The sequence below is a fragment of the Bacillus sp. JJ1562 genome (assembly GCF_036962705.1).
GTDB lineage: Bacteria > Bacillota > Bacilli > Bacillales > Bacillaceae_L > Ferdinandcohnia.
Window position 1 is genome coordinate 1 of sequence record NZ_JBALOQ010000044.1, and the last position, 57,671, is coordinate 57,671.

54 protein-coding genes, 1 tRNA gene and 1 riboswitch (1 of these 56 running past the window's edge) are annotated in these 57,671 nt (G+C 37.4%); of the genes, 16 read left to right on the forward strand and 39 right to left on the reverse strand.

Translation table 11 applies throughout. The annotated features are described in order from the left end of the window. Window positions 1-163 precede the first annotated feature (163 nt). The 8 genes from V7097_RS20950 to queG all read right to left on the reverse strand — a co-directional run bounded on the left by V7097_RS20950 (window position 164) and on the right by queG (window position 9,523). A complete protein-coding gene (locus V7097_RS20950; RefSeq protein ID WP_335705583.1) occupies window positions 164-871 on the reverse strand; it encodes a TerC family protein in 708 nt (235 codons plus the stop codon). 70 nt (window positions 872-941) lie between these two features. Beyond that, window positions 942-1,079, reverse strand: a complete 138-nt coding sequence (locus V7097_RS20955; RefSeq protein WP_335705584.1) for an FbpB family small basic protein — start codon at window positions 1,077-1,079, stop codon at window positions 942-944. A gap of 256 nt (window positions 1,080-1,335) precedes the next feature. Further along, entirely contained in the window at window positions 1,336-2,145 is an 810-nt protein-coding gene (speD, locus tag V7097_RS20960) for an adenosylmethionine decarboxylase (RefSeq protein WP_335705641.1), read from the reverse strand. 289 nt (window positions 2,146-2,434) lie between these two features. Beyond that, window positions 2,435-3,616: a sporulation protein YhbH gene (yhbH, locus tag V7097_RS20965; protein WP_335705585.1), complete on the reverse strand. Its 1,182-nt coding sequence runs from the start codon at window positions 3,614-3,616 to the stop codon at window positions 2,435-2,437. Window positions 3,617-4,000: 384 nt separating this feature from the next. After that, window positions 4,001-5,896: a PrkA family serine protein kinase gene (locus V7097_RS20970; protein ID WP_335705586.1), complete on the reverse strand. Its 1,896-nt coding sequence runs from the start codon at window positions 5,894-5,896 to the stop codon at window positions 4,001-4,003. A 514-nt stretch (window positions 5,897-6,410) separates the two neighbouring features. Next, the gene (gene trmL / locus V7097_RS20975; protein WP_335705587.1) at window positions 6,411-6,884 is read right to left on the reverse strand and encodes a tRNA (uridine(34)/cytosine(34)/5-carboxymethylaminomethyluridine(34)-2'-O)-methyltransferase TrmL; all 474 of its coding nucleotides are present in this window, start codon (window positions 6,882-6,884) and stop codon (window positions 6,411-6,413) included. 229 nt (window positions 6,885-7,113) lie between these two features. Then, window positions 7,114-7,998 (reverse strand): amidase domain-containing protein, encoded by an 885-nt coding sequence (locus tag V7097_RS20980; RefSeq protein WP_335705588.1) that lies wholly within the window; start codon window positions 7,996-7,998, stop codon window positions 7,114-7,116. Between the two features lie 391 nt (window positions 7,999-8,389). Next, on the reverse strand, window positions 8,390-9,523 hold the full coding sequence (queG, locus tag V7097_RS20985; RefSeq protein WP_335705589.1) for a tRNA epoxyqueuosine(34) reductase QueG: 1,134 nt from the start codon (window positions 9,521-9,523) through the stop codon (window positions 8,390-8,392). 100 nt (window positions 9,524-9,623) lie between these two features. On the opposite strand from queG, the gene V7097_RS20990 reads away from it, so the two are divergent. Further along, window positions 9,624-10,289, forward strand: coding sequence for a B3/B4 domain-containing protein (locus V7097_RS20990; RefSeq protein ID WP_335705590.1), 666 nt, complete (start codon window positions 9,624-9,626; stop codon window positions 10,287-10,289). Window positions 10,290-10,360: 71 nt separating this feature from the next. Here the strand turns inward: V7097_RS20990 and V7097_RS20995 are convergent. Then, window positions 10,361-10,434: transfer RNA gene (locus V7097_RS20995), tRNA-Gly, on the reverse strand. A gap of 530 nt (window positions 10,435-10,964) precedes the next feature. Between V7097_RS20995 and V7097_RS21000 the strand changes: the two genes are divergently transcribed. Continuing rightward, window positions 10,965-12,722, forward strand: a complete 1,758-nt coding sequence (locus tag V7097_RS21000) for a SulP family inorganic anion transporter (RefSeq protein ID WP_335705591.1) — start codon at window positions 10,965-10,967, stop codon at window positions 12,720-12,722. Between the two features lie 21 nt (window positions 12,723-12,743). Further along, entirely contained in the window at window positions 12,744-13,088 is a 345-nt protein-coding gene (locus V7097_RS21005; RefSeq protein WP_335705592.1) for an ArsR/SmtB family transcription factor, read from the forward strand. A gap of 11 nt (window positions 13,089-13,099) precedes the next feature. On the opposite strand, the gene V7097_RS21010 is transcribed toward V7097_RS21005, so the two are convergent. Continuing rightward, window positions 13,100-13,636 carry a PRK06770 family protein gene (locus tag V7097_RS21010; protein ID WP_335705593.1) on the reverse strand — a complete coding sequence of 179 codons (537 nt, stop codon included), beginning with the start codon at window positions 13,634-13,636 and terminating at the stop codon, window positions 13,100-13,102. A 166-nt stretch (window positions 13,637-13,802) separates the two neighbouring features. On the opposite strand from V7097_RS21010, the gene V7097_RS21015 reads away from it, so the two are divergent. Together V7097_RS21015 and V7097_RS21020 are read left to right on the forward strand one after the other, a co-directional pair. Further along, window positions 13,803-14,633 carry a hypothetical protein gene (locus tag V7097_RS21015; RefSeq protein ID WP_335705594.1) on the forward strand — a complete coding sequence of 277 codons (831 nt, stop codon included), beginning with the start codon at window positions 13,803-13,805 and terminating at the stop codon, window positions 14,631-14,633. Window positions 14,634-14,673: 40 nt separating this feature from the next. Further along, window positions 14,674-15,126, forward strand: a complete 453-nt coding sequence (locus V7097_RS21020) for a nucleoside deaminase (protein ID WP_335705595.1) — start codon at window positions 14,674-14,676, stop codon at window positions 15,124-15,126. Between the two features lie 38 nt (window positions 15,127-15,164). On the opposite strand, the gene V7097_RS21025 is transcribed toward V7097_RS21020, so the two are convergent. The 3 genes from V7097_RS21025 to V7097_RS21035 all read right to left on the reverse strand — a co-directional run bounded on the left by V7097_RS21025 (window position 15,165) and on the right by V7097_RS21035 (window position 17,933). Then, window positions 15,165-15,806 (reverse strand): vWA domain-containing protein, encoded by a 642-nt coding sequence (locus V7097_RS21025; RefSeq protein ID WP_335705596.1) that lies wholly within the window; start codon window positions 15,804-15,806, stop codon window positions 15,165-15,167. 84 nt (window positions 15,807-15,890) lie between these two features. Then, window positions 15,891-16,901: a macro domain-containing protein gene (locus tag V7097_RS21030; RefSeq protein ID WP_335705597.1), complete on the reverse strand. Its 1,011-nt coding sequence runs from the start codon at window positions 16,899-16,901 to the stop codon at window positions 15,891-15,893. A 201-nt stretch (window positions 16,902-17,102) separates the two neighbouring features. Next, entirely contained in the window at window positions 17,103-17,933 is an 831-nt protein-coding gene (locus V7097_RS21035; protein WP_335705598.1) for a hypothetical protein, read from the reverse strand. Between the two features lie 201 nt (window positions 17,934-18,134). Here V7097_RS21035 and uvsE (V7097_RS21040) point away from each other — a divergent pair, with 201 nt between their 5' ends. Next, the gene (uvsE, locus tag V7097_RS21040) at window positions 18,135-19,088 is read left to right on the forward strand and encodes a UV DNA damage repair endonuclease UvsE (protein WP_335705599.1); all 954 of its coding nucleotides are present in this window, start codon (window positions 18,135-18,137) and stop codon (window positions 19,086-19,088) included. A gap of 61 nt (window positions 19,089-19,149) precedes the next feature. After that, on the forward strand, window positions 19,150-20,115 hold the full coding sequence (gene uvsE, locus V7097_RS21045; RefSeq protein ID WP_335705600.1) for a UV DNA damage repair endonuclease UvsE: 966 nt from the start codon (window positions 19,150-19,152) through the stop codon (window positions 20,113-20,115). A gap of 50 nt (window positions 20,116-20,165) precedes the next feature. Here uvsE (V7097_RS21045) and V7097_RS21050 read toward each other — a convergent pair whose 3' ends face one another. Then, entirely contained in the window at window positions 20,166-20,591 is a 426-nt protein-coding gene (locus tag V7097_RS21050) for a YugN family protein (protein WP_335705601.1), read from the reverse strand. Window positions 20,592-20,747: 156 nt separating this feature from the next. Here V7097_RS21050 and V7097_RS21055 point away from each other — a divergent pair, with 156 nt between their 5' ends. The 4 genes from V7097_RS21055 (at window position 20,748) to V7097_RS21070 (ending at window position 22,597) form a co-directional block, all read left to right on the forward strand. Beyond that, window positions 20,748-20,996 carry a transcriptional regulator SplA domain-containing protein gene (locus V7097_RS21055; RefSeq protein WP_335705602.1) on the forward strand — a complete coding sequence of 83 codons (249 nt, stop codon included), beginning with the start codon at window positions 20,748-20,750 and terminating at the stop codon, window positions 20,994-20,996. After that, window positions 20,993-22,018 carry a spore photoproduct lyase gene (gene splB, locus V7097_RS21060; RefSeq protein WP_335705603.1) on the forward strand — a complete coding sequence of 342 codons (1,026 nt, stop codon included), beginning with the start codon at window positions 20,993-20,995 and terminating at the stop codon, window positions 22,016-22,018. Before V7097_RS21055 ends, splB begins: the two co-directional genes overlap by 4 nt. 64 nt (window positions 22,019-22,082) lie before the next feature. Then, window positions 22,083-22,217, forward strand: coding sequence for a hypothetical protein (locus tag V7097_RS21065; RefSeq protein WP_335705604.1), 135 nt, complete (start codon window positions 22,083-22,085; stop codon window positions 22,215-22,217). 20 nt (window positions 22,218-22,237) lie between these two features. Beyond that, window positions 22,238-22,597 (forward strand): carboxymuconolactone decarboxylase family protein, encoded by a 360-nt coding sequence (locus V7097_RS21070; protein ID WP_438824264.1) that lies wholly within the window; start codon window positions 22,238-22,240, stop codon window positions 22,595-22,597. An 84-nt stretch (window positions 22,598-22,681) separates the two neighbouring features. Here V7097_RS21070 and V7097_RS21075 read toward each other — a convergent pair whose 3' ends face one another. The 3 genes from V7097_RS21075 to V7097_RS21085 form a co-directional block, all read right to left on the reverse strand. Then, window positions 22,682-23,119: a ferritin-like domain-containing protein gene (locus V7097_RS21075; protein ID WP_335705605.1), complete on the reverse strand. Its 438-nt coding sequence runs from the start codon at window positions 23,117-23,119 to the stop codon at window positions 22,682-22,684. Window positions 23,120-23,320: 201 nt separating this feature from the next. Next, window positions 23,321-24,316, reverse strand: a complete 996-nt coding sequence (locus V7097_RS21080) for an MsnO8 family LLM class oxidoreductase (RefSeq protein ID WP_335705606.1) — start codon at window positions 24,314-24,316, stop codon at window positions 23,321-23,323. Window positions 24,317-24,515: 199 nt separating this feature from the next. Next, on the reverse strand, window positions 24,516-25,064 hold the full coding sequence (locus V7097_RS21085) for an NADPH-dependent FMN reductase (protein WP_335705607.1): 549 nt from the start codon (window positions 25,062-25,064) through the stop codon (window positions 24,516-24,518). A 193-nt stretch (window positions 25,065-25,257) separates the two neighbouring features. Between V7097_RS21085 and V7097_RS21090 the strand changes: the two genes are divergently transcribed. Next, the gene (locus V7097_RS21090; RefSeq protein WP_335705608.1) at window positions 25,258-25,611 is read left to right on the forward strand and encodes an acylphosphatase; all 354 of its coding nucleotides are present in this window, start codon (window positions 25,258-25,260) and stop codon (window positions 25,609-25,611) included. A gap of 150 nt (window positions 25,612-25,761) precedes the next feature. Here V7097_RS21090 and ade read toward each other — a convergent pair whose 3' ends face one another. From ade to V7097_RS21150, 12 genes are all read right to left on the reverse strand, one after another. Then, window positions 25,762-27,525 (reverse strand): adenine deaminase, encoded by a 1,764-nt coding sequence (ade, locus tag V7097_RS21095; protein WP_335705609.1) that lies wholly within the window; start codon window positions 27,523-27,525, stop codon window positions 25,762-25,764. A 318-nt stretch (window positions 27,526-27,843) separates the two neighbouring features. Further along, window positions 27,844-28,311 carry a nucleoside deaminase gene (locus V7097_RS21100; protein ID WP_335705610.1) on the reverse strand — a complete coding sequence of 156 codons (468 nt, stop codon included), beginning with the start codon at window positions 28,309-28,311 and terminating at the stop codon, window positions 27,844-27,846. A 276-nt stretch (window positions 28,312-28,587) separates the two neighbouring features. Then, entirely contained in the window at window positions 28,588-29,529 is a 942-nt protein-coding gene (locus V7097_RS21105; RefSeq protein ID WP_335705611.1) for a uroporphyrinogen decarboxylase family protein, read from the reverse strand. A 25-nt stretch (window positions 29,530-29,554) separates the two neighbouring features. Then, window positions 29,555-31,606 (reverse strand): hydantoinase B/oxoprolinase family protein, encoded by a 2,052-nt coding sequence (locus V7097_RS21110; protein WP_335705612.1) that lies wholly within the window; start codon window positions 31,604-31,606, stop codon window positions 29,555-29,557. Beyond that, window positions 31,603-33,768, reverse strand: coding sequence for a hydantoinase/oxoprolinase family protein (locus V7097_RS21115; RefSeq protein ID WP_335705613.1), 2,166 nt, complete (start codon window positions 33,766-33,768; stop codon window positions 31,603-31,605). The genes V7097_RS21110 and V7097_RS21115 overlap by 4 nt, the downstream gene beginning before the upstream one ends. Before the next feature lie 14 nt (window positions 33,769-33,782). Continuing rightward, window positions 33,783-34,145 (reverse strand): acetone carboxylase subunit gamma, encoded by a 363-nt coding sequence (locus tag V7097_RS21120; RefSeq protein WP_335705614.1) that lies wholly within the window; start codon window positions 34,143-34,145, stop codon window positions 33,783-33,785. 2 nt (window positions 34,146-34,147) lie between these two features. Then, window positions 34,148-36,181 carry a hydantoinase/oxoprolinase family protein gene (locus V7097_RS21125; protein ID WP_335705615.1) on the reverse strand — a complete coding sequence of 678 codons (2,034 nt, stop codon included), beginning with the start codon at window positions 36,179-36,181 and terminating at the stop codon, window positions 34,148-34,150. A gap of 27 nt (window positions 36,182-36,208) precedes the next feature. After that, window positions 36,209-37,528, reverse strand: a complete 1,320-nt coding sequence (locus tag V7097_RS21130) for a phenylacetate--CoA ligase family protein (protein ID WP_335705616.1) — start codon at window positions 37,526-37,528, stop codon at window positions 36,209-36,211. 174 nt (window positions 37,529-37,702) lie between these two features. Beyond that, the gene (locus V7097_RS21135) at window positions 37,703-39,499 is read right to left on the reverse strand and encodes a helix-turn-helix domain-containing protein (RefSeq protein ID WP_335705617.1); all 1,797 of its coding nucleotides are present in this window, start codon (window positions 39,497-39,499) and stop codon (window positions 37,703-37,705) included. A 146-nt stretch (window positions 39,500-39,645) separates the two neighbouring features. Further along, complete coding sequence (locus V7097_RS21140; protein ID WP_335705618.1) at window positions 39,646-40,707, reverse strand: C45 family peptidase; 1,062 nt, start codon at window positions 40,705-40,707, stop codon at window positions 39,646-39,648. 176 nt (window positions 40,708-40,883) lie between these two features. After that, entirely contained in the window at window positions 40,884-41,108 is a 225-nt protein-coding gene (locus V7097_RS21145) for a DUF378 domain-containing protein (protein WP_335705619.1), read from the reverse strand. Window positions 41,109-41,181: 73 nt separating this feature from the next. Further along, window positions 41,182-41,763, reverse strand: a complete 582-nt coding sequence (locus V7097_RS21150) for a TetR/AcrR family transcriptional regulator (RefSeq protein ID WP_335705620.1) — start codon at window positions 41,761-41,763, stop codon at window positions 41,182-41,184. A gap of 156 nt (window positions 41,764-41,919) precedes the next feature. Here V7097_RS21150 and V7097_RS21155 point away from each other — a divergent pair, with 156 nt between their 5' ends. Beyond that, complete coding sequence (locus V7097_RS21155) at window positions 41,920-42,837, forward strand: DsbA family protein (protein WP_335705621.1); 918 nt, start codon at window positions 41,920-41,922, stop codon at window positions 42,835-42,837. Between the two features lie 121 nt (window positions 42,838-42,958). Here V7097_RS21155 and V7097_RS21160 read toward each other — a convergent pair whose 3' ends face one another. Beyond that, window positions 42,959-44,137 carry an acetyl-CoA C-acetyltransferase gene (locus V7097_RS21160; RefSeq protein ID WP_335705622.1) on the reverse strand — a complete coding sequence of 393 codons (1,179 nt, stop codon included), beginning with the start codon at window positions 44,135-44,137 and terminating at the stop codon, window positions 42,959-42,961. Between the two features lie 330 nt (window positions 44,138-44,467). Continuing rightward, complete coding sequence (locus tag V7097_RS21165) at window positions 44,468-45,202, reverse strand: pirin family protein (protein WP_335705623.1); 735 nt, start codon at window positions 45,200-45,202, stop codon at window positions 44,468-44,470. Between the two features lie 173 nt (window positions 45,203-45,375). On the opposite strand from V7097_RS21165, the gene V7097_RS21170 reads away from it, so the two are divergent. Together V7097_RS21170 and clpP are read left to right on the forward strand one after the other, a co-directional pair. Then, window positions 45,376-46,086 carry an RNA polymerase sigma factor gene (locus V7097_RS21170; RefSeq protein WP_335705624.1) on the forward strand — a complete coding sequence of 237 codons (711 nt, stop codon included), beginning with the start codon at window positions 45,376-45,378 and terminating at the stop codon, window positions 46,084-46,086. Between the two features lie 31 nt (window positions 46,087-46,117). After that, complete coding sequence (clpP, locus tag V7097_RS21175; protein WP_335705625.1) at window positions 46,118-46,693, forward strand: ATP-dependent Clp endopeptidase proteolytic subunit ClpP; 576 nt, start codon at window positions 46,118-46,120, stop codon at window positions 46,691-46,693. A gap of 144 nt (window positions 46,694-46,837) precedes the next feature. Here the strand turns inward: clpP and V7097_RS21180 are convergent, their stop codons facing one another. The 4 genes from V7097_RS21180 to V7097_RS21195 all read right to left on the reverse strand — a co-directional run bounded on the left by V7097_RS21180 (window position 46,838) and on the right by V7097_RS21195 (window position 51,595). Beyond that, on the reverse strand, window positions 46,838-47,590 hold the full coding sequence (locus V7097_RS21180; RefSeq protein ID WP_335705626.1) for a cyclase family protein: 753 nt from the start codon (window positions 47,588-47,590) through the stop codon (window positions 46,838-46,840). A 90-nt stretch (window positions 47,591-47,680) separates the two neighbouring features. Beyond that, window positions 47,681-47,782: riboswitch (SAM riboswitch) on the reverse strand. Between the two features lie 91 nt (window positions 47,783-47,873). Beyond that, window positions 47,874-48,767, reverse strand: a complete 894-nt coding sequence (locus tag V7097_RS21185; RefSeq protein WP_335705627.1) for a DMT family transporter — start codon at window positions 48,765-48,767, stop codon at window positions 47,874-47,876. 156 nt (window positions 48,768-48,923) lie between these two features. Next, window positions 48,924-50,450, reverse strand: a complete 1,527-nt coding sequence (locus V7097_RS21190; RefSeq protein ID WP_335705628.1) for a sodium:solute symporter family protein — start codon at window positions 50,448-50,450, stop codon at window positions 48,924-48,926. Between the two features lie 23 nt (window positions 50,451-50,473). Next, entirely contained in the window at window positions 50,474-51,595 is a 1,122-nt protein-coding gene (locus V7097_RS21195; RefSeq protein ID WP_335705629.1) for a type I phosphomannose isomerase catalytic subunit, read from the reverse strand. Between the two features lie 251 nt (window positions 51,596-51,846). Here V7097_RS21195 and V7097_RS21200 point away from each other — a divergent pair, with 251 nt between their 5' ends. Continuing rightward, entirely contained in the window at window positions 51,847-52,353 is a 507-nt protein-coding gene (locus V7097_RS21200) for a DUF3189 family protein (RefSeq protein ID WP_335705630.1), read from the forward strand. A 51-nt stretch (window positions 52,354-52,404) separates the two neighbouring features. Here the strand turns inward: V7097_RS21200 and V7097_RS21205 are convergent, their stop codons facing one another. The 4 genes from V7097_RS21205 to V7097_RS21220 form a co-directional block, all read right to left on the reverse strand. After that, window positions 52,405-53,673, reverse strand: coding sequence for a mechanosensitive ion channel family protein (locus V7097_RS21205; protein ID WP_335705631.1), 1,269 nt, complete (start codon window positions 53,671-53,673; stop codon window positions 52,405-52,407). A 452-nt stretch (window positions 53,674-54,125) separates the two neighbouring features. After that, complete coding sequence (locus V7097_RS21210) at window positions 54,126-56,714, reverse strand: FtsX-like permease family protein (protein ID WP_335705632.1); 2,589 nt, start codon at window positions 56,712-56,714, stop codon at window positions 54,126-54,128. Next, entirely contained in the window at window positions 56,711-57,394 is a 684-nt protein-coding gene (locus V7097_RS21215; protein ID WP_335705633.1) for an ABC transporter ATP-binding protein, read from the reverse strand. Before V7097_RS21215 ends, V7097_RS21210 begins: the two co-directional genes overlap by 4 nt. A gap of 88 nt (window positions 57,395-57,482) precedes the next feature. Continuing rightward, on the reverse strand, window positions 57,483-57,671 hold the end of the coding sequence (locus tag V7097_RS21220; RefSeq protein WP_335705634.1) for a sensor histidine kinase. It continues 816 nt past the right edge of the window; only the last 189 of its 1,005 coding nucleotides appear in the window; its start codon lies off the right edge, out of view; the stop codon is at window positions 57,483-57,485.

Here is a 57,671-nt window from a genome sequence, read left to right on the forward strand (position 1 = left end):
ATTTAATTCAATCAGGGTTTGGAACCCTGATTGAATTAAATTAACCACTGTTCAATAACTAATGTATTCCAGAGTAAACCAGATGTCAATCGAATCCATGCACATTTTTCGAATTATTTTATACAATATAAAAGCGGACCCTTTTGCGAGTCCGCCTTCATTACTATTCAGCTTTGCTTAATACTTGTTGTTCCTGTTGCTCTTCAACTTTATTCGTAGCTTTCTTCTGTTTCATATACCCAATTGCTACAACTGCGGCAACAACTAGGATTTCAAAGCCATACTTCACAAATCCATTACTAAATGCTGAGCTTAGGAATGGTTCTGCAACAATCATCTTTGAAGCAGTCCAAGCTAAAATTGCAGCACCAATTGTGACGATGATTGGGAAGCGATCAATTAGCTTAATGAATAATGTACTTCCCCAAATCATAATTGGAACTGAAATAATAAGTCCTAATACAACGAGTAAGAAGTTACCTTGAGCAGCACCAGCAACCGCTAGAACATTATCTAGACCCATTAGAGCATCCGCAATCATAATTGTTCGAATAGCTGCCCAGAAGCTGCCAACAGCTTTAATTTCATGGCCTTTATCATCTGTTAATAGATTATAGGCAATCCATATAAGAAGGATACCTCCGACAACTCGTAAACCTGGGATTCCAAGAAGCCATACAACTGCTAAGGTTGCTGCAATTCTAATCGCAATTGCCCCTACAGTTCCCCAAATAATTGCTTTCTTTTGTTGTTCTTTTGGTAAATTTCTAGCTGCTAAGCCAATAACAATGGCATTATCTCCTGCTAAAACCAAATCAATCCCAATAATAACTAAAAGTGCGGTTAAAAACTCTAAACTTAAAATTTCCATGAAAGATCTCCCTTCTTATCTTTTATTCTATAAAATTAGGAAAAACAACAATGCCTTTCACTAGAATAAACTACTTTACTGATGCTAGATGCCTATCATCTAAACGTTTTTCAATCTTTTCAAGCTCTTCCTTGTCTTGTAAAATCTCTTCTTTATTCTTTTTAATTAATTCTTCTAATGATGTTGATTCTATCTTTCTCTTAAGCATACCTTTCACCTCTCATTCATTGCCTAAAACGAAAATGACCTTTACCACATGTGGTAAAGGTCATAAATAAAGACCTCTACCGTAATCTTGGTAAAGGTCTTGCTAACAACGTTTAAGTTGCCAACAAAGCCGAGAGTGGTTACACTCTGAATTGACGACTTTGCTGTAAAAGCTACTCCCCTTTAGGAGAACAATATTCGAAATATTTATTATACAAACAATTTTACATAGGTTTTATGCTTTTGTCAACACTTTTTCAAATTATATTTTTCCCATAAAAAATTTCATCCATTTCGGTAATTAACTTTTCAGCAATAGTAAGTTCTTCTTCTTCCGTAAGTTTTTCCATTGTTCGGCCAAAAAACAAATAATGCTCAAGATCAAATTCCTTTAGCTTACATTTTGTGTGGAATATATTTTCCTGATACACATTCACATCGATCATGTGATACATTTCCTGAATTTCATCAGGTATGTAATTTTGAATGGAATTAATTTCATGGTCAATAAACAGTTTATGCCCGGTCACGTCTCTTGTGAATCCACGAACACGATAATCAATGGTCATCACATCGGTCTCGAATGATTGGATCATATAATTTAATGCCTTTAGTGGAGATATTTCCCCGCAGGTGGATACATCAATATCTGCTCGAAATGTACTAATACCATCATCTGGATGCGATTCCGGATATGTATGAACGGTTATATGACTTTTATCCATTTGCGCAACAACAGATCCAGGAATCGGTCCTGGGGACTCTTCAAACGCTTCATCGGGTGATTCATCGACCGGTCCTTCTGATACTAAAATCGTAACACTTGCTCCCTGCGGAACGTAATCTTGCTTTGCAACATTTAATATATTTGCACCGATAATATCCGCCACATTGGTTAATATTTCGGTTAATCGATCGGCATTATACACGTCATCTATATATTCTAAATAGGCATCCCGCTCTTCCTGAGACCTCGTATAACAGATATCGTACATGTTAAAGCTTAATGATTTCGTTAGGTTATTGAAACCATGTAGTTCTGTTATCTGGTTTGGGCTCAGTTGCATATGTTTCATCTAATTGTCCCCTTTTTCTATATTTTTTTCCATATATTTATGTTGGTTGAATCCCGGGATTCTATTCATTTTATCTGGATTTTATTAAAGGACAAAAAAATATCCGGCCAAATGGCCGGACAGTGTAAATGATTTATGATCATTTAAAAGGGGGGTATGAAAAAGCTTATCTTTTCCATGTCTTTATATTATCCAGAAAATATGAACAAACTATGAATAAAGGATTAAGTTTCTATTAAATAAAAGATTTTCATAGGAAAAGAGAGGTCCCCCTCTCTTTTTACGCATACATCTTATTATCTTCTTCCTTTTTAAAAAAGCTCTTCATTGCGTGGAATACATCTGCTTTTTGTTTTAAAATATAATACTTAAATCGCTCATCCTCAATGTTCTTATAGGCAGACATGAGAGTGCTGTGACGGTTGTATTGGTTTACTTCACCATAGCCGAACATATTGGAAACCTTCATTAACTCACTTACTAATTTCACACATCTTGCATTATCTGACGTTAAATTATCGCCATCTGAAAAATGGAATGGATAAATATTGTAGCGTGTTGTTGGATACTTATCATTAATGATTTCTAATGCCTTTCGATAAACTGATGAACAAATTGTACCTCCACTTTCTCCTTTCGAGAAGAAATCTTCTTCGGATACAACCTTCGCCTCCGTATGGTGAGCAATAAATTCAATTTCGACTGTTTCATATTTTGTGCGAAGGAAGCGAGTCATCCAGAAGAAGAAGCTTCTGGCCATATACTTCTCCCAAATTCCCATTGATCCACTCGTATCCATCATCGCGAGCACCACAGCCTTTGAATCTGGTTTAACAACCTCGTTCCATGTTTTAAACTTCAAATCCTCACGATAGATCGGGTGGAAGCTCGGTTTCCCTGCCATCGCATTTCGTTTGTATGCGGACATCATCGTCCGTTTCTTATCAATATTCCCCATTAACCCCGTACGACGGATATCATTAAATTCAATATTTTCAACAATGTTTTGATCTTGTTCTTTCCGTTTCAGATTCGGCAGCTCCAGCTCCTTAAACAAAGCTTCCTCAAGCTCCATGAGTGAAACTTCAGCCTCATAATAGTCTTCACCAGCTTGGTCGCCTGCACCTTGCCCTTTTCCAGATCCTGCTTTCCCTTGATTTTGTCCTGATCCATCTCTTGCAATGACATCACCTACCTGACTATCTCCATCCCCTTGGCCAACATGTTTATTCTTGTCATAGTTGTAGCGAATTTTATACTCATCTAATGATCGAATTGGGATCTTAACGACATCTTTCCCGTTTGACATAATGATACTTTCTTCCGTTATCAAATCAGGTAAATTATTCTTAATTGCATCCTGAACCTTTTCCTGGTGTCTTGTTTGATCATCATGGCCTTTGCGATGGAGGGACCAATCTTCTTGGGAAATGACAAAATTCTTTGAATTACCTTTCGACATAAGCTTTCCCCTCCTAAATTATTTTTTTTGAAAACCATTCACATTTTTATTCGTACTCTCATACATTATCTTGACGGCTTGAGAAAGAATTTCGTAAAACGAAAAAACTATAAGAAATAACAACTTGTTTGCAAATAAAAAAGAGACCAACTTCTACCGCTCTTGAAGCAAAAATGAAGCAATAGTAGATTACTCTATACTATGCAAAATTATCGTATTATTGACAAAAGATTTCATAAATTAGGCATTAAGTCTTAAAAATAGACAAGTTCCAACCATTTATTGCATAAAATGTTTTTCTTAAAAGTGGACATGCCTTTGCTCAACAAAATTCCTATTGAAAAATAAAGGATTAGACCACTCACCTGGTCTAACCCCCTATTGTCATCGATTCAGTAAACTTCCTACATAACGAAGCAATTCATTAGCTGATGTTGAATTATAACCGTGTTCATCAATTAATCTTGCGACAACCTCATTGACCTTCTTCAACTGTTGCTCATCTGGTGTCTTTGTGGAAGTTGTGATTTTCACGACGTCTTTAAGATCAGCGAATAATTTCTTTTGAATTGCCTCACGTAGACGCTCGTGCGAATTGTAATCAAATCTTCTACCTTTTCGTGCATAAGCAGAAATACGAATGAGGATTTCCTCTCTAAATGCTTTTTTCGCATTTTCAGAGATTCCGATTTGCTCCTCAATCGAACGCATTAGCTTTTCATCTGGACTCATTTCTTCACCCGTCAATGGATCACGAAGCTTGTTTTTATTGCAGTATGCTTCAACATTATCTAGATAGTTATCCATTAATGTCTTCGCAGACTCTTCGTACGAATATACAAATGCCTTTTGAACCTCTTTTTTCGCAATTTCATCATATTCTCGTCTAGCAATCGAAATAAAGTTCAAATATCGTTCACGGTCTTCGTTCGAAATCGAAGGATGATGCTCAAGTCCATCCTTTAAGGAACGCAATACATCTAACGCATTAATGGATGGATTTTCCTTGCGAATGATTGTTGAGGAAATACGATTGATCACATAACGTGGATCAATACCACTCATACCCTCATCCTGATATTCCTTTCGAAGCTCCTCCACATCAACTGAATTGAAGCCCTCCACACTTTCTCCATCATATAATCTCATCTTTTTAATAATATCGACATCGCCTTTTTTAGGCGCTTTTAATCTTGTTAAAATTGTAAACATTGCCGCCACTCTAAAGGTGTGTGGCGCAATATGAACATCGCGAACATCACTTTCCTTAATCATCTTTGCATAGATGCGTTCTTCCTCAGAAACACGTAGATTATAAGGAACTGGCATCACGATAATACGTGAATGCAATGCCTCATTTTTCTTATTGGAAATAAAGGAACGATACTCTGTTTCGTTAGTATGGGCTACAATGAGTTCATCTGCCGAAATCAGAGCAAAGCGTCCTGCTTTAAAATTCCCCTCTTGAGTTAAGGATAATAAGTGCCAGAGGAATTTCTCATCACATTTTAACATCTCCTGGAATTCCATCATTCCACGGTTTGCTTTGTTTAATTCACCATCGAAACGATAGGCACGTGGGTCTGATTCTGAACCAAACTCAGCAATCGTTGAAAAATCAATACTTCCAGTTAAATCAGCAATATCTTGGGATTTTGGATCGGATGGGCTAAATGTTCCGATTCCGACACGCTTATCCTCGGAGAAAAATATTCTTTCGACCCTTACATCTTCAATTCTTCCTCCATATTCTTCCTGCAATCGCATCATATTAAGTGGAGACAAATTACCTTCAATTCGAACCCCATACTCATTAAAAAAGTCCTCTCTTAAATGATGAGGGATAAGGTGTAATGGGTCTTCATGCATTGGACAGCCTTTAATGGCATAAACCGCGCCTCGTTCCGTATGTGAGTAGGTTTCTAATCCTCTTTTTAACATGGAAACAAGTGTTGATTTACCACCACTAACAGGACCCATTAATAATAAAATTCGTTTACGAACATCAAGTCGTTTAGCTGCCGGATGAAAATATTCTTCTACCAAACGCTCGAGCGCCTCTTCAAGACCAAACAATTGGTGGTCGAAGAACTTATACTTACGCTTTCCATCTTCCTCTTCAACACCTGCATCCTTGATCATATTATAAACTCTGGAATGAGCAGACTGAGCAACCCCTGGCTTTTCTTTTAGAACTTCCAAATATTCAGCGAAGGTTCCTTCCCACTTCAAACGTTGTTCCTCTTCACGAAACTGTTCTATCTTTTTTAAGATATCCATTAATTGAGGGCCTCCTCCATCTTTGATGTCACTTGCACGGTTTATTTAAATGTATGCTAGGATGTCCTTTAACATGCTTTAATCTTACAAAATTCAACATGTCCTATACTGAATTGTTTAAAAAATAACCTTTGTTTTCCCAATTGGACAAATTGAAAAATATTTTAATAAAAATAGGGGGATACAATGTTAAAGGGGTTCACTTTTAGTGTATGTGCCTAGTTTTAAAAGGTTCGAAAATGTTTACAATTTGTCCATAGATAACATTCACACAAAATTGAAATTGGGTTATAATACACGTAGATGTGTTTTTAGGAAGGATACTTGAGGGTTCAATTTTATTGAACTTCAATACATAAAGGAGGAAAAGCATATGAATTTAGTCCTAGTTTTAGCAGTATGTGTAACCTTTTTAGTTGCTATCTTTACGTCTGGATACGATGACAAGCCAACCGTGAACAAAAAGTAATGATAATAAAAATGACCTTTACCAAAAATGGTAGAGGTCATTTTTTTACGAAAGTCCAGGGTAATTTTGTTTTCTTAATGCCTCATATACGACAATTGCTGCGGTATTTGATAAATTTAGGGATCGGACATTTTCAGTCATTGGAAGACGTATCGCCCGACCCATGTTGTTTTGGATAAGCCCCTCAGGTAGCCCTGTTGTTTCTCTTCCAAATACAAAGAAATAGTCCTTTTGCAAATCACTATAATCAATGGATGAATGTGTTTTTTTCCCGAACTTTGTGATTAAGTAAAACTCTCCATCCTTATATTTTTCAAAAAGCTCATCTAAAGAATCATAATAATGAATCTTTACAAACTCCCAATAATCTAATCCGGCACGCTTTAGCATTTTGTCATCTGTTGAAAAGCCAAGTGGTCGAATTAAATGTAAGGTAGTATCTGTTGCTGCACAAGTCCGTGCGATATTCCCTGTATTTGCTGGGAGTTCGGGTTGGTATAAAACGACGTGTAATCCCACTTTCTTTCACCTCAATCGTTATTATACCAAAAAAAATCAAATACGCCTTGGCGTATTTGCGCCCGATTTTTTTCGAGCAAGCTCGAAAAATTCCCTTTAAAAAATCGTGGCATCCGCCGGAGGCTTTAATTCTATTCAGCTACAGTTAAAACCCTACAGAATTGTTTAGCCTTATTAGTTCAACCCACCACTAATTGTAGTGGGGACTCATGCTGAATAAAGTTAAAAATTAGTTATTGATGATGTGAAAAAAAATATACTTTATATTCGGTGTATAGGCTGTTGAATCATAGTATGACCAATACCTCATTCGGCTGTTTTGCGTCTGGGCATTGACGAGTGGATAGCCTTCCATATCTTTTGCCACAACAATTGTGTTGTGATTAAATCGTCCGTCTCCCTCAAAGTCATAGCAAATGATGTCTCCCAATAAAAGCTCTTTTGGGGAGGATACCTGCTTTGCTTGAAGACCTCTTTGTGATCCAGTTAAATACCACCTTAATGAATTAGCTACAGACCAACTATAACTCCAATTGTTATTTTGCATCCACCAGCCTTTACTGCGATTCGGATACCCATACATCGGTGCGCCACCTGCACGGAGGCATTGCGAAATAAAGTTCGTACAATTATCAGTAAACCTTGGATATTCTGGATTGTAGTCATTCCACCACCGCTCTGCATATTGGACCGCAGCAAGTCGGTTATATTTAAAGCTTCTGATATCTTCTTCTGGATCTTCCCGATTCATGGTTTCATAATGGATATCTATTTCCCTTGGGACCTCTTCATCGCTTATTAATTTATTGAATGTAAATACAGCCTTTCTTTCCTCACAATTCTCCTCGATGTACAGGTTTTTATTTTGACGAATTAAATATTGATAATGAACAAAATAGTTAAGATGCATTTTTCCATCTACTTCATTTTTGCCGATGATTTGTCCGTTTGTATTGCATTTGACGATTTCCGCTGAACGTTTATCCATAAGCTCTTTTTTTCGCTGAATGAACTCAAGATCTTTTTCTGGCAATTTTACTGAAGACGCAGCTCGTGTATTACCAACAAGCAATTGAGCTTTAGCCTCAAACACCTTTGCTAAAGTCGACTTCATCAACCAACACCACCTTCAAGCTGTGATATTACACAATATGAAAGAATTTGGGTTTTAAGTAGAAAATTATTAATTTATGGAATTGTGTCTTTGCGGGGAGGATTTGCGTCTTCGTTTTGATATTTGCGTCTGCACAGATGGATTTGCGCCTTATTTTTAATATTTGCGTCTACACGGGCGGATTTGCATCTTATTTTTAATATTTGCGTCTGCACAGGCGGATTTACGTCTTTTTTATATTTGCGTCTCCACGGCCGGATTTGCATCTTATTTTCGATATTTGAGTCTGCACAGATGGATTTGCGCCTTATTTTTAATATTTGCGTCTTCGTGAGACGGATTTGCATCTTAGTCCAATGTATATAAAAAAGGATGCACCTTGGCATCCTTTTTATCTACCTAACATATCCAACCCTTTTTCGATTTCTTCTATGACCTGCTCGTCCTTCTCTTTCAAACTAGCCTCTTTTAATATCTCAACCACACTCTCGTCGCCAATTTTTCCAAGGGCCCATGCAGCAGTTCCTCTAAGAACTGGTCTAGGATCATCTATTAACACTTTCTTCAACTCAGGAATCGCACTGCTGTCTTTAAAATGACCTAGAGCAATAATTGCATTTCGTTGAATTGGCTTCTTTCCTCGCCAAGAACCAGATAACGGACCAAAGGTTTCTTTAAATTCACGATTGCTAATCGATAAAATTGGTTTTAACAATGGCTTAACCACCTCTGGGTTGGGCTCCATTTCTTCATGGAAATGAAAGTCGATTCCCTTATTTTTAGGACAGGCGGTCTGGCAAGAATCGCAGCCATATAGTCTGTTACCAATTTTCGTACGGAATTCTTCAGGTAAAAAATCTTTTGTTTGTGTTAAAAAGCTGACACATCGCTGTGCATTAATTTGTCCGCCCTGCACCAATGCTCCCGTTGGACATGCATCAAGACATGCTCGGCATGAACCACATTGATCTTCAATTGGCGTATCAGGAGCAAATGGGATATTCGTAATCATTTCTCCTAAATACACATATGAACCGAACTCAGGAGTAATTATCGCGCAGTTTTTTCCGCCCCAGCCAATACCCGCTCTTTCCGCAACAGCACGATCAGATAATTCACCTGTATCAACCATCGACTGAAGTTTCGCATCGGGCAATTTTTCTAAAATAAACGATTCGAGCTTTTGTAGCCGATCCCGCAAAACACGGTGATAATCCTCTCCCCAAGATGCCCGAGCAAACATCCCGCGACGCTCATTTCGCGTACTCCTCGGTGCATCCTTGAGCTTTGCAGGGTATGCTAGAGCAATCGCAATAATTGATTTTGCACCAGGCAGAAGCAGTTCAGGATTGGTTCTTTTTTCGATATCCTTTGGTTCAAATCCTGACTGGTAGCCTAGCTCCTGTTGTCGTAGGAGTCGTGATTTTAACTCCTCAAACGGAGAAGCACTTGCAAAACCAATTTTATCGATCCCAATTGTTTTACTATAGTCGATTAACTCTTGTTGAAACTGTAAAATATCCAAGTCTCGGAACCTCCTTTCCTTGATTTCATAAGCCGTTCTACTAATAGATTCACTAGGATTTATGGTACACTATTTACAATAATTTTTGGAGGGATAAATGATGGAAATTCAAATTTCGCCACAATTAAAGGAGCTTGTCCCCGATTTCAAGGTGGGGATTATTCATTACGATCATATCGAAGTTGGCGATTCTCCACAAATGATTCGTGGCAGATTACAAACCTTTCAGGAGTCGCTCTTTTTTGACTTAGAGGACAAACCCGTGACAGATGTTAAAGGGATAGCCGAGTGGAGAGACATTTTTAAAAAGGTCGGGACTGACCCAAATCGCTATCGTCCATCCGTGGAAGCCATTTATCGTCGGGTTCAAAAACAAAACTTTTTGAATTCGATTCATTCCGCTGCTGACCTTAATAATTTCTTTTCGATTCAATATGAGATTCCAGTTGGGATTTATGACGCTGATAAAATCAACGGTAATATTGAGATGCGAGTTGGTCAACCAGAAGATGAGTACATGGGGATAAACGGTAGAGACATATCAATGAAAGATAAAATCTTATCTGGTGATGATACAGGAGCGTTTGGAAGCCCATATGTGGATTCTAAGAGAACGGCAGTGACCGTTGAAACTAAAAATGCGATTCAAATTGTGTATCTAAAGCCTTCTCTACAAATTGAGAGTTGTGAGAATTTGATAAAGTCACTTGGTACGATGTTTACACAGGTACACGGTGGAACAGCAGAGTCTTTTATTGTAAAGTAAAAAGCTTGATAAAAAGGAAAAAACGCAACACTTCGTTTATCTAAGAAACGAAACACTGCGTTATATATGTATGGAGCGGGTGATGAGAATCGAACTCACGACATCAGCTTGGAAGGCTGAGGTTTTACCATTAAACTACACCCGCACATAGATATTAAGTTTATAAAGATTGCAATACGCTTATAGGCCTTACATGCCTCTTCCTCTGCTAGCTTATTCATGAAGTGAATCCGTCGAGGCAACTCGCAGATTATTCAGTGAAGCTTTGCTCGTGGCTGAGGTTTTACCATTAAACTACACCCGCACAACTTATTAAATCTTATTACAATTGTTAACAAATCATGTGAATATTATAACAAGTTTGTAAAAGCTTTGCAACATGTTTTTGTAACTTTTTGTCGAAGGATTTAAAAGCTGACTACTTGAGTTATTATATACATTCGATAAATATATTGCAATAGTTCCTGAAAAAAATATTTACAAGTCTTTTACATAGTTAACACAACATTTGTCTATATTAAAATAATAATAAATTTAGAGGACTACCTTTTTTCTCTGGCAGTCCCTTTTTAATTTTTCATACAATTATTTTGACTTTCTGGATGAATAGGAGTAGATTTTATATATGTATATTCAAATAATCAGATATTCTATTATTCAGAAGGAAGGATAAAAATGCTACAAAAGTGGGCTTTTACAGGGAGATTTAAAGGGTATTCGGTTCAATCTTTTCAAAAGGATCTTATTTCTGGCGTCGTTGTTGGGATTATTGCGATTCCTCTGGGAATGGCGTTCGCGATTGCTTCAGGCGTCAAACCTGAATATGGGATCTACACCACCATCATCGCGGGTATTCTTATTTCACTCTTTGGGGGCTCTAAGTACCAAATTGGGGGACCAACTGGTGCTTTTATTCCGATTTTGTTTGGAATTGTAGCAACCTATGGATTTGAAAATCTATTAATTGCGGGCTTTATGGCGGGTATCATTCTGTTCATGATGGGGATTTTCAAACTGGGCTCTTTAATCAAATTTATCCCTCGTCCCGTTACAATTGGTTTTACATCAGGTATTGCGATCATAATTTTTGTCGGGCAGGTTCCTAATTTCCTTGGACTCGATCAGATTGAGAAGCACGAATTGTTTTTAGATAATATGAGAGAAATTGTTCTGCATATTCGTGAAATCAATATTTATAGCATTTTAACTGCTTTCATTTGTTTAGTTGTACTCCTATTGACACCAAAGTTCTTTCCAAAAGTACCCGGTTCATTAATTGCCTTACTTATATCAACTGGTATTGCGACTATTTTTTATCCATCCCAAGTGGCGACAATTGGCTCAACATTTGGTGAGATTCCTAGTAAACTACCAAGCTTTCAATTTCCTGATATAACGGTTGAACGGATTAAACATCTGATTCAACCAGCATTTGTGATTGCGATGTTAGGAGCAATTGAGTCTCTTCTTTCGGCCGTTGTCGCAGATGGAATGACGAACAGCAAGCACAATAGCAACCGAGAATTAGTCGGTCAAGGTCTTGCAAATATGGTTACTCCTCTGTTTGGTGGTATACCGGCAACTGGAGCTATTGCAAGAACGGCAACCAATATTAAAACAGGAGCTGTGTCGCCTTTATCTGGTGTCATACATGGTATCGTTGTTCTGCTTGTCTTACTTTTATTTGCACCATATGCTTCAAAAATTCCGTTAGCAAGCATGGCACCGATTATTATGCTTGTCGCGTGGAACATGAGTGAGCGTCGAGTTTTTTATCATGTTTTACAAACAAAGACTGGGGATTCACTAGTGCTTGTTGTCACCTTTTTACTAACTGTCTTAATGAATTTAACGGTTGCGGTCCAAGTTGGTCTTATTTTAGCAGTTGTTCTTTTTACAAAGCGAATGAGTGATATAATAGTGACAGAAAAAGCGTTACCTAACCCCGAAACAAAGCATGAAAAAATGGATACAGGCATTGTGACAGATTCTCATGATTGTCCGCAAATTAGTATTTATAATGTTGAAGGGCCATTATTTTTCGGAGCAGCACAGGCTTTTGAACAACAAATTATGAAATCAATCAATTACAGACCTGGAGTCCTTCTGTTGCGACTTGGTAGAGTCCCGTTTATGGATACAACAGGAGAAGCTGGATTAGCAAGTATTGTAAAAGATTTTTCAAAGCATGGGATTGTTTTGATTTCAGGAATAAAACCACAGCCTAAAAGCGTTCTACAAAAAACGGGGTTATATGAGCTCATCGGAGAGGAAAACTTTTTTGAGCATACTGGGGATGCCATTGATTTTGCACTCACGCAAATAAATCATAATAAATGTCTAGGATGTAGACATTTTGTGTTTAAAGAATGTCAGGCTCTGTCCGGAGTCGAAGAAAAAGTGGTTAATAAGAGAAGTGTTTCCCTAAGCTAATGTTGAAAGTGAGGTAAAGTAGTGAATCTAGAAATGCAACAATTTAAGGCTGACTTTTTTAAAGCTCTTGCGCATCCATTAAGGATCCGAATCTTAGAGCTTCTTGCTGAGGGAGATAAAAATGTGAATGAAATTCAAACCCTTATCGGCAGTGAAGGGTCAGCCGTGTCCCAGCAACTAACTGTACTACGTGCTAAAAATATCGTGTATGGAACAAAAGATGGCAATCGTGTCATCTATTCGCTCAGAGATCCAATGATTGTTGAGATTCTCTCGGTGGCAAAGCATATTTTTAATAACCATCTTGTCAATACAATTTCACTTCTTGATAAAATTGGAGAAGATGTAAAGGATAGTTCACAGTGAACTATCCTTTTTTAATCAGGCAAATATTCTTCGCCAAAATTATCTAATATAAATCTTCTTTCCTCTGCTTCGCTCATTAAGCCGTACGCTTCTCCGGTGTTTCCGTTTTGATAATCCCAAAAATAATTGTGATCAACATCTGCTAGACTGAAATCTCCATTTTTCCAACGTTCTAAAATGGCCAATAACTCTTCTTTTCTAGCAAAATCACTTTTTGAAACGACATCAAAAATTTCATTGATGGTTTCGGGTATCATTGGTTTTGCGCCCCATTTTTTGTCGGCTTTCACCTTTTGATGGGTCATATGATGCATCGCGGCTATAACTTCTCTCTCTTCCGGTGATTCACTTAAATTCAGATCATATGTAACTCCACCGATTTTTTTAGTTTGTTCCTTAAACTCATCCACTTTATTGGATGCTTGATTTGATGAAGATGCAGCCTTCCCAGCATCACCACTGTCGAACATTTTATATACACTAAACATAAGTCCAATCGAGGCACCTATCAAAATCACAAAAATTATAATCCAGGTCCAGGTCTTCATAACTTCCTCCCCATTAAAACCCCTATATTCTTACTTTTTAGTATTATGTATCCATTTAAAATCTTAACACAAAGTACATAACAATATGGTGTCTTAAGTTTTATATAAGTATTTTAATAACAAAAATAGGCGAAAATACCTATAAACAAGACGGAGGTATAATCGATTGGGTCTTGGAGCGTGGGCTTATCTAATTTTATTTATTATTGGATTCGTTGTTTTATGTATTGCATATCGAAAAATTAGATCCAAACGTCTTTTTATCCTTTATTTTACTGTCACTGGGACTACCCTTTTATTCGATTACTTCATTTATGTATGGGGTAAGGCTTATGTTTATAAAATTGATGTGTTAAATAATGAAATAGATTCACACTTAGGTGCAATGGTTAACGGACTTGTACTGCCTTCATTTGCTGTCTTATTTGTTGTTTTGAGGTGTAGGTGGTATTGGAGCATCCCGTTGGCGTTATTCTTCACAATGATTGAATTGCTTTTTACGAAATGGGGGATTTTTAAAACAAATTGGTGGACCCCCTGGTATACGATTGCTGGTTTAATCATTTATTTTCCTGTAGCAAGATTATGGTGGATTCATGTAAAAAAGACATGGATTCACTTTGGTACGTTACTTCTATCTTTTTATGGAATATTTATCCCTTTACATTTTCTACTCCATGGCGTTTTTAAAATGAGAACTTATCATGTTGTTTGGATTGAACAATTACATCGTGGTAGTTCTGCGATAACAACGATTACTGGTCTTAGTTTTGCTATTCTACTTGCCTATTTGAGTATTGTTCATGCAAGGAAGGGTTGGTTTTATTTTATCGTTTTTTCATATATCGCTTATGATATTGTTTTGAAAGTTGTCGGGGTCATAAGAGCTGAGCATACGGTGCTTGATTCCATATTAAGCTTTCTCACCTTCTTCCTCGGATATTTGTTTGTAAGGTATGCAGACCGAAAAATCAAAGTCCTTGTAAATAAAACTTGATTCATTACAATAGAAAGAAAAGGACTTGGGAGAGCTGACAATGGACCAATTTATGAAAAAAGCGATTGAATTAGCATTACTAAATGTAGACGAAGGTGGGCAACCATTTGGTGCCGTCCTCGTAAAAGATAACGAGATTGTTTCTGAAGGTGTAAATGAATTACATAAAAAGCATGATGTGAGCGGGCATGCCGAATTGCTTGCAATCCGAAGAGCACAGGAAAAATTCCAAACGAATGATTTATCTGGCTATACGATGTATGCAAGCGGTGAGCCTTGCTCTATGTGTTTGACGGCCATTTATTTTGCAGGAATCGAAAAGGTATATTATTGCCAGTCCGTCGATGATGCTGTAGACGTAGGACTTGGAAAATCAACCTTTATTTATAATGAATTAAAAAAGAATCGAGAGGATCGGGCTCTCGACATGATACAAATGAAATTAATTGAAACACAAGAAGATCCAATGCTACTTTGGAAACAAAAAAATTAACATAATGCGCCTGTCCTTAGTTGCAGGCGCATTTTATCCTACTGTCTTGAACGTCGTTCATAGTCGCGTTCGATTTCTTCCTTCCAGCTTCGGTCAATTTTCTTTCCACTACGAAGATTGGTAACAGCCTCACTGAGCATTTGATAGTTTAATTGTGTTCCCTGTTCGTCAGCGTGGTAATCAACTGCAAAATCCTTGTCTATTCCAAATTCAGCAGCGGTTGAAACAGCATCAATATTCGCACCTAAAAACATGAATTCCCAGCCATATTTTTCTTTTTGGTATTGCACCATTTTTTTAATTTTTTCAGCTGTAAATTCACGGCTTGCATTTTCCATTCCGTCTGTTGTTATTACGAAAAGGACTTTTTCAGCTCTTTCTTCTTTACTTGTATGTTTTTGGACATTGTTAATTTTTTGAATCGTAAAACCGATCGCGTCTAATAAAGCAGTCGTTCCACTAACTTCGTATTCTTCTTCGGTAATTGATGAAATCCCCTTTACATTGATGCGATCATGAAGAAGTTCATAATGGTGATTGAATAAAATCGTTGTGACATAAGCTTCCCCTTCTGCTTTTTTTTGTTTCTTAAGCATTGAATTAAAGCCACCAATCGTGTCGGCTTCAAGCCCAGCCATTGATCCACTTTTATCCAAAATAAACACTAATTCTGTTTTCATCTTGTTATCCTCCGTTCGATTTTTGATTACAAGGTTAGGATAACAAGAATTAATATAGAATTGGTCGCTTCGAAAGCGACATTTTTATGCCCCTAATAAAGGTTGGTCAAACATAAATAAGGCTTCATTGATTTCATGGATATTGTAATTCGCTTGATTTAGGAAAAATTCAATGATGACATCAAACTTACTGCTATGGGACAATGTGTATCCTGCTGCGGACAATAAATGAATCGTTTCGTCGACATTTAATTGCAATGCAATTGCAAAGGCAATCGCCGTTTTCTTTTTAGGAGTATATCCCGCTTCATTGCGGATTTTTGAAAATAAACGACGGTCCAGATTTGCTCTCTTATATGTCTCTACATCGGTCAATCCTCGATCATCTATTAAACGGAGAAGTCTTTCAGTAAATGATTCTTCTAACTGGTTTACTAGATCGACTAAATCGCTTTGGATCTGGTGGCTTTCTTCGATTTCGTACAGCTTCTCCTGCACGTCCTCTATAGGTTCAGCATGATAAAGTTCATTGTTTCTGATACGACTGAATGTCGTTTCGAATTCATCTACGTAATGTTCGTCAATATATTGATGTATCGAGTTAAATAACTTCTTGCTAACACCAAAAGAAGTTTTGTCAAAGACAACAAGATAGACAAGCATATCGTGTTCCATTAAAAAAGAGCTAATCGTAGAAACCGCGATTTGAAGGGCTTCCTCTTTCGGATAACCATAGATTCCAGTTGAAATGAGCGGAAAGGCAATAGACTGGCATTTATGGAGCTTTGCTAGCTCTAAAGAATGATAGTAAGAGGACTGCAAAAGTTTAGCTTCATTCTTTGAACCACCCTGCCAAATCGGCCCGGGAGTATGTATGATGTATTTTGACGGCAACTTAAAAGCATCAGTAATCACTGCATTTCCGACCTGGCAGCTACCAATCTCATCACAAGCCGCTTGGAGTTCTTCATATCCTGCAGCCCGAAAAATCGCTCCGCACACACCACCACCCACCTTTAGCTCCGTGTTCGCTGCATTCACAATCGCATCAACCCTCATTTGTGTAATATCATTCCGAACAATCTCTAATGGCATAACTGTTTCTCCTTTCCGTGGGACCATGGGGCCACAGGGACGGTTCTCGTGGTCCCAAGTGGGTTACGCATCGAGAACAAGAGTAAGGTTCTTTTTGCAAATTGGAGCTATTCCACTCCCGTTCCGGTGGTAACTCTTTCACCTTTTAATTCCATAAATCCCAAATAGGAACCAGTAGAACCGTCCCTCTGGTTCCATCCATTAATAGATTTCTTTTTCAAAAGTATCCCCATTGTTATATACAACTTTCATTACTAGTCTAATATCTTCGTATTTATCAACTTGATTGAGATGGAAAAAGCGTTCCATGTTTACAGATAAGTTTTCCTCAATCCCCTGAAGCTCTTCTTCTCCTATTAGCGTATTACCTTTATATTTTAATAAGATTGCCTTTTCCACGTACATCGATTTTTCATCCAGTAAATAATTTACCAAAGTAATATCTAATTTTGAGTTGAAAATATGAACATCTGTCTGGATCGTGCCATAATAACTTGATTTCAAATCCTCTAAAAATTCTTGTTGAATTTCACTGCTTTTAACCATATCGTCATAAGAAACAGTTACATAAAAGTTAATCGTATCTTGGAGGTCTTCGATTTCCTCTGTTTCTGATACCTCTTCGCTATAGTAGGAATCAGAGGTAATCTGACCAACTCGCCACTGTGGCTCTTTTTCAAATTCAAATGGCACTTCTACCTGGAATAGCCCATTCTGTATTTCTTTTGCAGGCTGGGATGAATACTCTTGCTCATCACCAAAAGAATAATGAAACATTACTTCTGACGCTTTTTGCAGCTCCTTTACCTGCCAATTAAAAGTGGCTATCGCTTCACTGTTTTTCAATTCTTTAGTATCAATCTGCATGGTGATCTTACTTATCCAACTTTGTTCATTTTTAAATTCTTCTAGTGCATTGTAGACCTCACTTGCTTGACTATCGATTCTTGACGTAATTTCATGTTGAAAGCCAGAATAATAGCTTATCTCCTGCTCTAGCTGATTCACCTTTGATAATAGCGTAAAATTCAACACCAAACTCCCGATCAAAGCCAACACCACAAAAATCCTAATATACCTATCGATCCCCATCATCCCCCCAAAAAAATCTGTATAATAACAGGTTATTCTCCTTACATTAAATATAACAAAAAAGGTGGATCAGAGGGACACATACATTGTTCCCCGACAATTATAAAAATGAGACGGTGCCTCCGTCAAAAGAGGTTTAAAATGAAAATTCGATTTGGTTATGTTGCAATTGCACTAGGCTTGTGGGATGCAAGTCCTTCAAAATCATTAACTTTCACACGGTATGCAGCTCTTCCAAAGGATGAACGTCTGGAAAAGCTCAAATTTGTTACCGCTCAGAATTTACTTCATACTAAAAGGATTCTACATTATAATATCGCACATGAAATTGAGCTATATCGGCTTTCAAGCTCTCTCGTCCCCTTAGCCACTCATCCTGAAGTTATGTGGGACTTCATAACCCCCTTCAAGAAAGAATGGGACGAACTTGCACAGCTCATCAAACAATTTAACATGAGGGTTAGTTTCCATCCTAATCAGTTCACCCTTTTCACAAGTCCAAGGGTTAAAGTGACATCAAATGCTGTAATCGACATGGAATTTCATTATAAGATGCTTAACGCTTTAAATGCTCTTGAAATAGGAATTCTCAATATACATATCGGTGGCGCATATGGAGATAAAGAAAAATCATTAGCCCGCTTCCACCAAAATCTCCAAAGACTACCAAATGAAATCAAGAAGCAAATGACTCTTGAAAATGATGATAAAACGTACAATGTAGAAGAAACACTGCTCGCATGTGAGTCAGAAAGCATACCGATGATTCTTGATTATCACCACCATATGGCTAACAACGAAGGAATCGATCTCACCCTATATCTAGAGCGTATTTTTCAAACATGGGATGAAAAAACGACAGTGCCAAAAGTGCATATTTCATCGCCCAAAACAGATAAAGCCTACCGTTCACACGCTGATTTTGTGTCCTTAGACTTTATCATGCCTTTTTTAAAAATAGCTAAAGCTCTTAATCAAGACTTCGATATCATGATCGAAGCAAAACAAAAGAACCTTGCCATGCACAGACTTGTCGAAGAAATATCGTCAATTAGAGGAGTAAAACGAATCTCTAGTTCGGCAGTAGAGTGGTAGGGACTCCAGGGACAAGTCCACTGTCCCTAGATTAAATGAAATATAGGTGAGGTGAACTCCGGTGACAATGGTCCGTCTTGGATATGTAGCAATGAGTACAGAACTAAAAAATGCTTCTCCTTCAAAAACAATGACGTTTGCCCAATTCCAAAAAATAGATGACCGCGAAGCAGCGATTCGAAAATTGGAGCGTATCGCTCTAACAAATATAAACAATACCCTAAGGCTGTTAAAACATAATGCAGCATCTGACATACATTTTTACCGACTAACTTCTCGACTAGTCCCTTTAGCCAATCATGAAGAGTTACTCGATTGGAATTATATAAGACCATTAAAAACGACTCTTCGAGAAATTGGAGATTTTGCGAAGGAACATGGAATTCGGATTGATTTTCACCCGGATCACTTTGTTCTGATCAATTCTCCCCAAGTTGAAATTTTAAAAAACTCAATACGTACACTAAAGCTCCACTATCTCTTATTAAAAGCAATGGGGATTGATCCAATTCATCGCTGCGTAATGCATGTCGGCGGAAATTATAAAGAAACGGATGTGTCACTCGAACGATTCGTTACTAATTGGATGGACGTCCCTGCAATGATTCAAAAGATGATCATGCTAGAAAATGATGATACATCCTTTACGCTGGAAGATACACTTTATCTATGTGAAAAATTAAATATTCCACTTGTTTTTGATTATCACCACCACTTAGCCCACCATCAAAACCCTAATTGGGAAGAACATTGGGATAGAGTGGTACAAACGTGGAAGCATTCACCACTCCCTATCAAAATGCATATATCAAGTCCTAAAAGTACGGAAGCCTTTCGTCATCATTCTGACTATGTCGATATAGATATGTTTTTTACGTTTTTAAAAGAAATTAAGGGAAGTGTTCCTCAAATCGACTGTATGATTGAAGCCAAGCAAAAAGATGCTGCGCTCTTTAAATTAATCGAGGAAATCAAAACGAGGGATGATGTGGAAATAATCGACGGCTCTTCGTTTTATTTAAAATAACTTGGGACAGAGGACTGTCCTTTTGTTCCATGAGCAGTCCTCTATCCGATTTAGGATACTAAGTCTCTCATCGAGTTGTAAATACGTTCTACTACTTCAACACCAGCTTGTTCCCACCTGCTTTTATCTGATATATGTCCGTCCTTATCGAGTGGTTCTTGGAATTGATCAAGTCCGGTCGTTGCTGTTAAAAATGAGTTCTGATCATAGTCTAGCCCATAATTCACGATATGCTTTATGACGTATGGCGTTCCAAATTGTATTCGTGCACTCGAATGATCGAGCATTCCTTCAACTACAAAAAAAGGGACTCGCAGATAGATGGTTTCTCCATTTTCACGATTTAATACAGCATCAAATTTCCCTTGATCATATTCAAAATTACTGCAAAAACTACATCCGTGAGAATCAAAAATATCTCTAACGGCACCGAAATTCCCCTTTTTTCCATCAATTACCGAATTTAAAGTTATCACATTTTTTCACCTCAAATAATCATAGTTACTAATTGGTATTATTTTCAAAAGAACGAATTAACATACATATAACCTATTTTTCCATAATCAAGTAGACATAACTTAAAGAGCAAATAGAAAAAATGAGTAAAAAGGATCTTTTGAAAAGGTGATGTCATGGAACAAATGTATCAAGCTGGAGATGTTGTCTATGTATTTTATCGAAATCCTCATACGCAGGATGTAGCTAATATACAGGCAGCTGCTGTTGTGAACCACCCGGAGAGACCAAATGAATTGGCCTTGTTTTTGTATGAAACGTATTACCCATTATCGGACGAAGTCGCAGTCTATTCCACAGAAGAAGCAGCCAACCAAGCCTATCAGTTTTACTATGGCGAGCTTTCAGAGGGGACATTGGAATGAAGCCGTTTAACCCAAAGCTCATCTATTTTGAACCAAAAGCATTAGATTATCCGTTAGGAAAACAGCTACTCGAAAAATTTGAAAAGATGGATGTGGAAATCCGATATACCACTTCACACAATCAGGTTAGAAACTTACCTGGTGATAACGATTTCCAAAAATATCGGGTTGCTAAGTCAACGCTTGTAGTGGGAATTAGAAAAACACTTAAATTTGACACCTCAAAGCCTTCAGCAGAATATGCTATTCCCTTTGCCACAGGCTGCATGGGTCATTGTCATTATTGCTACTTACAAACAACGATGGGAACAAAGCCTTATATACGTACATATGTCAATGTGGAAGAAATTCTGGATGCAGCTGATAAATATATGGAGGAACGTGCCCCGGAAATCACTCGGTTTGAGGCATCTTGTACATCGGACATTGTAGGGATCGACCATATAACACACACCCTAAAACGAGCAATCGAGCACTTCGGCAAGTCTGAGCATGGTAAATTAAGATTTGTAACAAAATTTCATCATGTCGATCATTTACTAGATGCCGACCATAACGGAAAAACAAGATTTCGTTTTAGTGTTAACGCTGATTATATTGTTAAAAATTTTGAGCCTGGGACTTCCCCTTTAGAAAAAAGAATTGAAGCCGCAGGTAAAGTTGCGAGAGCTGGTTATCCTCTTGGATTTATCGTAGCCCCTATCTATCTTCATGAAGGATGGGAAGATGGATACTATAAAATGTTTGAACGTTTAGAGGCGGAGTTACCGGAAGAAGCAAAAAAGGACTTAACCTTTGAATTCATTCAGCACCGGTTCACCAAACCCGCAAAAAGAGTCATCGAAAAAAACTACCCTATGACCAAATTAGAATTGGATGAAGAGAAAAGAAGATATAAATGGGGTAAATACGGAATTGGAAAATATATTTATCAAAAAGATGAAGAAGAGGATATTAAAAATCACCTGTACGCGTACATGGAAAAATTCTTCCCAGAAGCGAAATTAGAATACTTCACATAAACCAAGGTAACAATACTTTGGGACAAGGGTTCCTTGTCCCAAACAAAATGTAGAGGTGAAAACAATGCCAAAGCAAAAAAAGAATAAACAACGAAACAGTGAAGTTGGCTCAGGTTCAAGATACCATGAAGAACATGCGAGCCATGTACCAGACTATGGAGCTAATAGCAAGGATCCAAACGCAAAAGGTGATCAATAGGGAAATGAGGTGACATTATTATGGATGAAGCTAGAAATGCAACAGAGGCTGCCCTTCTTGATTATAAGTCCGGTATTGGTGTCTTTACAAAAAAAATGCCAAAGCTAGCTGAACTATATAACGCTTTTACCGAAGAATGCTTTAAAGAAGGCATCTTATCCCAAAAGCAAAAACATCTAATTGCTTTAGGAATAAGTATATATTCACAGGATGAATATTGTATCATCTATCATACAAAAGGCTGTTTAGATCAAGGTTGTTCTGAACAAGAAATTCTCGAGGCTGTCGGTGTAACCGCAGCGTTTGGCGGAGGAGCAGCTATGAGTCAAGCCGTCACACTTGTTCAAGAAAGTATTGAAGAATTGAAACAATTGAAGTAGTGGAGCATGTTTGACTCAGGACAGTCTTTGATTAGACTGTCTTTTTCATTAAAAAACACACTATTAAAGTGTGTTCATTGTCGTTTAGATTTGATTTAGCAAATTTTTTATCTCCTCCGCATGTCTACGACTTGTATCGATAACATCTTCCGCAACTTTCTTACTTTCCGGATCAAGGTCACCCTTCACAAGCTCTTCTGAATATTCAACACCATATTTTTCTAAACCTTTTAATGCATCTTTCAAAATTTCTTCTGGATGATCAGAAAGCATGACCTTATGCATGAAACCGTTCATAGTTCCTGTAACCCCTTCACTGTCGGCAGGTACACCGTTTAGATTTTGAATGCGTTCTGCAAGCTTTTGCGCATTCATCTTGGTTTCCTGTTGCATTGATTGGATTTTTTGCTTAACTACAGGTTCCTCCAGCTTCTCTATATGGTGTTCGAAAGCACGAATCCCCATGTAAGCTCCTCTCAATAAAGTATTCAGTTCTTCAACCACAATCTCTTTGTCCTTCAAAGATTCACATCCTTTAAAAAGTAGCTATTAATCATCCTTAATAGATTGCATTTGGGGAGTATTTATTATTCTAAAAAGATGAGGCTTAGGTTTGATTTCACAGTAAAAAACGGATTTGGTACATGGGACCTGTCCCTCCGACCCAAAAAAATAAGCGTCTTCCCACTTTATATCATTCATAGGGCAGACGCTTCTTTCATTTTATAAAAGTTCCTTTGCTAACAATCTATATACATTCAACCTTTTTTCCTGTGAATGGGGGATGCTACAAATCATTGCTTCATCAAAACCATACTCTTCCTGTTCATAGCGCAGTTTTTCAGCAATTGCCTTAGCTGATCCGACTAAGTGAAGCTTTTTCCGATTTTCTTGAATATTCATCCGTTCTACTTCAGTTAATGGATAGTTTTGTGCTTCCTCTGGGGTTAACACTTGTCCAAGCTTCCCTTGCATTAACCATAGACGAGCAATATCATGTGGCAATGCCTCGAATTCAGCTTCCTCCTCTGTTTCTGCAACGGTAACCATATAGGAAACGTTAATCTCTGGCTTTTCCATAAAGACGGTTGGTTTAAATTCTTCTTTATATAATTCTAAAATATCCTTCGTCATTTCCCCGTTGAAAAATTGTGCAAAGGAATAGCCAACCCCCATCCTACCTGCCATTACAGCACTGTTTCCGGTTGAACCAAGCAACCATGCTTCTGGTAAAACGACTTGGGATGGTGTTGCGATGTTATGTTTATAGAGCGGATGGTCAGGTACTTCATCTTTCATCATTTGTAAAGCAAGGTCGAATTTCTCGTACATATTATTTACCATTGGTTGGCGACCTTCCGATAATGCATAGACTGCATATTGGTCTCCACCAGGTGCACGTCCAACTCCAAAGTCAATTCTTCCTGGAGAATATGAACTTAATGTTTTGAACACCTCTGCAAGCTTCAAGGGAGAGTAATGCATCATCATGACTCCACCTGTTCCAATTCGGATCCGCTTTGTTTTCGCTGCCAAATGTGCTACTGAAATTTCTGGAACTGAACTAGCATATGAACCGGTTCCATGATGCTCTGCCATCCACATCCGGTAATAGCCTAATTCATCTGCCAAAATTGCAAGCTCCTCCGCTTTTTTTAATGCACCAGCAGGAGAATTTCCTTTCGTAATTGGTGCTTGGTCGAGTACACTTAATCTCATTTTCTATCATTCTCCTTTCATTGTATGTAAAAGTTATGGTCGCTCACTTTGATCAATTTAGTCGATAGGGCTTTGAACTCTTCTTAATCCAAATATAGCATATTGATGAAAAGGATACTTATTTAAGGTCTTATCATTCATTGACTGAAAAAAGGTGCCAATTCCCAATTGTGGACTGGCACCTTCTTAATATGTAGCTTTATTCTGATTTCACAAAATCAATAAACGCATTAACTTTACTATCTAAGAAACTTAGTGTTGTTTCATCAACCAATTGACCTGTTTGCTCATCTATTTTTTGACTTGCAAAGTTAATCAAAATTTCATTTGCACCTGGAGGGAGAATCTCTGCCTGAATACCCGGCGCTACTAAGATATCTCGTAAATGTAATTGGGCGCGGATAGTTCCTAACATCCCAGGAGTTGCACCAAGTGTCATGACCTTCTTACCAATCAATACTTTCTCACCGCGTGATGTCCAATCCAAAGCATTCTTTAACACGCCTGGAACTGACCAGTTATATTCTGGTGTAATAATGATGACACCATCTGCATTGGCAATTGACGCTTTAAAATCCTTTACGACCTGTAACGGATCCAATTCGTCGTCTTGATTAAAATGAGGTAAAGCACCGATATCAGCGATTTGCATATTTAGTTTATCCTTGTATCGTTCTTGCATAGTCTTAGCGACTTGCATATTAAACGAATTTTTTCTCAAACTGCCTACGAGTGTTACAATGTTCATACTTTTGCCTCCCAAAAATTAAAAATCCATAATACCTACACATTATATGAAATTGTTTCATTTTTCAAACAGGTTGCTTAAATACTTTAGTTGGCCAAGGAATTATGTGTTAAAATTGGTAAAAATACTTATTGCACGAACGAAGCAGATTGAAGAAATTTACCATAATACTAATAAAAAAGGGGATAAGAGAATGAAAGCATTAAAGCGATTAAGAGATGATTACGTTATTTGGCATGCCAATAATATTAATTTTCCCGAATTTGGTTCAAGCACTGTAGTAAGAAAAAAAGTTATCTTTTCTGGGAGAGTTCAAAAAGTAGGATTCCGTTTGGAATTATTTACTATTGCTCAAAGATTGAAATTAACGGGATGGGTGAAAAATTTAGAAGATGGAAGTGTAGAAGCAGAACTGCAGGGGGAAAAGTCAAAAGTAGATTTTCTAATAAAATCCATGAAATCTTTAATACGTGCATCTGTAAAGAAATGTGATGTCATAAACATTCCTATTAGTAAGAAGAGCGAAGACTTAAAAATAGTGAGATAAATTAGTAAGTGTATACAAATATCATTGATTAAACCATTGCCTGCTCTTGAAGAAATCCCATTATGGAGTAAGTATGCTATTATTCGTTTGTTAAGTAATCATCTCATAAAATCCCCAAACATAGAAAAGACAAAAGCTATTAATGATTTCTCAATCGCTTTTGTCTTTGTTGTTATAGCAAGTTATCGGTATATGGCTAAAAGTCTTTACATTAAACAAGCCTTTATCTGTTAATTTCAGTTCGGGTATGACGGGCAAGGCTAAGAAGGATAACGTTAAAAACGGATTGAATTCTGCTTGGAATCCGATTTCCGTTAATGCATTGTTTACGGCAGCAAGCTCTTTGGCAACTGTTGCATAATCTTTTTCCGACATTAATCCAGCAATCGGAAGCGGGAGAGAAGCCAATACACTTCCATTCTTTACGACCGCAAGTCCCCCCTTCATTTCTTTAATAATTTGGATAGCAGCAAGAAGATCTTCATCGTTTATTCCTGCGCCTATAATATTGTGAGAATCATGGGCGACAGTTGTTACAATCGCTCCCGAACTTAACCCAAAGCCTTTAACGATGCCCAGTCCAATATTTCCGGTTTTCTTATGGCGTTCGATAACAATGAGCTTTAACTGATCATTATTAATAGATGGAACGAAATGACCGTGTTCCACGGTAACCAATTCAGTTCGATGTTTCGTGACAAGACTGTTTGGGATAATTTCGATAACATTTGTCAATTGCCCTTCTCCAATCGAAATCGTAAGATCATTTTTCGTAATTGCTTTCATTCGAACGCTATCGATAATCTTTTCGGAGAGGCTAACGGGCGGTGAAGAAGAATCAACACATCTTCCGTCTACTGCGACCAATTCCCCAAGACTGTACACTTCAGAAATCGTGATCTTTTCAAGGTCATCAAGTAGTATAAAATCAGCATCATAGCCGGGAGCGATGGCTCCTTTACGTTTTAATTGAAAGCATTCGGCTGCATTTAATGTTGCCATTTGTATCGCAATGAGCGGATCGATCCCTTTTTCTATCGACATTCGGATATTGTGATCGATGCCCCCTTCCTTTATTAAATCGTCAAGATGTTTATCGTCTGTAACATACAAGCATCTTCTCGCATTCCTTTCCGTAACCACTTCTATCAATGCGTTAAGGTCTCTTGCTGCAGAACCTTCGCGTAACAAGACATACATCCCGCGCTTAAGGCGATCCTGTGCCTCTTCGACAGTAACACACTCATGATCTGTGCGAATTCCCGCCGTCATATAAACATTGATTCCTTGTGCGTCTACACTTGCCGCATGACCATCAATACATGCTTCGTAACCGCAAGCATCTAGCAATTTCGTTACCATTTCGTCTTCTCCATTATTTACAGCAGGGAAGTTCATGACCTCTCCTAGCCCAATAACTCTTTCATGTTGGTAAAAAGGAGCCAAGTCTTTGGCGTTAAGTGTTGCCCCGGAGGTTTCAAATGGTGTTGCTGGGACACAGGATGGAAGCATAATGAAAACATGAAGCGATAGACCCTCTGACGCTTGAAGCATATATTCTATTCCTGTTTGTCCTGACACATTCGCAATTTCATGTGGGTCTGCAATCACCGATGTCACACCGTGCGGTAATACAACTTTCGCAAATTCCGGAGGTGGCACCATAGCGGATTCGATATGAACATGCCCATCAATAAAGCCGGGGCAAACATAACGGCCTTTCGCATCAATTACACGTTTTCCTTCATACTTTCCAATTCCGATAAACTGACCTTCCGTTATCGCAACATCTTCCTCGATAATCTCAAGCGTAAACACATTAATGATCCGACCATTTTTAATGACAATATCAGCGGGTTCTTTTTTTGCAGAAGCAGCAATTTGTCTTTTGAATTTTTCTGGATTTTTTTGCAAATTTTTCACCTCAAAACGTTAAAAAATTATATGATCACTGATTCTATAAAGACCTCCATGATTCCGCCACAAATCCCCCCATCCTCGTAAAAAAGCCCTTTTGTTAAATCAACCGTATGTTTCTCGGGTTTGCGATGAGCAAATCTAGGATTAAATTCGGAATAAAGGACCAATATAGGGGTATGACAACCAAAAACGAAAAACGGGAACATTTTCAAACAAATTCCAGTCACACATGGTATTTTTCTACTTCTCGGAGGATAAGCACCATTAATAAATTTAACTTTTTGTGTCCAAAATATTGACGTAGATCCATTCCTAATATAGTTCTTTTTCCTTTTCTATATATTCCCCGAATAACTCTAAACATTCACATCTATCTAATTCCTCTAAAATCAATATCTCTTTGTCTTCTAAATTATTATTAATAAATTTATAGATAAAATCGTCTCTGAAACCAATTTTTTCGGCATCTTTTGAAGTACACCCATAATACACTCTCTTGATATTCGCCCAAATAATTGCAGAAAGACACATGGGACAAGGAAAACCAGTTGCATATAAAATATAATTCGATAAATCATGCGTTTTTAATTTTTCACCTGCTTTTCTAATTGCATTTATTTCTGCATGTGCCGTTGGATCATTCGTACCTAAAACAGTATTTGAAGCGACTGAAATAATATTGCCTTGTTCATCTATTATTGATGCTCCAAATGGTCCACCAATATTTTTATTCATTGTTCTTCTAGCTTCTTTAATAGCTAGCTCCATTGCTTGATTCATATTAGCATTCTCCTTTTTCAGTTTCCTGTTATAACATTGGAAATCTTCTGACTTTTATAGTCTAAGTAAAATACATAGTGATGTAAATGCGACGAATTAATTAATTTCCATTAACGCTCGTGGACTTGTTTTGAGAGACCTTGGTGGTTATCTAATAACACTTTTCACAGGACTTAAAATACTTCCTGTCTCATCCAGAAATTTGTCGATATATATTGAAGTCTAGATATAACAAAAAGAACTCACCTTCTGTTTTTAAGGTGAGTTCCCATATGATTAAAGCCAATTTTCTTCATTGCAAATTATTGCCGTTCTTTTCTGAATCTCGCTTAAATTTATCTCTATGTCAAGTGGATGGCTAGATGATAAAAACATTCTTCTTTTTTTGTTTTCTTTCCACAATGAAGCTAACTGAGTAAGATCCAACGTTTCTTCCCAAATTGATGTTGATAATGCAATACCTTTTGTTTTCACTGAATCCTTATTGGAGATGAATTCCTGTGAACCTAAAACAACATCCGGCAAATGGTTTATTGATTCAAATGCATCAACCTCGGACGATAACCGCAAAATGCCAAAAATATTGTAAAATTTAATTACATTAAAGAGAGGCTTATAAACATCCTTATATTCTTCCCATAATGCAGGATCTAACAAATCTTCATTAATAAGGATTCCATCTACCTTTGCATCGCCAAAAGCTTTACAGAGTGCTATCATTGCATGTGTTATTACTTCAGCCCGCTTTTTCATTAATCCTAAATCTGTATTGATTTCTGCTCCATAAAGAGTTTTGAGAATAGTGACTGGTCCTGTTATAGTTGCAATTATCGGTAATTCTTTTCCTCGAACCTTTACCAATCGCTGGGCAACCTCTTTTACAACCGGCACTCTACCCCTATCCAAAAAATCGGATGATACTAATTCTTGAGTAATTGGTATTTCTTTAACACTAGGCATTTCTTGATTCTTCCACTCTACAATTCCACCGAGAGCTTCCGCCTCTAAAGAAGTGTCTATTGGTAAAATAATAGCATCATAGCCTAGAAGTTTTTGAGTATTTAATAATACTGAGTAAAAAGTATTATCATCTTGTAATATCGAAGGAATTGATACTTGATCCACTTTTGTTAAATAAGTACCTATTAATGGGAGAAAAGGAGGTCGAGTGACAGCCCGACCTTTAAAAAATTTTTGAACTAATTCTTTTTTATCCATGGAACAACTCCTTTGTTTTCAAACCTTACATACGGACAATTTGTCGTAAAGGCTCTGCATTCGGCCAGCTTCCATAGTAGATAAGCGCTTCTTCAGGTGGTTGCTTTGTGGACCACTCAACCATAAATTCATCATAGCTTTTTCCTCTGCCTAAACGATCCTTTCTTTCCGCTTCTCTTAGCTTTTCGGTCTTCTCTTCATCTAAAGTTAGCGTTTCTGAATCGTAGGACACTTTATATATATTTTGGGCTACCCAATCTGAAATGAGTTCATCCTTTAAGTCCTTAATCACATTTTCTGGTTCCCGATCAAGCACATCACCATAGCCAGCACCACCAGTAGAATTTGCTACATAAATATCACCGTCACTAACAGGTGCGGCTGGACGTGGTGCACGCTCAACAACGTAATCTCCTTTAATGGAGCGATTTTTTACAAGGTCTGTTGTGTTGACAGGAATATCTTCATCCCCATTTTTCATTTTCTCAAAGTAATTAGCATTTACAATCTTAATTCCAGGATGTGACGGAGGTGGATATCCACCAAATAACCCTTGCGAGATTGGAACTTTATGATGCTTAATGATAGATTGGTACACTAAGAATGGAACGCCTTTTACAGCCCATGCTACATTTGTACCTGCTCCACCACGATATTTCCCAAATCCTCCTGAATCCTTCCAATGTTTAAAATATAAATGTACATGTGGTTGCTCATTCTCCATATCTTCCACATCTGGAGCTTTCCCCCACCAACCCCAAGGGAATCCAAAAGAGTTATCTCCATCACGATGCGTTCTTGCTCCACTACCTTCACTGTTCAATACGTTTGCAAGCATATCAGCAAATGGGACACCCCATTGGTTTTGGCCAGCGATTACAACAGCACATCCACCTGCCCCGTATCCACTTGTTGAAAGTTCTTTTACCCCACTTGCATATAGCATTTTTGCAAAAGCATTAGAGGTTGTTGATAAGACACAGCTATTGGTAATTGGTGAGTTAGCTACCGAAGCATCGACATTTGCGTTTAAAAACGTACCTTGTGGAACAATAACCTTTATTGATGAGAAAATACCAGATGATGTTGGTAAATCTGCAAATGGTACACCAAATAAATAGATTGCGATATGAGCGCGAACGATGTGCATAAAACTATTAAATGAACCATCATTTTCAGGTGATGAACCTGTGAAATCAAATGTAAGGGAGTCTCCCTCCTTCGTTAAGGTTAGGGCACAACGCATCAATGAATCTGTAGTTCCCATTGTATCCATGAAAGAAACTGAACGGTATACGCCATCCTGCCAGCTTGAAATACGCTTACGTGCTCCTTCCTCTGCTACAATCAACATTTTTCTCATTACGCCAACTACAAGGTCTACTCCTTTTTTCTCAATAAGCTGTTGAACACGAACACGCAAACGATCACACGCTGCAACACGAGCTTTTGTATCAATAATCTGCATTCGTGGAGCTCTTGAGACCATGTTTGCCATCATATTTAACATATCATTTCTAATTTGATAGTTTTCACCAATTTTAATTGGTGGCAATTTCATTCCTTCATCTGCTCGAGACTTTGCTGTTAGTGGCATACCACCTGGTTCAATTGCACCTGTTTCAGGTTGATGCACCGCCGCTGCTGCCCATGCAACTAATTCATCATTATGGAAAATAGGCATTACCGCAACCTGGTCTGGGTTATGAACTCCTCCATAGAGCGCTTCGTTTGCATAGAAAATGTCTCCTTCATTAATTCCAATTGTAGGATCGTCCTTATAATGTTTAAGAATATATTTAATTCCAATCTGAGTGGTGACAGCATGTAGATAAACTCCACAATAAGCAGCAACAAGGTCCCCTTTTGCTGTATACAAGCCTACAACAATATCCCCTGAATGAAGCATGGAGGAAACTCCGATTTTCGTTAATATTTCTTTGGCTTCAAGCACTAACTGGTTTAGCTTTTCACTATAAATTTCATATTCACCAGGCTTTAAACTTTCAAGGGCCAATTGTTCAAATTCATCTATTGGTTCTGGATGGATTCGATCATTAATTCCAAAATCAATCATGCCGATACCTCCTCAACCATTTTCTTTTCGATTAATCCATTTAAATATTGATCAACTGTATAAATTACGTTAGGTGGTAATACAACCGTTGTATGTGGTGATTCTATTAAAGCTGGACCTTCTATTTTATTACCACTTCTTAAGTCTTCAAGCTGATAAATGTTGGTGTCTACAAATCCTCCAAGGTCTGGCCAGTACGCTTTTCGAGTTCCTTTTATCGCATGGCTTGCATCTTCACCGATGGATTCATTCTGGATAAAATTAAACTTATCCTGTGGAACAATAGCCTTTAAAACAATATTCTCAATTTCGACTCCACCTTCAGGATAAACGGCAATGGAACTGTATGCATTTGAGTATTCTTCTGTGAAACTATCCCACAGATTTTGGACATCTTCAGGCCTGTTTAAGATTAAAGTAGGAGAAACGGCCCTTTTAATATTAAGCTGTCCACCAAATTTCATATCTAATTCCAATTGATATTGAATATCTTCTACATTAAATCCTTCCCCCGTAATATCGCGGATAGCTTTTTCCTGTAGATCACGTACAACTGAATTTAGAGATTCATAGTCGGTTAAAAACTTCTTTGTTCCAGGCTCCAGGAGAATGATGTGTTTTGATTGTTCATAAATGTGCATGATGTCCATCATGGAAGATGAGAAGGCACAGAATACAGGCGATTGTTGTAAAACGATTGTTTTTGGAATATCCGCCTCAAATCCAAAACCTGCACCATGTACAGGACCGCCACCACCTAATGCAAATAGTACGAAATCTTTAGGATCATTTCCTTGAAGCGAGGTTTCTTTCTGGATAATATTTGCCATATTTCCATCACATACTTTTTTAATAAGATAAGCAGCCTCATAGACATCTACACCTAATGGCTTAGCAATTTTTTCTTCGATTACTTGCTTTGCTTTTTCAATATTTAACGTTAAGTTTCCGCCATGAAAATAATCAGGGTTTAGATAACCTAATACAAGGTCTGCGTCTGTCACTGTTGGCTCCGTTCCCCCTTGGTCATAAGCTACAGGCCCTGGAAAACTACCTGCACTTCGAGGACCAACCTCTAGTCGACCTCCGAGAAAATCGTTAATCCATGCAATTGAGCCTCCACCTGTTCCTATCGATTTACTTTCTAGCATTGTCATATCAACTAGCCAACGATCAATGACTGGTTTGAATTGATAATTATTTGTTTCTCCGTCCACAACAAGCCCGATATCAAAGCTCGTGCCACCCATATCCGTAACGACAATATTAGGATAATCATATAACTTACCGAGTTGATTACTTCCAATGATCCCAGCAACTGGCCCTCCATTATACGTATTAACTGCCGATGTACGGAAAACCTCTGCCATTCCTCCTGTATTGTGAACCATTAGAAGTGGATTCTTGTACCCTAAATCGCGTAGTTCATCTCCAATGTTGGACAATTCTTCTGCCATTGCCTGGTGGAGATAAGCGTTTAAAATCGCCACATTTGATCGGGTATATTCATATCTCTTAGGCATAACCTCACTTGAAAGAACAACCGGCATATTCCCGAGGTAATACTCTGGATATTCTTCTTCAATAAGCTCCTTAATTCTTTTTTCATGAACAGGATTTTTAAAGGACCATAAAGTAGATACAACAAAGCCCATTACCCCCTGATCAACTAAATATTGTAGTTTATCTTTAAAATCTTCTTCATCAAGTGGACGAATTACTTCTCCTGTATAATCAATTCGCTCTTTTACGCCCACAACATTTTCTCTCGGAATTAACGGAATCGGCTTGCTTACCTCGGCAATTTTCCTACTTTCTAATGAACTTATACCATCTTGCCATTGGCTTCCCTTTCCGATATATAGCATATCTTCATATCCCTCGGTTGTAATAAAACCAAGCTTTGGACCTTTTCGTTCAATTAGTTTGTTCATTGCAACTGTAGTTGAATAACGAATCATGTCCGTCTCTTCTAATAGTTCATCAATGGCTAAGTCAAGGAGTTCCGCTCCATTTTCAATGGCTTTAATAAATCCTACTGATAAGTCATATCCAGTTGTTGGACTCTTAGAAATAACCGATTGATCTCCGTATCGGATAAAGCAATCTGTAAATGTTCCCCCGATATCAATATCGATTGTCGCTCTTATTTTTGTTGTCATTTATTCTTCCTCCTTTACACATTTTTAAATAATTGCTTCTGTTGTTTTTCTTCTTCAAAAGCCCTTTGTTTTAATGATTCTAGGTCTATTTGAATGTCATGTGTAATTGGATGTCCAGGTGCAAGAACTTCTGTTTCTACCATCGTACCGCAGCCAGGACAATAAAATTCAACTAAACGAACCCAATTTGCATCTGGAGAGAATGTGTATTCTCCTTCTATATGTGGTTGATGAATTTCATTAGGGTCACGATCATAAATGAGGCACCCTTTCTTGTAATTCTCATGTGCAGAGTTTATTTCATGATCACATTTTTCACAAACCCACATTTCTTTCTGTAAATCGATCGCAATATACTCAGTAACCTTTTTTCTCATTCTTACACCTCCATAATTCCGTTTAAATGTTGGTCCATTCTAAACATTGCACCAAGCGGAACAACAATAGTTGTATTTGAGCTTTCTAAAACCGCTGGCCCATCAATTTTATGACCAGGCTGTAACCCTTCAATGTCATAAATATGTGTATTGATTACATTTCCTTGCCAGTAAATTGGTCTTATCGATTTTGGTTCAGGAATGGTATTATCAAGCTCTAAGGATGGCAACGCAAAGTGAGAAACACTTACGTAACTATTTAATCGTACAAACTCAATCGTGATTCTCTCTGAATCTAATTGCTTAGCGATAGAATGCAACTCTTCTTTTAGATACTGTTCATTTGTGCTATGAAAAACATCGCTAGGTAAAAAGAAAATATCTCTAACTTTTCCATCTTCTGAAACGATCTCTAAGGAAACTTCATATCGTATGGATTCTGGGGTAAATCCTTCTCCACGCATATCACGATGAGAGAGTTTTTTCATCTTTTCAAGGCTGACTTTGGCATTGATAAGAAATTCGCCCATCTCTTTACTAGGACCAAATTGGAAATCAACACGTACCTGATACGTATGGGCAATATCTGCTGTTGAAAGACCGAATGCACTAAATACAGAACTAAAAGGGAATGTGAAAATTTTACTGATTCCACTTTTCTTAGCCATTCCAGCGGAAAATAGCCCTCCGCCTCCACCGAATGAAAAGAGTTGGAAATCCTTAATATTTTTACCTCTCTCGTTCGAAAGCTGTTTTAGCGTATCAGCACCAATTTGTTCGATCTTGTCAACAATAAGTGATGCCGCCTCTTCATTCGAAATATTTAACGGTGTGGCGATCCGTTTTTGAATAGCTTCGATCGCTTTTTCCTTCGATATTTTTTTTGTTCCACCTAAGAAATAATCGGGGTCAACGATACCGAGAACTACACAGGCATCCGTGACTGTTGGATTTGTTCCACCCAGCCCAAAACATGCTGGTCCTGGAACTGATCCTGCACTTTCTGGACCTAGTTGAAAAGTTCCATCCGGAGTTACTTTAGCAATGGTTCCACCGCCACCTCCTACCGATAGAACGTGGATTAGCGGAGCATGTACAGGAATTTTTGCAATACTTGATTCTGTATCAAATGTAAGCTCACCATTTGAAATCAATCCTACATCTGTACTAGTTCCTCCCACATCAACAGACATGATATTATCGAGCCCGTACAATTCACCGATATATCTCGTTCCCATTAATCCTGCAGCAGGACCGGAATTGTACGTATCCAACGCTTTTGTTTTTGCTACACGTGCAACACCACCATTGGAATGAGCAATTAACAATGGCTTTGTATATCCTTTTTGTCTTAAGCCCTCATCCGCTTTATATAAATACTTCACCATATCGCGATGTAGATAAGCATTTACCACTGCAGCATTTGTTCGAATACCATTATCGGATCGTGAACTAATATCACTGCCGAGTTGAATTGGTTTTGTACCAAGATAATGTTTTGGAAAATCTTCTTGAATAATCTTTCGAACTAGTTTCTCATTTTGATTGTTCGCATGAGCGTTTTTTAGACTCACAACGATTACCCTTGTACCGAGTTCTAATAATTTTTTTGTTACTCGTCTTATTTCAGCTTCATCGACTGATTTAACAACTTTTCCACTTTCAGATACTTCTTCATCAATTGAAACAATCAACTCTTCCTGGATTAGAAAATTCAATATCGGATTTTTACCATCTTGGTACAGTGAATATTCATTCCCTTTTGTCACAATCAACCCTAGCTTTGGTCCAGTTCTTTGGATGATGGAATTCGTTCCAACAGTTGTAGAAAGTCTTATCGTCTTCGTATCCTTAAGGAAATCGCTTACATTTTCGCGTCCGAATCTTTTAGCACCTTCCGTAATGCAATTGTTAAAACAAACGGTTAAATCATGCGGCGTCGTTTCTACTTTTACCACTTCAAAGCGGTCCCCATAGGAAAAGAACCCATCCGTAAAAGTTCCACCTGTATCAATATCAACAGTGTATTGCGCCATGTAAAACCCTCCCTAATTTTTTATAGTTTAGTAGATTTCTTTGACATACTTTGTTTTCATTTCAAAGCGAGGTAAGGTACCCTCAGGAACTAATTGAACATTTGCACGAAACATGAGCTTGGCTCTTAACGTTTCCTCTAATTCTTTTTTCAGCATTGATAAATCCTTTTCTGAATTAATCCCATGCTCCACTTTAATTTGCAATGGTGGTTCGACTGTAGGTCCTGGTTGTTCAAGTAAAATTTGAATATCACCTGTTGTTCTCGGATAGAAACTACTTACTACATCTTTTATTGCCGATGGGAAAATGTTCACGCCTCGAATAATTAACATATCATCTGTTCGACCTATGCACCGAATTCGAAAACTAGTGCTACCACATGAACATTTACCTGTTTTTATCGAGATTAAATCTCTTGTTCGAAATCTTAATAATGGTACACATTCTCTATCAATCGCTGTATACACTAACTCCCCTTCATTTCCATCCTCAAAAGGCTTAACCTTACCAGTGTCCGGATCAATTAGTTCACAAATTACATAGTCTGGAGCTACAAAATGCATACCATCTCCTGCTGGGCATTCTGAGAAAAGAACGGGTGCCATATCAGCATTTCCCATTGCTTCAAAAACCCTTGCACCCCAATCCTGTTCAATCCTTTGCTTTACCTCTAGTAAACCACCACCTGGTTCACCACCTGTACCAATTAACTTAAATCCTAAATCTCTTGGATTCATACCAATTGAACGAATATAATCTGCAAGATAATTAGCATAAGATGGAGTACATAAAAGCACATCCGGTTTTAAATGCAAAGATGTTGTAACGAGTCTCTCAGAAGCACCTGTTCCAATTGGAATAAAAGTAGCTCCTAAATTCTCAATTCCATCCTTTAAAGGGAGCCCACCTACAAAGAATGACAATCCCATCGCAAAAATAACTTTATGATGAAGTCTTACACCTGCTGTGTAATATACCCTAGATACAATATCTGTCCACACAGCACTATCCTTTTTGGTAATTCCTACATATGTAGGTCTTCCTGTTGTACCAGATGATGAGTGAATTCTTATAATCTTATTTGAATCAATACATTGATGTAAACCTAGATTAGAGGTGTCTTCTTGGCTTTTACGAATTTCAAATTTCTCTGTAAAAGGGAGCTTTTGTAAATCTTCAAGTGTCTCAATTTCCATAGGGTGGATTCCTGCTTCATCCAATTTAGAAGCATACAAGGGGGAATTTTGATACATATACTGGACTTGTTTTCGTAACTTCTTTTCCTGTAAAAGCTTAAGTTTCTCTGGCGATATCTGTTCCTCAACTGACTTTTGATATGTGAACAAGATTAGCCTCCTCTCTATAATCTGATTTTTAATAATTTAGAATATTACATTTTAATTGTACAGGATACAAAACACCATAACCACGTTGTAAACCTACAAAAATATCAATTGATTTTTTCTAAACTTTGTCTTCTAGGAACAAAAAAAATGACCATTTTTAAAATAGTCATTTTCCTAAACCTTACTATACATTAAATGCTCTAACCGCAATGCTAGAGATAGACTAAGTCGTACTTCGGAATCCCCTAGATCAAACCCAGTCATATCAGTTATTTTTTCGATTCGGTACTTTAGTGTATTTTGATGGACAAATAATTCCTCTGCAGCCTTCTTGATTTGACCATTATGCTTTAAATAGACCTCTAAGGTTTCTTTAACTTCTTTAGAATTTTTCAATACATTTATCTTTTTTAAGTATAGGCCAGTGTATGCGTTTACGTTTTTTTCATCAAACAGTATTATACTCGAAAGTAATGTCCAGCTTCCACACGCTGGATAATAACCAACATTCCCAAGATGCCTAATTCTAGGAAGTGCATTTAAGATTTGACTAGCTTGTTGATAGGAATGTTCTGTCAACTCGATTGAACCTACTGATTCTCCCACTCCAATGAAAATCTCTAGTTTTCGATTCTTAGACTGTAAACTAAGATATTTCTGTAGTACATTTTGTAACTTATGGCTTATATCAAGTATTTCATTTTCTGAATCATGGGAAACAAGGGCAATGATAGCCCCATCTTTGTAGATCATACATGGGGACCCTAATAGTTCTTCCATTTTTGAGCAGATTCCTTTAGGTACACTTTTGGAACTTAAGTTGAACCATTCGCCATTATCATACGCACCAATTCGCAAAATACAAATCCGAGGTTTTAAGGTGATTTCCAAAGTCTTCAGTATGCTATATGCTTCCATTACCTTTTCTTTATTACTAAATAGTAAGCAATCAAAAAGCTGCTGTATAAGGTATCTTTCAATTTCTAATCGTTTATTTTGGGGAGTTTTTGTGTGAGACATCTCAAGTGCAGCATTTATCGTAAGTCCTAATTGCTCTGATAGCTCCATTAATAAATTTAAATCATCTTGGGTAAAATATCCGTCATTTTTGTTGATAGCATGAAGAATACCAATTCTGTTATTATCAACCAGTAACGGAACGGTAATGATAGATGTAGCTTTAAATAGTTTTACATAATTTTGGTTAAAACGCTCATCAGATTGTGCATTAGATGTGATAGCTGGTATTCCTGTTAAAAAAACATCTCGTGCATTGCTTTTTTCCGATAAAGTAACACGGTATTGTTCGATTATTGAGTCCTGCCATGATCCAAAAGCTGGTTTTTGCAATCTCAATTCCTTATGTACAGGATCATATAACATGATCCCAGCCATTTCCGAATTCAACAGCTCACCTACTTTTTGAACGATTTCAGCCAAAATCTCTTGAAAAGAATAGTGGTTAACGAGTCTTTGAAGTTGTGTCATAAAGTTGAGACTCTCTGATTTCCTTTGCATAATTAAAAATAAGCGAGAGTTTTCAAGGATAATTGGAACTGACTGCATAAAGAAATTGACAATATTTATCTGTTTCTCTGAAAGTTCCTCTTCTTGCTGTGGAATAATAACTAAGACTCCGGAAAAAGCCTTTTGTCTTGTAATGGGGAAAAAATAAGTAGTATTTTCTTTTATGTTTCTTTGTGTTTGAAGTTCAATTTGCTGAAATTTTTGTTGTGTCCGATCGATTAATACTTTTTTCTCCAGTTTATTCAAATTCTGACTAGATTGTGGGATTAATTGTTTTAAACTTTGATCAAAAACAAAAAAAATCCCCTTTCCACCACCGACTAATTTTATTCCCTCTAACACTATGGCTTCAGTTAATGGCTTCCATTCTTGGATACTGTGGAGACTTTCAATTCCCTTTTGAAGTAATTCAACCTGATTTTCATTTAGATACCTATTTTGCATAGTAATAAAAAACCACCTCCCAGCATTAATTTATCAGCCTAAAAAATATGTACGAGGTGTCACATAAAATTATGTTAATTATTAATATAAACATAATTCAAAAATCTTGTCAATAAGGTATTGGTTAGGACAGGTTCCTTCCCACCCTATCTACATTTAAACCAATCCGCCTTTTCAATATTCACAAAGGGGATATCAGTATCCACTTCACCTTGGATTTTTGTTATAGGGAAGTCTGTCCCATTTAGCCATTCAGTAAAATCAAAAACAGTAGGTTCTTGGTCCCCGCCGAGTGCACACCAAGCTTCTAGTTTTTCAGGAAAATAGGCAGATGTATGTATGGTTCCAGCCCAGCTCCCATAAAGCTTAGAAAAAACCCCTTTATCTGTATCATTTAATAGTCGAAACGCTTCAAGTCCGTTTAAGTTGTCTTTTTCTTCAATAGCCTGTAGCCTCTTATTCGAATCATCAAGGACTCGACGATTCTCTTCTGTTAGGATTTTAAAATGATTGGTGCAAGTATATCCTTGTCGTACCTCTACTCTTCTTGGTGACGTTTCTACGATAAAAGGCATCTCACAGCTAGAATCAAATAAAACATAGCTAAAAGAACCTCGATGCGGAATTTCCTTTAATAACTGGACTGCTTCTTCTACATTTGCGCATAGCTCGAGAATAAGTCTTCCAATCATATAACAAACAAATCCGTCTCTAGGACGTCTTCGGTTCATAAAAGTATACCCCATAGATAATCCCTTATCGTTCATCCCATCAGATCTACCGGTAATTTTTTGGGTTAAACCGAGGGTTGCATGCCCACCATCGGTTGGTTGAAATACAACTAAGCGACCATCATAGGTCTTCGGATGATAATCATAGTTCCGGATCATGTAATTGTCGCCAACCAATATCGAACAACCTGAGGGTTTAATATTAACCCTATATCCTCCAAATTCCATCAATACCCTTTCTATCGACCAATCTAAAGCATCCTGCAGCCCCAAAAGCTCTTCCCACATAAATGGGGCCAAACGTTCAAATACCTGTTTCGTCTCAATTGGATCGATTCGAAATAGCGGCTTTCTTACTTTCCATTGCTGCTCACGATTCCTTACCAGAAAAGAATCCTTAAGAAGCCTTCCCTGCATATGACCGAAATCATAATGACTCCCTCGAAACTGAATCACATCCGCAAAAATCCTCTTCATCAATAATTCCTCCTAGGGACGCGGGGACTGGTTTATTGCCCCTTAAAAAATTGGTAACATCCCAATTCTATATATACCTTGATCTTCACCATGGATATCTTCTCATTTTTTTCCCCAAACGTAAAATAGATCAAACCTTAAGGCTTGATCTACTAATTAGATAACTTTTATTGATCTTAGGTTCTGCTAGTACTAGGTACAATTTCTCGACTAGGTTTAAATAGAAGACTAAGACTGTATAAACCACTTAATCCCACCAAACCGTAGATAATCCTAGATAAAAAGGAATCCTGGCCGCCAAATATAGATGCTACCAGATCAAACCGGAAGAAACCGATAAGCCCCCAATTAATTGCCCCAATAATTACTAAAGCAAGCGCAAAACGTTGTAATCCATTCATAGTTATCGCTCCTTATATTTAGTAATTTTAGGTTTTACAACTTAAAATAAAAATATACATGCATGGATACAGTTTAGCTAAGTACCGGTCCCTGTGACCCAAGGTCAATACCATTCTTAATATAAGGTATAGCTGACTTAATCATTTCCTCTGGGCTAACGGTATCCGGATTTCTTCTCCATTCGACGGAAGCCCCGTACATCCCCCAACTTAACATGATAGCTGTAACTTTTAGCGAATTTTCATCATCTGTAGGACGCTGTTTTATTAACAGTTTATAAAAAATAACTTCTAGCTGGTCCCGTATAATACGGGCAATTGTATCTTCATACCCACGATGGCATCGGTTCGATAACGAAAGCTGAAAATTTGTGATTGCCTTAAAGATAGCTATAAATGTTTCTTCATTTAATTCACTTTGTTGATAGGACTCGCTATTCAAATTAATTAGCAAAACCTCGGATAATACCTTTTCCAATAGGTCATAAATATCTTCAAAATGATAATAAAATGTTGCCCGATTGATCATTGCTTCAGTAGTGATGTCTTTTATCGTTATATCTTTAAATTCCTTTTTTCCTGAAAGGTCAATGAAAGAATCCATTATTAATTTTCGTGTGCGTAGAACTCGGGGGTCAGTTTTTTCTTCAGACATTTCGTAATCCCTCCCACTTTTTCAACATTTTTTTAAATATGTTGGATATCCAACATATCAAGTAATCTATTGGTATGTATGCTTTCCATTATCCACTAAAATGGAATTACAAAGCAAACAGATTGATTCAATAAAATTAAAAGTGAGGGAAATCAGATGACAAACAACAATTTAATGTGTGATTTAGAAACAGGTGTATGTGGAGTAGCAGGAGACGAAGAAATGGAGATGATTGATTTGAACCCGAAAAAGACAATTGATTTATATTATGTAACAGACCCAATTTGCTCCCATTGCTGGGCGCTTGAACCTACTTTCCGCCGCTTCAAAGAGCAGTATGGACATTACTTCAATTTCCACACGGTCTTGGGTGGATTACTTGAAAAATGGCATGGTGGCCCCGTTGATCCAGCAAACGGGATCTTTGGACCGGCAGATGTAGCAGGGCACTGGAGAGAAGTTGGCGAATACTCACGTATGCCAATCGATGGATCATTGATGGTTGACAATCCTGTTCAATCTTCCTTCCCACCATCACGTGTGTACAAGGTGATTCAAAAAAATCATGGTGACGAGAAAGCAAATGAATATTTACGCTTTGCTAGAGAAGAACTATTTGCATTCAATAAAAATATTGCTGAAAAATCTGTGATGATTGAAAATGTAATTCATTTAGGACTAGACGGAGAAGCTATCGTAAATGAAGCAGAATCTGAAATCGGACAGCAACTATTAAACGAAGACTTTGCTCTTGCGGCGAAACTTGGTGCTAGAGGCTTTCCTACCATTATTATGGTGAATGAAGAAAATAAAGGCGTTAAAATTGTTGGTAGCCGTTCGTTGGACAACTATGTTACCGGGCTATCAAAAATTACGGGCGAAGAGGAACCAAAAGCGATGCAGCAACCTGCGCTTTCACAGTTGCTCGAAAAAGAAATTCTTTTTGCAAAAGAAATTGAAGTTATGTACGACTTGGAACCTTCTCAACTTCAGACATTCGTTGAGAATCAATTAAAACCAGAAGCTTATGAAGAAAAAGTGCTTCTCGGCGAAAAATACTTTGTGAAAAAATAAAGCTAAACGAAAAAATCTGTAAACCTAGTTGTAGGTTTTACAGATTTTTTTGTTCTAAAATTCATATCGACATCCGGATTGCGATCCATAATGGCATTTATTACTGTTGCTCTTAATAAATTTAAAAGACTTCCCAAATCGCAGCGATTCCTTGGCCTCCTCCGATACATAATGCTGATGCGCCGTATTTTTTATTACTTCTCTTCAGCTCATATAGTAAGGATAGGCTGATTCTCGCACCACTTGCTCCGAGAGGATGACCTAATGCAATCGCACCACCATTGACATTCCCAATACTTGGGTCAAAACCAAGTTCCTTTTGACAAGCAAGATATTGAGCAGCGAAAGCTTCATTGATTTCGATTAAATCTAAATCCTCTACTTTCATATTGGCACGCTCTAATGCCTGTTGAATTGCAGGTGCAGGTCCAATTCCCATGTACTTTGGCTGAACACCGACGATTCCCCATGAAACCAATCTTGCTAGTGGTTTTAAATTTCTTTTTTCTGCATACTCACTAGAAGTGACGACCAACGTTGCCGCTCCGTCATTTATCCCACTGGCATTTCCAGCTGTAACAACACCGTTTTCTTTAAATCTTGCTGGTAATCTATTTAAAACATCAACTGGTGTATCCCTTGGATGTTCATCCTGATCAACAACCTTCTCCGTTTTTCGTCCTTTAACAGTTACAGGTACAATTTCTTGTGCAAAAATGCCATTTTCTTGTGCTGCTAATGAACGCTTGTGACTTTGTGAAGCGAACTCATCAATTTGTTCTCTAGAAATCTCATATTTTTCCGCAAGATTTTCAGCTGTAATTGCCATTGAACATTTACCATATGGATCATAGAGAGCCTCCCACAGATAATCTTCCATTGGTGCTTTTCCAAGGGGTAAACCCCATCTAGCCCCACGAACAATATGTGGAACCTGGCTCATATTTTCTGTACCGCCTGCAAGGCTTACATTTGATTCTCCTAGTCTAATGGACTGTGCAGCGTTTACAATTGCTTGCAGTCCTGAACCACAAAGTCGATTTACCGTTAATCCAGGCACATGCTCTGGAATTCCTGATTTTAACCCAACATGCCTTCCCATATAAATTGCGTCAGTACTTGATTGAATGACATTACCAATGACAACCTGGTCCACTTCTTCGGGCTGAATGGATGACCTGCGCATTGCTTCTTTCGCTGTATGTACGGCAAGATCAATCGCAGACACTTCGCGAAACGAGCCTCCGAATTCTGTAAAAGCAGTACGAGCACCTTCAATAACAACAATATCTTTACTCAATTTGATTCACCCTACCTTCCAATCAATTGTGGTTTCTTTTTTACAAAAGATCTCTTGCTTGCAAAAGAATTTCCCAAACATGCTGTTTCAAGATGAAAAAGTCATAATTTTTATAATTTTCATATTAATTATAATGCTTTTAGTGTAATTTTTCATCTCAAATTCAAGAAATTGAAAGATTCCAATTTAGCTAATTCGAAGGAAAGGTAGGCTATATTGGTCTGCGAGATTGAGATTAGAGCATTTTGGATACAAAAAATTTGATTACTACTTCGTTTCATTCTCAAAAATATCAAACAAGAAGCGAACACCAACGAAATAGTGTTCGCTTTACTTTCCAATCCCACTTATGGTTCCCATCATCGACATTGGCGCTTTCATATCAACGAAAAATAGCACAACAGTTGTATCAGTTACCGCAGTTATCGGGGGTAATGCCCCTTCTAAATCCGTAATAGCCTCCATTTTTCTAATCTGAAGGTCACCTACAGCCAACTCACCATCTAAAACATATAAAAATGGTTGTAAGCCTTGATATACAGGGATATCTAATTGATCCCCTTGCTTCGGATGTGCATCAAGAATATAAACATTTTGTCTAACTTTAAGTGATGCCTGACTTTCTTCAGGTCCCACCATAAGATACCAATCCCGATTTCGATTGGGCTTTTCATGAAATTGAATAGTTGGTTCGAGATCTGTATTTCGTGGTCGAACAAAAATTTGAAGCATCTCGACATGATCATTTTTCACTTTTTCTTCATGCCAGAAGCTTTTTCCCGCATTCATCATCATTAAATTTCCAGGAGAAATGGGTGCCTCCAAACCAGTTGAATCCTTATGATGCATCGTACCATTCCATACATAGCTCAAAATCTCATCATTCACATGCTCATGCATTTTGATGGTTAATCCCTTTTTCATTACAGCATGATCGATAATGCTTAATGGGCCAAATGAAAAATCCTCGTTCTCCTCTAAAATATCGCCTGGCTGAATTCGTGTAATTGTAAATGGCCCCTTGAATGGTTGCCAATGCTTTTCCGCAGAAAGTTTTCGTAACATCGAATAGCCACCTTTTGTTTTATGTATATTATAACAAATCAAACTAATCGTTTCTTGTTCCAGACTTTTATCATACATATAATTAAAATAAATAATAAATATTTTTTACCCCGTATCTTTTGATAATCTTACATTCGTTTATAAAGTAGAGACGCGTTGAAGGAGTGATTGTTTTGCATAGCAAGCCTTGTAATGGATCAGAGGATTTTAAAGAACATCAGGAACTTTTTACTGAAGAACATCTTCATGAACTCTATCCGATGCTTCGACGATATTGTCAATTTATTTCCCAAAATAGCTGGGATGGTGATGATCTCGTGCAGGAATCATTGATAAAAGCCTGGAAACATTATAAGCACCAACCTACTATCTCGAAAGCTTTATTGAATAAAATTGCTCGAAATGAATGGATAGACACTGTAAGAAAACGTAACAAAGAGTCTCTTGAAGCTATTCCTGATGATGGATATGATGATTCCGTTCACATTGAAGAGCGCTTTGAGGCTGTACAACAGCTTATAAATAAGTTAACTCCAAAGCAAGCTGTCATATTTGTCTTAAAAGAAGGGTTTCAGTTTCAAATATCTGAAATAGCTAAGCTATTAAATACAAATGAAACTGCTGTTAAAGCTGCCATTTATCGTGCAAAACAGAGAATGGAGAAAAAAGATGGAAATTCACTTATTGAGCAATATTGGATAGAGGAAGATCGTGAGCAAATTCAAAAAGTATTTCATGAAACTTTTAGAACTCAAGATCCATCCATATTAATTAGGACCATTCCTTCTATCCGTTCTTTATCAAAAAATATAAGTCCAACTTGTACTATGCAAAAATCACGTCTCTTCAAACTTCCTTCAAGCACTGTCTCTATGGCTGCATAATAAGGTGCAAGCGAATAAGGAGGTTATCAAAATGAATACAGTCCCATATGTTATTGAACAATCAAGTCGAGGGGAACGCTCATATGATATTTACTCGAGGCTATTAAAAGATCGAATTATCATGATTGGTGATGAAATAAATGATGCAGTTGCTAATAGTGTGGTTGCACAGCTACTATTTTTAGCTGCTGATGATCCTGATAAGGATATTTCTCTTTATATTAACAGTCCCGGAGGTTCAACAAGTGCTGGTTTTGCCATTTTTGATACGATACAATATATAAAACCAGATGTTAGGACGATTTGTACAGGAATGGCTGCATCCTTTGGGGCAATGCTCTTGCTAGCCGGAACAAAAGGGAAAAGATTCGCCCTCCCAAACAGTGAAATTATGATCCATCAGCCCTTAGGTGGTGCACGCGGTCAGGCAACCGAAATCGAAATTTCTGCAAAACGAATTCTTAAGCTTCGAGAACATGTCAATCAAATCATTTCAGATCGTACAGGTCAACCTGTTGAAAAAGTAGCAAAAGATTCAGATCGAGACTTTTACATGAGTGCGGAAGAAGCAAAAGAATACGGAATTATTGATGATGTAATTGTATAACTGATTTTTTAAAAAAAGCGAACACCCATCATAGTGTTCGCTTTCCCTTTTATCCCCAAATCTCTTTTGAAATATCAACAATATACTTCAATTTCGCCCATTGCTCTTCTTAATATGCGTTGTAGGACAAGGGACCCGTCCCACTTATGGCAAAATAGCAAATGAACGTACTGGAAATCCTGATCCTTTTTCAGGTTTTGGACAAATATTAAAAATAACTGCTCCTTTTGCAGGTACCTTATCAAGATTAGTCAATAATTCTATTTGAAATGTATCTTGCTCAAGCACATAGTATTCTCCAATAAGTGAACCATTCTTTCGAAAATCAATAGCCGCATCTGTATCAAACGTTTCGTGTCCAACAGCTTTAATATTTCTTTCCTCAAATAAAAACTTTAAGGCCTCTATTCCCCAACCTGGAGCGTGACTATTACCATCAGAATCTTTATTTTCAAATGCCTCTTTATTTGGCCAACGCTTGCTCCAGTCTGTCCTCAACGCCACAAATGTACCTGCTTCAATTTTTCCGTGTTCTTCTTCAAACTTCAGAATGTCATCAACACTTAGACTTAAATCATGATTCTTTTCCGCTTCCTTTGACTTATCAATCACCACAAGGGGTAGAGCAAGTTCTTTTAACTCTAGATCTTCCAAATAGCGTTGGTTAGGAACAAAATGGATTGGTGCATCAATATGGGTTCCATACTGTCCTGGAAATGTGAAGCTTTGTGCAAAAAAGCCATCCTCATGAGTGAAAAGTGTTTTAAATTCAGCATCTTGAAAAGCGGAAAAATGAGGAGAATCTGGACCAAAAGTATGTGTCAGATCAACCCACTCTTTACTTTTCAGAGTTTCAAATGCTTTTAATAATTCATTTTCTGTACTAACTGTTGACATACAATCACCTCTTAAATAAATTTTAATATATAAAAAACCCTCTTCTTGAAAATAAGAAGAGGGTTGAATGGATATATGAAAGTACCGCTCTTCTTATCTTCTAGCATCTTGCTACAGGAATTGGCACAGTACTTTAAAAAGTCTGTTGCCGAGGCTTCAAAGGGCCAGTCCCTCCACCTCTCTAGATAAGAAAATTTTGAAATATTAAATTATATATAAACATTAGACCATAATAAATTAATTGTCAACTACATTATCTTAAAAAAACCTTCTGCACCTAGAACTATATCAAATGCCTCTTTGGTTTTCGTAATCTTTTCCAATCAATCTCACTGATAAAAGAGGACCCCAATATTAAGACTCCACCCACAATTTGTACAAAGCCCATACTTTCATTCAAAATGATAGCTGCCATGATCACAGCGGAAATGGGATCGATATAGCTTAATACCGCGATAGTTTGCCCTTTTAATTTTTTCAATACTGAAAAATAGAGTAAGTACGCGACCCCAGTATGAATTACTCCAACTATAAATAGTAGACTGAGAGATTGCAGTCCCAATCCTGAGTAATCTAAGCTTTGCGTTGCTAGGACATATGGAAACAAGACAATCGAAGCAGTCAAAAGCTGCATAATGGTAGTTTCAAAATCTGATAGGTCTTTAATAAATTTATTAAGAAGAATCATACTTGTATAGAAAGCAGCAGCCAATAATCCATACATAATACCAACAGAATGGTTATTAGCATCTATGGGCGCTTCACCCCCTGGATTAACGACCAATAGTAACCCTATAAATGCAAGTGTAATCCCAAGTCCCTTCATCCAAGTCCATTTTTCCTTCAATAAAAATGGTGCCAAAATCATCACAAACACTGGAGCAAAATAATAGCTCAGAGTGGCGTTAGCAATCGTAGTATAACGATAAGACTCAAATAAAAAAATCCAGTTAAAACCCAAAGCTGCGCCAGATAATAGAAGTAGTACAAGATTCCGCTTCGACGTTTTGAAAGAAAACCTCTGCTTAACTAGAAAACTAGCACCAATTAAAAACAAACTACCAATTGCTCCTCTAAACAGAGCAATTTCGCTAGACGACAAATCAATATTCTTCACAAACAATCCAATGCTACCAAAGATCAGCATCACTACAATAAAAATAAACTTCGCCTTCATATTCATTCTCCTAATGGGTCATGGGGACAGGTGTATTGTCCCTAAATATCCTTTACGAACTATTCTACCTATTAACAATGAAATTGTCATTGAATGGATTATGTAGATAAAAAAAAACAGAAGATCTCAGTTACGAGATCCTCTGTTTTTGTAATGTTACCCTGCTTTATTTGCATTGTCAGTCTTTTTTTCGTCTTTGCCTGTATCTAAGAATTGTAATAACTCCTCAATTTCAGGTGAAACTGTAACTCCTCTACGCTTGTTGATATAGCCTAAGCCAAAGAATATAATTGAAGTTACGATTAATGGGAAGGCAGTTTCAACATCAACAGGGATAATATCAGTTAGTTGTGTGATAGCAAATCCAACGATACCCCCAACTATAGAATAGATTGCTACTGCTCCAGTGCTGTGTTTAAATTTAGAGAATAAACCGAAAATCAAAGGTACCGCCATTGGTCCAACTAATGCCGAGAACCATGTGATAACTAGTCCAAGAACGCCACCGAATTGTTCTTGTTTTAAACCAACAATAATTGTGATGATTGTAAACATAACTGTTAAACCACGTGCAATCCAAAGAGATCTTTTATCAACATTTTCTTTCATTTCTTTAAATTTCTTATTTAAGACTGGTAAAATGTCACGTTGAACAACTGCTGTTAAAGCGTTGATATCTGACACTGTCATACCCATTGTACTTGCAAACATAGATGCTAAAACTAATCCAACTAAACCAGCTGGTAAGAAAGTTGTAGTTAATAATGGATATAATTGTGAAGCTGGATCACTTAAATCGCTAAAAACAAGTGGTGCTGCTACCATTGGTAAGAAAATTAACAATGGCCATACAAAGTAAAGGATAGCTGAAAGTCTTGCTGCTTTTCTTGAATTTTCACCATCCGGTGTAGAAATAAATCTTGCTGCTAGGTTCCAGTTACCACCGTTGTAATCAAAGAATTTTACGAATAAGAATAAGAATACCCATAGTGGAGTATAAGATCCATTAAACGGACTTGCATGACCATCCGGTAGGTCTCCCCACATTGTAAATACAGAGCCTAATCCTCCTAGGTGGCTGAAAACGCCCACAAAAATAACAATACCCGCGATTAACTGTACAATAAATTGAACAAAGTCAGTAATTAAGTCAGCCCAAAGTCCGCCAATTGTAACATAAATTAAGGAAACTGCACCAGATAAAATGATACCTAACCAAATTGGAAGTCCAGTGAAACCACTTAATAAAATACCCATAGATGCCCATTTAGCACCGATATCAAGAAGTTTAATTAATACCCCAGTCCATGCTGTAACTTGCTGTGCTGGTAAACCAAAACGAATTGCCATGTATTCAGTAGGTGATTGAATTCCTAACTTTTGACGAAGTCTAGGCCATCTTGGTGCGATAAATTTTGCCCCGATGATTAACCCAATTCCGATTGTAACTGCCCACCAAAAGTAAATCGTAATTCCATAAGTATATGCAATAGCTGCATATGCAACGAATACCACACCACTGTGACCTGAAACGTGGTGAGAAACCCCGGAAAGCCACCAAGGTACTTTTCCTCCTCCAACGAAGAAGTCATTCGAGCTTTTATTTGCTCTATAACTAAAAATACCGATTCCAATCATTACAGCGAAAAACGCTCCTAAAACAATCCAATCTAATGTTGCCATAACTTAATTCATCTCCTACTCTTTTAATCTGTTATTCTAGGACCAAATAATCTTAATGCCTTTAAGGGTTCTTTTCCTTCGTTTCGAAGTGTTAAATCGCTTACCTTTGCAGGAACAAAGTATTGATCACCGATGTTAAATAATTGATGATATCCATCTGAAACAATTGAACCGCTTCCAGAAAGAATGTACAGACCAGAAAATATACCATCATTGGTTATTTCTATTTCATTTTCTACTTCAACCTGTGTCATTTTAAAATAAGGTGTGTCTTGATAACCGATTAATTCAATTTCTCGATTATTCATAACCTCTTTTAAAACGGAAGGCTTCACATACCATTTTTCCAGTGTTTCATCTCGTGTATAGGTATCATAATTGAAGCAATCAAACATTTTCTTAAATCCAATCCCTTGATGACACATAAAAGCATCAATTTCAAGTCCTGATGGTGACACTTTTTCAATGCGAATTGTATAATCAGTTGGTTCTTGAATTTCAATCAACAGACATCCTGAACCAATCGCATGAGGTGTACCACCTTCAATTAAAAATGTGTCTCCAGGTTTTACATAGTATTTGTGAAGGCAATCAAGCATACCTTGAATATCCTGGACTTCAAACAACTTTTCCCAATGTTCTCTCGTGACACCAGGTTTGAAGCCAAGGTATACATATGGAGGTTCACCATCAATTTCTCTTCCTCCAATAATGTGCCAGCACTCTGTTTTTCCATAGGCAGAATTGAATAATTCTCTTGCCTTCTCCCGATTCGGATGCACCTGAACTGTTAAACGTTCGCCAGAGTCGATTATTTTTGCGAGAACCCCTGTATTGTTACCGTATTTCTCGAAATGACTCTGTCCCAAAAACTCGGTAGCGTTTTCATCAATGAGACTTTTTAAGGAAATATCTAAATCAGGAATATCCAATTTACTTAAGCCTTCATCAATGATATGTTCACGTCCGACATTTCTGGCAGAAACGATCGACATCAGCCATTCCTCGGGAAAATGACTATCTTCTTTATTTTTACCCCCATGCAGTTCTTCGATCAATTTCCCTCCCATATAAGTCCGCCATGCTCTTGCAGGTGCTAATTTCAAAGGAAATTCTCCGTTTATGTTTGGTACAGACTTATTCATAGCAAATCCCTTCTTTGACTTGAATTTACTGTAGAAAAATATTTTCACTTTTCTTTATTACTAGAATGCAATCGTTAACATACTAGTATATTAGTATTCTAGCATTACTATATTTTTTTGCAATACCTTTTTTTAAAACGTTTTCAAAAGTATGTTTTGAAATATGCTTCCTTTAAAAATAATCATACCGATTTAGGTTGAGATTTTCTGGAGATAATAAAAGTAAAATGACTTAGATTAGGAGGGCTACTATGATTTACATATACAATGATTATGCTGGGACACATAGTACAGCATTAGCCGCAGCCTACCATTTAAATAAATTACCTACTGATCGAGAGCTAACAAAAGAAGAAATCCTGAATATTGATTATTTTAATAAACTAACAAAGAAGGATTTTGGAAAAATAATCTTCCATGGAATTGATGAAGATGGTAACCCTGTCTATTCACTAGGTCGAAAAAGAAGCAAGTTGGTCGTTCCCGCTCTTAAACAACTTAGTACGATCCTCCAAGAAAGATATAAACAAAAGGAAAAAATCATTTTCTCAAATACATCCCCAACAGTTCCGTTAGCCATGACGATGGGCGGATTCTTTTCAAGAGGCATCCATATTGACTTCATCGGTGTTCCTCTTCTTGTGATAGGCGCTAAACAAGCCTGTGACACGATTCAGCACTTAGTTGAACATACAAAGCAAACAGGAAACTCGGCTAGTGAGGAAATTGTTGTGTTGGACAATAAGAATTTCAAATAAGGCAAAAAACTCACAAAAGCTGTAGTAAACAGCCTTTGTGAGTCCCTACCTTCATTCAGTTTCTAATCCTCGAATCTTTCCGTCCTCTTTTTCTTCTAGCATCATTGTTTTCAAATCATGCCCAGATGGATTTTGGAATAAGCGAAGCCCAAATTCCGGCGCAACTGCAAACAGGTGGTCAAAAATATCAGCCTGAGTCGTTTCATACACTGCCCATCTTACATCATTCGAAAATGCATATATTTCGAGAGGTAAACCATGCTCAGTGGGAGCCAGCTGACGAACCATCATTGTCATTTCTTGATTAATACCAGGGTGCTGGTGAATATAGTTGCTAACATACGCTCGAAATACGCCAATGTTTGTTAGCGCCCTTCCATTCACAGGATTGTTCTTATTAATTTCATGCTCGATATTGTAATCTTCAATTTCATGTTCCCGGTTTGTTATATAATCCGAAATAAGTTGGATTTGCTTAAATTTCTCAATCATTTCCTCTGTACAAAATGTAATACTATTTGTGTCAATAAATAAAGAGCGTTTAATCCTACGTCCACCTGAGGTTTGCATCCCTCTCCAATTGATAAAAAAATCGGAAATAAGAGCATAACTTGGAATCGACGTTATCGTTTTATCAAAGTTCTGCACCTTAACTGTAACTAAAGAGATATCGATTACATCTCCATCTGCCCCGTACTTAGGCATTTCAATCCAGTCACCAACCCGAACCATATCATTGGTTGTCAGCTGCACACCTGCAACAAGACCCAATAATGAATCTTTAAATATCAACATAAGAACAGCTGATAAAGCACCAATTCCACTTAAAAGAAGAAGTGGACTCTTCCCCATTAGATTCGCGATTACTAAAATAATCCCAAAGGTTATGACAATAATTTTTACTACCTGAATATACCCTTTTATCGGCCTAGTCTTCGATATCTCATGGGTTTGATAAATATCATTTATGGCATCTAATAGGCTGCTAAGGACCATTAAAGCCACGATGATTATGTATGTATTCGCACCCAATTGAATCAAATGCTCATATTTAAAGCTTGAAGCAAAGTAATGAATAATAATTGCCGGAACAATATGAGATAGTCTTCGAAATACCTTCCTCTCTACAAGCATATTATCCCATTGAAATTTGGTCTTTGTCACGATTCGAGTGATGATAGTAATGATCACTTTTTTCGTGATAAAATTTGCCACCATACAGATGATCACGATAAAAAGAATCATCAAAACAACAGCAAGATAATGCGCCCATGTTGGATCCATTCCATATTCTAAAAGTTCCTTCTTAATAAACTTCATATTTCCCTCCGTGCTATGTAATACGTGTCTCCATACGCGTGTAATGAGATATTTACCATTATAACAGAACAATTTGTTTCATATCGCGATGAACTACGTCGCTTCCACAGATTTTACGTCGTTACTCGAATATTTGCATCGTTTCCCACAGATTTGCGTCGTTTTAAGAATATTTGCGTCACTAAACGAATATTTGCGCCACTTCCCACAGATTTGCGTCGTTACTCGAAGATTTGCGTCGTTTCCACAGATTTTGCGTCACTACTCGAATATTTGCTTTACTATCTATATATTTTCGTCTTCTCTAACGGAATTGCGTCTGCTCACGTTTATTTGCATCTTTTTCCCAGCATTTGCATCTACACAGACAGTTATGCATCTTCACAGTAAAAAAGAGCCCTAACCACAGTCGTGGTCAGGGCCCATATAAAGGAGGAGTGGGTATCTAGCCTTTAAATACTCTCTTGCTTCAACCCATCTATGATATTTTCTTTTTTAATTTTTTGAATCGAATACAACATAGCTGCACCCACGATGATAAATATGATAATAACAACAAACAAGATGCTCATCCATGGGAGTGTAAAACCATAGTCAAACGAGTTTCCAAGTGACCAATAGATTAAAAACATAACAACTAAGCTAATAGGCAACCCAAAAGTAAGAGCCTTGATCCCATAAAAAATGCTTTCATAATTGATCATTTTGTTAAAGCCTTTCGGTGTCATTCCTACTGAGCGCAACATCGCAAATTCTCGTTTACGAAGGGAGATGCTAGTTGAAATCGTATTAAAGATATTTGCAATTGAGATTAATGAAATCAATGTAATGAATCCATACGCGAAAATTGACATTAATAGCATTAACTGTTCTTGGCCTTGTTTACTTTGATAGACATTGTACACATACATGCTGGATTGCTTCATTTTATCCAGCTTATCCTGTGTTTTTAAAGGATCAGAGCTATTCATGAACAAATAGGTTTCAATCTCTTTTTTTGCCCTCTCATTGCCTGAAATCACATCCTTCAAAACATCCTCTGAAACAACGATATCTAATCCACCAATCCCAGTCGTGTAAACTCCCATTGGAAACTGGTCGGTTAACGCCCCAATTTTGATATTTCCCAAAGATATTTGTTCCTCATCTTCAAAGTCCATATTATACAAATCCAGACTATTTCCTACTTTTGTTTCGATTGATTTTGTTTCAACAAATTTTCCTGATTCAAAGTCTTTGTAAGAAATAGTATCGATGATGATCGCGGTCGGTTGATCTACTTTTTCAAATTTAGTAGTATCCGCGCCAACTTTTTCAGCATACTTTTTGAAGCTATCATTATCTAGACCATGTAATGCTATATAATACCTATACTGTCCGTCTTGTAGCATGTCAGGATTCTCTATCACTTGTTTTTGTAATTCACTCGGAAGTTGTTCCTCATCCACCCAGGTATTTAAATTAACAGTTTGAACGATACTCGATTCTGTTACAAAATCAAGCTTCGTTAAGGGTTGTAGATCCTCTTTGTCAAATTGACTACCATACACTAGTATATCAAAACTCATGTTCTCTTGAGAAAGCGCCAATGATTTTTTGAGGCTATCTGTAAAAAATGAAACCGATAAAAAGAGAACAATACTAATCACAAGTGAGAAAACAGTAGCCTGATACCTTCTTTTATTCCGTTTCAGGTTCTTTAAGCCAATTTCTGCTTCCATTCCAAAAATGCTTCGAACAAATTTTGATGTTTTCACTGTTTTTCTTGACAGTTTAACATCTTGAGTTTGACGAATTGCATCAATTGCCGAAACCTTTGAAGCTCTTTTCGCCGGGAGAAATGTAGAAATGAAAATGGTGACAATCGATACTACACACGCCACTAAAAGGGATGCTGGCGTAACGATTAGCTTAAGTTCTTCATTAACACCGAGTGCCCCTTCAAGATAGGAATTAATAAACCAGAAGGTTACGCCGATTCCTACTAGCCCCGAAAGGATCCCAATTGGAAGACTAATTGCTCCAATTACGGCACCCTCGAAAAAGACAGAGTTACGCTTTTGCTTTTTGGTCGCTCCTACACTCGAAAGCATTCCTAAGTGTCTAGAACGCTCTGATACACTAATAGCAAAAGCATTGTAGATTAATGCAATCGAGCCAATGATAATAACCGTCATAATAATTCCCGCTAAGGAGAATAATGTCACACGAAGGCTATCATTTTTTGTAACCCCATACAAACGCAATAGTTCATTATTGTATGAAACAAACTGGATTCCATGTTCATCCGCCAGTGTTTCCGAATGTTTAAATAAAGAGCCATTTATCTTTTTTAACACGACAACTGCATCAGCTTTATCTGTTGGATTCAATGAGTTTTCATCCATATATTTAATAACTGTGTATCCTGGTGACCAAGTAGGTTCCCACGTTGGTCGTTTGATTGTCCCTACAATTGTAAGTGTTTCTGTGGACTCAATCTGAAGTTTTTCGATTACACCATTTTCGTCTGTTTGCAAAGAATAACTCTGATCTAGCGGTTCCGCTTCCCCAGCAAACATTCTTTTACCAACATCAACGTTTAACTGGTCCCCAATGTTATATTTCACTTTGGCATTATCAGCAATCGCTTCTGAAATCACTATTTCATTTTCTGCGAAAGGTAGGCGTCCCTCCGCCAACTCTATTGGAAACTGCTGAAATCCAGCTGTGTTATATTCCTTGAAAAATAAATAGGGTTTACTATCATTATCTGAACCCTCAAGAGTTGCATAGCCGAGGTCATTTGAAAGTATCAATTTTTTCGTCTGACTATCATTTTCAATCGCTTGTATTTGTTCGTTGTTAACGTCGTGGTACTTAACATGCCATTCCCCATTTGAAGCTATTTGATCTCTAATGATCAGGTTTAAAAACGAAACACCAAGTGTTGCAACTGCTGTTATCATCGCGACTGAGATGATAACACCAATAATTGTAACGAGGGTTCTTCGTTTGTTTTCCTTCAGATGACGAATCGTCAGTTTGTTGATGATGTTCATGGACGGATCACCTCATCCTTAGCAATCCTTCCATCTTCAATTGAGATGACGCGGTCTGCCTGAAGTGCAATTCGCTCATCGTGGGTAATCACAAGTAGGGTTTGTTGATACGTTTTATTGAACATTTTTAACAACTCGATGATTTCGCTACTATTCTTACTATCTAGATTTCCTGTCGGTTCATCTGCTAACATAATCGCTGGATTGCTTATCAGTGCGCGTCCAATCGATACCCGCTGCTGCTGCCCCCCTGAAAGCTGGTTAGGAAGGTGATTTAATCGTTTCTCTAAACCTAAAATTTTCACAATATCTGCTAATTGCTTTGGATCAACCTTATGTTCATCTAACAACATAGGCAGTGTTATGTTTTCTTCAACCGTCAAAATAGGGATTAAATTATAAAACTGATAGATTAATCCGATTTGTCTTCGTCTAAATATCGCTAATTGTGTTTCATTTAGATCATAAATGTCCGTGTTATCAATGAGAACCTTACCACTAGATGGACGATCTACACCACCTAGTAAGTGTAAAAGAGTAGACTTACCTGAACCAGATGGTCCGATAATCGCTACAAATTCCCCTTTTTTTACGGAAAATGACACATCATCAAGTGCCTTAACAGCCGTATCACCCTTACCATATACCTTAGACAGATTTTCAATTTGTAATATATTCATTGGTAACCCTCCACATTTTCGTATCTTGAGTTCAGTATATCTGCCTAAGATGACTATTAAGTGACTCCAAAGTGACTATTTATTCACTTTAGATAACCTGCTTGTAAAATTTAATCATAAATTGTGTGCCTTTTTCCTCAACACTTTTTACTTCAATATCACCATGTTGATTTTTAATGATACTATAGGCCATGGCAAGGCCAATTCCTACACTTCCCTCACCTGCATTTTTACCCTTATAAAAACGCTTGAAAATATAGGGGAGATCCTCTTTGGC

Excerpts from the sequence above, each read along its gene's own strand:
- V7097_RS20950 (WP_335705583.1), bottom strand. The coding sequence starts at position 871 with ATGGAAATTTTAAGTTTAGAGTTTTTAACCGCACTTTTAGTTATTATT.
- V7097_RS20955 (WP_335705584.1), bottom strand. The coding sequence starts at position 1,079 with ATGCTTAAGAGAAAGATAGAATCAACATCATTAGAAGAATTAATTAAA.
- speD (WP_335705641.1), bottom strand. The coding sequence starts at position 2,145 with ATGCAACTGAGCCCAAACCAGATAACAGAACTACATGGTTTCAATAAC.
- yhbH (WP_335705585.1), bottom strand. The coding sequence starts at position 3,616 with ATGTCGAAAGGTAATTCAAAGAATTTTGTCATTTCCCAAGAAGATTGG.
- V7097_RS20970 (WP_335705586.1), bottom strand. The coding sequence starts at position 5,896 with ATGGATATCTTAAAAAAGATAGAACAGTTTCGTGAAGAGGAACAACGT.
- V7097_RS20980 (WP_335705588.1), bottom strand. The coding sequence starts at position 7,998 with ATGAAGTCGACTTTAGCAAAGGTGTTTGAGGCTAAAGCTCAATTGCTT.
- V7097_RS20990 (WP_335705590.1), top strand. The coding sequence starts at position 9,624 with ATGGAAATTCAAATTTCGCCACAATTAAAGGAGCTTGTCCCCGATTTC.
- V7097_RS21000 (WP_335705591.1), top strand. The coding sequence starts at position 10,965 with ATGCTACAAAAGTGGGCTTTTACAGGGAGATTTAAAGGGTATTCGGTT.
- V7097_RS21010 (WP_335705593.1), bottom strand. The coding sequence starts at position 13,636 with ATGAAGACCTGGACCTGGATTATAATTTTTGTGATTTTGATAGGTGCC.
- V7097_RS21020 (WP_335705595.1), top strand. The coding sequence starts at position 14,674 with ATGGACCAATTTATGAAAAAAGCGATTGAATTAGCATTACTAAATGTA.
- V7097_RS21025 (WP_335705596.1), bottom strand. The coding sequence starts at position 15,806 with ATGAAAACAGAATTAGTGTTTATTTTGGATAAAAGTGGATCAATGGCT.
- V7097_RS21030 (WP_335705597.1), bottom strand. The coding sequence starts at position 16,901 with ATGCCATTAGAGATTGTTCGGAATGATATTACACAAATGAGGGTTGAT.
- uvsE (WP_335705599.1), top strand. The coding sequence starts at position 18,135 with ATGAAAATTCGATTTGGTTATGTTGCAATTGCACTAGGCTTGTGGGAT.
- V7097_RS21055 (WP_335705602.1), top strand. The coding sequence starts at position 20,748 with ATGGAACAAATGTATCAAGCTGGAGATGTTGTCTATGTATTTTATCGA.
- splB (WP_335705603.1), top strand. The coding sequence starts at position 20,993 with ATGAAGCCGTTTAACCCAAAGCTCATCTATTTTGAACCAAAAGCATTA.
- V7097_RS21065 (WP_335705604.1), top strand. The coding sequence starts at position 22,083 with ATGCCAAAGCAAAAAAAGAATAAACAACGAAACAGTGAAGTTGGCTCA.
- V7097_RS21070 (WP_438824264.1), top strand. The coding sequence starts at position 22,238 with ATGGATGAAGCTAGAAATGCAACAGAGGCTGCCCTTCTTGATTATAAG.
- V7097_RS21080 (WP_335705606.1), bottom strand. The coding sequence starts at position 24,316 with ATGAGATTAAGTGTACTCGACCAAGCACCAATTACGAAAGGAAATTCT.
- V7097_RS21085 (WP_335705607.1), bottom strand. The coding sequence starts at position 25,064 with ATGAACATTGTAACACTCGTAGGCAGTTTGAGAAAAAATTCGTTTAAT.
- V7097_RS21090 (WP_335705608.1), top strand. The coding sequence starts at position 25,258 with ATGAAAGCATTAAAGCGATTAAGAGATGATTACGTTATTTGGCATGCC.
- V7097_RS21100 (WP_335705610.1), bottom strand. The coding sequence starts at position 28,311 with ATGAATCAAGCAATGGAGCTAGCTATTAAAGAAGCTAGAAGAACAATG.
- V7097_RS21105 (WP_335705611.1), bottom strand. The coding sequence starts at position 29,529 with ATGGATAAAAAAGAATTAGTTCAAAAATTTTTTAAAGGTCGGGCTGTC.
- V7097_RS21110 (WP_335705612.1), bottom strand. The coding sequence starts at position 31,606 with ATGATTGATTTTGGAATTAATGATCGAATCCATCCAGAACCAATAGAT.
- V7097_RS21115 (WP_335705613.1), bottom strand. The coding sequence starts at position 33,768 with ATGACAACAAAAATAAGAGCGACAATCGATATTGATATCGGGGGAACA.
- V7097_RS21120 (WP_335705614.1), bottom strand. The coding sequence starts at position 34,145 with ATGAGAAAAAAGGTTACTGAGTATATTGCGATCGATTTACAGAAAGAA.
- V7097_RS21125 (WP_335705615.1), bottom strand. The coding sequence starts at position 36,181 with ATGGCGCAATACACTGTTGATATTGATACAGGTGGAACTTTTACGGAT.
- V7097_RS21135 (WP_335705617.1), bottom strand. The coding sequence starts at position 39,499 with ATGCAAAATAGGTATCTAAATGAAAATCAGGTTGAATTACTTCAAAAG.
- V7097_RS21140 (WP_335705618.1), bottom strand. The coding sequence starts at position 40,707 with ATGAAGAGGATTTTTGCGGATGTGATTCAGTTTCGAGGGAGTCATTAT.
- V7097_RS21145 (WP_335705619.1), bottom strand. The coding sequence starts at position 41,108 with ATGAATGGATTACAACGTTTTGCGCTTGCTTTAGTAATTATTGGGGCA.
- V7097_RS21150 (WP_335705620.1), bottom strand. The coding sequence starts at position 41,763 with ATGTCTGAAGAAAAAACTGACCCCCGAGTTCTACGCACACGAAAATTA.
- V7097_RS21155 (WP_335705621.1), top strand. The coding sequence starts at position 41,920 with ATGACAAACAACAATTTAATGTGTGATTTAGAAACAGGTGTATGTGGA.
- V7097_RS21165 (WP_335705623.1), bottom strand. The coding sequence starts at position 45,202 with ATGTTACGAAAACTTTCTGCGGAAAAGCATTGGCAACCATTCAAGGGG.
- clpP (WP_335705625.1), top strand. The coding sequence starts at position 46,118 with ATGAATACAGTCCCATATGTTATTGAACAATCAAGTCGAGGGGAACGC.
- V7097_RS21180 (WP_335705626.1), bottom strand. The coding sequence starts at position 47,590 with ATGTCAACAGTTAGTACAGAAAATGAATTATTAAAAGCATTTGAAACT.
- V7097_RS21185 (WP_335705627.1), bottom strand. The coding sequence starts at position 48,767 with ATGAAGGCGAAGTTTATTTTTATTGTAGTGATGCTGATCTTTGGTAGC.
- V7097_RS21190 (WP_335705628.1), bottom strand. The coding sequence starts at position 50,450 with ATGGCAACATTAGATTGGATTGTTTTAGGAGCGTTTTTCGCTGTAATG.
- V7097_RS21195 (WP_335705629.1), bottom strand. The coding sequence starts at position 51,595 with ATGAATAAGTCTGTACCAAACATAAACGGAGAATTTCCTTTGAAATTA.
- V7097_RS21200 (WP_335705630.1), top strand. The coding sequence starts at position 51,847 with ATGATTTACATATACAATGATTATGCTGGGACACATAGTACAGCATTA.
- V7097_RS21205 (WP_335705631.1), bottom strand. The coding sequence starts at position 53,673 with ATGAAGTTTATTAAGAAGGAACTTTTAGAATATGGAATGGATCCAACA.
- V7097_RS21210 (WP_335705632.1), bottom strand. The coding sequence starts at position 56,714 with ATGAACATCATCAACAAACTGACGATTCGTCATCTGAAGGAAAACAAA.
- V7097_RS21215 (WP_335705633.1), bottom strand. The coding sequence starts at position 57,394 with ATGAATATATTACAAATTGAAAATCTGTCTAAGGTATATGGTAAGGGT.